The 57671-nt window shown below is 55.6% G+C and carries 49 protein-coding genes and 1 tRNA gene (1 of these 50 only partly in view); 16 read left to right on the top strand and 34 right to left on the bottom strand.

Annotated elements, in window-relative coordinates; genetic code table 11:
• On the top strand, positions 1 to 771 hold the 3' portion of the coding sequence (locus Pan97_RS12765; protein ID WP_196782385.1) for a hypothetical protein. Its footprint begins 615 nt before the window's first position; the window shows 771 of its 1386 coding nt (coding positions 616-1386); the start codon falls outside the window, past its left edge; it ends in the stop codon at positions 769 to 771.
• Here Pan97_RS12765 and Pan97_RS12760 read toward each other — a convergent pair whose 3' ends face one another.
• The 10 genes from Pan97_RS12760 to Pan97_RS27030 form a co-directional block, all read right to left on the bottom strand.
• Positions 772 to 2127: a DUF1552 domain-containing protein gene (locus Pan97_RS12760; protein ID WP_144973091.1), complete on the bottom strand. Its 1356-nt coding sequence runs from the start codon at positions 2125 to 2127 to the stop codon at positions 772 to 774.
• Between the two features lie 34 nt (positions 2128 to 2161).
• Positions 2162 to 4156, bottom strand: a complete 1995-nt coding sequence (locus Pan97_RS12755) for a DUF1592 domain-containing protein (protein ID WP_144973089.1) — start codon at positions 4154 to 4156, stop codon at positions 2162 to 2164.
• 103 nt (positions 4157 to 4259) lie between these two features.
• On the bottom strand, positions 4260 to 7100 hold the full coding sequence (locus Pan97_RS12750; RefSeq protein WP_144973087.1) for a hypothetical protein: 2841 nt from the start codon (positions 7098 to 7100) through the stop codon (positions 4260 to 4262).
• Positions 7100 to 9850 (bottom strand): hypothetical protein, encoded by a 2751-nt coding sequence (locus Pan97_RS12745; protein ID WP_144973085.1) that lies wholly within the window; start codon positions 9848 to 9850, stop codon positions 7100 to 7102. Before Pan97_RS12745 ends, Pan97_RS12750 begins: the two co-directional genes overlap by 1 nt.
• Positions 9840 to 10559: a hypothetical protein gene (locus tag Pan97_RS12740; RefSeq protein ID WP_144973083.1), complete on the bottom strand. Its 720-nt coding sequence runs from the start codon at positions 10557 to 10559 to the stop codon at positions 9840 to 9842. The genes Pan97_RS12745 and Pan97_RS12740 overlap by 11 nt, the downstream gene beginning before the upstream one ends.
• Positions 10556 to 11734: an AAA family ATPase gene (locus Pan97_RS12735; RefSeq protein ID WP_196782384.1), complete on the bottom strand. Its 1179-nt coding sequence runs from the start codon at positions 11732 to 11734 to the stop codon at positions 10556 to 10558. The genes Pan97_RS12740 and Pan97_RS12735 overlap by 4 nt, the downstream gene beginning before the upstream one ends.
• Entirely contained in the window at positions 11731 to 12363 is a 633-nt protein-coding gene (locus tag Pan97_RS12730) for a hypothetical protein (RefSeq protein ID WP_144973081.1), read from the bottom strand. Before Pan97_RS12730 ends, Pan97_RS12735 begins: the two co-directional genes overlap by 4 nt.
• Before the next feature lie 180 nt (positions 12364 to 12543).
• Positions 12544 to 13797 carry an amidohydrolase family protein gene (locus Pan97_RS12725; protein WP_144973079.1) on the bottom strand — a complete coding sequence of 418 codons (1254 nt, stop codon included), beginning with the start codon at positions 13795 to 13797 and terminating at the stop codon, positions 12544 to 12546.
• 58 nt (positions 13798 to 13855) lie between these two features.
• On the bottom strand, positions 13856 to 17014 hold the full coding sequence (locus Pan97_RS12720) for an amidohydrolase family protein (protein WP_144973077.1): 3159 nt from the start codon (positions 17012 to 17014) through the stop codon (positions 13856 to 13858).
• Between the two features lie 425 nt (positions 17015 to 17439).
• Positions 17440 to 17568 (bottom strand): hypothetical protein, encoded by a 129-nt coding sequence (locus Pan97_RS27030; protein ID WP_261342375.1) that lies wholly within the window; start codon positions 17566 to 17568, stop codon positions 17440 to 17442.
• Between Pan97_RS27030 and Pan97_RS12715 the strand changes: the two genes are divergently transcribed.
• The 3 genes from Pan97_RS12715 (at position 17567) to Pan97_RS12705 (ending at position 22465) form a co-directional block, all read left to right on the top strand.
• Positions 17567 to 20050, top strand: a complete 2484-nt coding sequence (locus tag Pan97_RS12715) for a DUF1592 domain-containing protein (protein ID WP_196782383.1) — start codon at positions 17567 to 17569, stop codon at positions 20048 to 20050. The genes Pan97_RS27030 and Pan97_RS12715 overlap by 2 nt on opposite strands.
• Positions 20051 to 20143: 93 nt before the next feature.
• Positions 20144 to 21406, top strand: a complete 1263-nt coding sequence (locus tag Pan97_RS12710; RefSeq protein WP_196782382.1) for a DUF1552 domain-containing protein — start codon at positions 20144 to 20146, stop codon at positions 21404 to 21406.
• Between the two features lie 21 nt (positions 21407 to 21427).
• Positions 21428 to 22465 carry a formylglycine-generating enzyme family protein gene (locus tag Pan97_RS12705; RefSeq protein ID WP_196782381.1) on the top strand — a complete coding sequence of 346 codons (1038 nt, stop codon included), beginning with the start codon at positions 21428 to 21430 and terminating at the stop codon, positions 22463 to 22465.
• Between the two features lie 97 nt (positions 22466 to 22562).
• Here the strand turns inward: Pan97_RS12705 and Pan97_RS12700 are convergent.
• Both Pan97_RS12700 and Pan97_RS12695 read right to left on the bottom strand, forming a co-directional pair.
• Positions 22563 to 22636 (bottom strand) — tRNA-Arg (locus Pan97_RS12700).
• 177 nt (positions 22637 to 22813) lie between these two features.
• Positions 22814 to 23392 (bottom strand): methylated-DNA--[protein]-cysteine S-methyltransferase, encoded by a 579-nt coding sequence (locus tag Pan97_RS12695; protein WP_144973071.1) that lies wholly within the window; start codon positions 23390 to 23392, stop codon positions 22814 to 22816.
• Positions 23393 to 23521: 129 nt separating this feature from the next.
• Between Pan97_RS12695 and Pan97_RS12690 the strand changes: the two genes are divergently transcribed.
• A complete protein-coding gene (locus tag Pan97_RS12690; protein WP_144973069.1) occupies positions 23522 to 24265 on the top strand; it encodes a hypothetical protein in 744 nt (247 codons plus the stop codon).
• Here the strand turns inward: Pan97_RS12690 and Pan97_RS12685 are convergent.
• Together Pan97_RS12685 and rnc are read right to left on the bottom strand one after the other, a co-directional pair.
• Positions 24262 to 24693, bottom strand: coding sequence for a response regulator (locus Pan97_RS12685; RefSeq protein WP_144973067.1), 432 nt, complete (start codon positions 24691 to 24693; stop codon positions 24262 to 24264). The genes Pan97_RS12690 and Pan97_RS12685 overlap by 4 nt on opposite strands.
• A gap of 231 nt (positions 24694 to 24924) precedes the next feature.
• On the bottom strand, positions 24925 to 25668 hold the full coding sequence (gene rnc / locus Pan97_RS12680; protein WP_144973065.1) for a ribonuclease III: 744 nt from the start codon (positions 25666 to 25668) through the stop codon (positions 24925 to 24927).
• 315 nt (positions 25669 to 25983) lie between these two features.
• On the opposite strand from rnc, the gene mgtE reads away from it, so the two are divergent.
• Positions 25984 to 27333 carry a magnesium transporter gene (mgtE, locus tag Pan97_RS12675; RefSeq protein WP_144973063.1) on the top strand — a complete coding sequence of 450 codons (1350 nt, stop codon included), beginning with the start codon at positions 25984 to 25986 and terminating at the stop codon, positions 27331 to 27333.
• An 8-nt stretch (positions 27334 to 27341) separates the two neighbouring features.
• Here the strand turns inward: mgtE and Pan97_RS12670 are convergent, their stop codons facing one another.
• The 10 genes from Pan97_RS12670 to Pan97_RS12625 all read right to left on the bottom strand — a co-directional run bounded on the left by Pan97_RS12670 (position 27342) and on the right by Pan97_RS12625 (position 36630).
• A complete protein-coding gene (locus Pan97_RS12670) occupies positions 27342 to 27683 on the bottom strand; it encodes a hypothetical protein (protein WP_196782380.1) in 342 nt (113 codons plus the stop codon).
• Positions 27684 to 27812: 129 nt separating this feature from the next.
• The gene (locus tag Pan97_RS12665; RefSeq protein WP_144973061.1) at positions 27813 to 28913 is read right to left on the bottom strand and encodes a glycosyltransferase family 4 protein; all 1101 of its coding nucleotides are present in this window, start codon (positions 28911 to 28913) and stop codon (positions 27813 to 27815) included.
• A 30-nt stretch (positions 28914 to 28943) separates the two neighbouring features.
• Positions 28944 to 29831: a 4-hydroxy-tetrahydrodipicolinate synthase gene (dapA, locus tag Pan97_RS12660; protein WP_144973059.1), complete on the bottom strand. Its 888-nt coding sequence runs from the start codon at positions 29829 to 29831 to the stop codon at positions 28944 to 28946.
• Positions 29832 to 29930: 99 nt separating this feature from the next.
• Complete coding sequence (locus Pan97_RS12655) at positions 29931 to 30644, bottom strand: pyridoxine 5'-phosphate synthase (protein ID WP_144973057.1); 714 nt, start codon at positions 30642 to 30644, stop codon at positions 29931 to 29933.
• 26 nt (positions 30645 to 30670) lie between these two features.
• Positions 30671 to 31672, bottom strand: coding sequence for a hypothetical protein (locus Pan97_RS12650; protein ID WP_144973055.1), 1002 nt, complete (start codon positions 31670 to 31672; stop codon positions 30671 to 30673).
• 26 nt (positions 31673 to 31698) lie between these two features.
• Positions 31699 to 32298 carry a DUF447 domain-containing protein gene (locus Pan97_RS12645; RefSeq protein ID WP_196782379.1) on the bottom strand — a complete coding sequence of 200 codons (600 nt, stop codon included), beginning with the start codon at positions 32296 to 32298 and terminating at the stop codon, positions 31699 to 31701.
• Positions 32295 to 32960 (bottom strand): anthranilate synthase component II, encoded by a 666-nt coding sequence (locus Pan97_RS12640; protein ID WP_144973053.1) that lies wholly within the window; start codon positions 32958 to 32960, stop codon positions 32295 to 32297. Before Pan97_RS12640 ends, Pan97_RS12645 begins: the two co-directional genes overlap by 4 nt.
• Entirely contained in the window at positions 32957 to 34387 is a 1431-nt protein-coding gene (locus Pan97_RS12635; protein ID WP_196782378.1) for an anthranilate synthase component I family protein, read from the bottom strand. The genes Pan97_RS12640 and Pan97_RS12635 overlap by 4 nt, the downstream gene beginning before the upstream one ends.
• Positions 34374 to 35798, bottom strand: a complete 1425-nt coding sequence (locus tag Pan97_RS12630) for a DUF6513 domain-containing protein (RefSeq protein ID WP_144973051.1) — start codon at positions 35796 to 35798, stop codon at positions 34374 to 34376. The genes Pan97_RS12635 and Pan97_RS12630 overlap by 14 nt, the downstream gene beginning before the upstream one ends.
• Positions 35799 to 35805: 7 nt before the next feature.
• Complete coding sequence (locus Pan97_RS12625) at positions 35806 to 36630, bottom strand: SDR family NAD(P)-dependent oxidoreductase (protein WP_144973049.1); 825 nt, start codon at positions 36628 to 36630, stop codon at positions 35806 to 35808.
• A 124-nt stretch (positions 36631 to 36754) separates the two neighbouring features.
• On the opposite strand from Pan97_RS12625, the gene Pan97_RS12620 reads away from it, so the two are divergent.
• On the top strand, positions 36755 to 37885 hold the full coding sequence (locus Pan97_RS12620; RefSeq protein ID WP_144973047.1) for an ACP S-malonyltransferase: 1131 nt from the start codon (positions 36755 to 36757) through the stop codon (positions 37883 to 37885).
• On the opposite strand, the gene Pan97_RS12615 is transcribed toward Pan97_RS12620, so the two are convergent.
• The 3 genes from Pan97_RS12615 to Pan97_RS12605 all read right to left on the bottom strand — a co-directional run bounded on the left by Pan97_RS12615 (position 37882) and on the right by Pan97_RS12605 (position 41761).
• Positions 37882 to 39618, bottom strand: a complete 1737-nt coding sequence (locus Pan97_RS12615; protein WP_144973045.1) for an outer membrane protein assembly factor BamB family protein — start codon at positions 39616 to 39618, stop codon at positions 37882 to 37884. The two genes, Pan97_RS12620 and Pan97_RS12615, sit on opposite strands and share 4 nt — an antisense overlap.
• A 183-nt stretch (positions 39619 to 39801) precedes the next feature.
• Positions 39802 to 40407, bottom strand: coding sequence for a glycine zipper domain-containing protein (locus tag Pan97_RS12610; RefSeq protein WP_144973043.1), 606 nt, complete (start codon positions 40405 to 40407; stop codon positions 39802 to 39804).
• 133 nt (positions 40408 to 40540) lie between these two features.
• The gene (locus Pan97_RS12605; RefSeq protein ID WP_144973040.1) at positions 40541 to 41761 is read right to left on the bottom strand and encodes a hypothetical protein; all 1221 of its coding nucleotides are present in this window, start codon (positions 41759 to 41761) and stop codon (positions 40541 to 40543) included.
• A gap of 623 nt (positions 41762 to 42384) precedes the next feature.
• Between Pan97_RS12605 and Pan97_RS12600 the strand changes: the two genes are divergently transcribed.
• Complete coding sequence (locus Pan97_RS12600; RefSeq protein ID WP_144973038.1) at positions 42385 to 43329, top strand: DUF1559 family PulG-like putative transporter; 945 nt, start codon at positions 42385 to 42387, stop codon at positions 43327 to 43329.
• 120 nt (positions 43330 to 43449) lie between these two features.
• Positions 43450 to 43878 (top strand): hypothetical protein, encoded by a 429-nt coding sequence (locus Pan97_RS12595; RefSeq protein WP_144973036.1) that lies wholly within the window; start codon positions 43450 to 43452, stop codon positions 43876 to 43878.
• An 80-nt stretch (positions 43879 to 43958) separates the two neighbouring features.
• Here the strand turns inward: Pan97_RS12595 and Pan97_RS12590 are convergent, their stop codons facing one another.
• From Pan97_RS12590 to Pan97_RS12580, 3 genes are read right to left on the bottom strand one after another with little or no spacing between them, the layout of a single operon-like run.
• Positions 43959 to 44279, bottom strand: coding sequence for a Rieske (2Fe-2S) protein (locus Pan97_RS12590; protein WP_144973034.1), 321 nt, complete (start codon positions 44277 to 44279; stop codon positions 43959 to 43961).
• A 45-nt stretch (positions 44280 to 44324) separates the two neighbouring features.
• Positions 44325 to 44846 (bottom strand): GNAT family N-acetyltransferase, encoded by a 522-nt coding sequence (locus tag Pan97_RS12585; RefSeq protein ID WP_144973032.1) that lies wholly within the window; start codon positions 44844 to 44846, stop codon positions 44325 to 44327.
• A 42-nt stretch (positions 44847 to 44888) separates the two neighbouring features.
• Positions 44889 to 45557, bottom strand: a complete 669-nt coding sequence (locus tag Pan97_RS12580; protein ID WP_144973030.1) for an esterase/lipase family protein — start codon at positions 45555 to 45557, stop codon at positions 44889 to 44891.
• Between the two features lie 275 nt (positions 45558 to 45832).
• On the opposite strand from Pan97_RS12580, the gene Pan97_RS12575 reads away from it, so the two are divergent.
• The 3 genes from Pan97_RS12575 (at position 45833) to Pan97_RS12565 (ending at position 48883) form a co-directional block, all read left to right on the top strand.
• Positions 45833 to 46423, top strand: a complete 591-nt coding sequence (locus Pan97_RS12575) for a hypothetical protein (RefSeq protein WP_144973028.1) — start codon at positions 45833 to 45835, stop codon at positions 46421 to 46423.
• A gap of 237 nt (positions 46424 to 46660) precedes the next feature.
• Positions 46661 to 47689: a TlpA family protein disulfide reductase gene (locus tag Pan97_RS12570; RefSeq protein ID WP_144973026.1), complete on the top strand. Its 1029-nt coding sequence runs from the start codon at positions 46661 to 46663 to the stop codon at positions 47687 to 47689.
• Between the two features lie 87 nt (positions 47690 to 47776).
• Positions 47777 to 48883, top strand: a complete 1107-nt coding sequence (locus tag Pan97_RS12565; protein ID WP_144973024.1) for an SGNH/GDSL hydrolase family protein — start codon at positions 47777 to 47779, stop codon at positions 48881 to 48883.
• A 7-nt stretch (positions 48884 to 48890) separates the two neighbouring features.
• Here Pan97_RS12565 and Pan97_RS12560 read toward each other — a convergent pair whose 3' ends face one another.
• On the bottom strand, positions 48891 to 49733 hold the full coding sequence (locus tag Pan97_RS12560) for an arylamine N-acetyltransferase family protein (protein WP_144973022.1): 843 nt from the start codon (positions 49731 to 49733) through the stop codon (positions 48891 to 48893).
• 442 nt (positions 49734 to 50175) lie between these two features.
• Here Pan97_RS12560 and Pan97_RS12555 point away from each other — a divergent pair, with 442 nt between their 5' ends.
• Together Pan97_RS12555 and Pan97_RS12550 are read left to right on the top strand one after the other, a co-directional pair.
• Positions 50176 to 51141 (top strand): DUF1559 domain-containing protein, encoded by a 966-nt coding sequence (locus Pan97_RS12555; protein WP_144973020.1) that lies wholly within the window; start codon positions 50176 to 50178, stop codon positions 51139 to 51141.
• Positions 51142 to 51162: 21 nt separating this feature from the next.
• Positions 51163 to 51582, top strand: coding sequence for a hypothetical protein (locus Pan97_RS12550; protein ID WP_196782377.1), 420 nt, complete (start codon positions 51163 to 51165; stop codon positions 51580 to 51582).
• Between the two features lie 87 nt (positions 51583 to 51669).
• On the opposite strand, the gene Pan97_RS12545 is transcribed toward Pan97_RS12550, so the two are convergent.
• The gene (locus Pan97_RS12545; protein ID WP_144973018.1) at positions 51670 to 52059 is read right to left on the bottom strand and encodes a hypothetical protein; all 390 of its coding nucleotides are present in this window, start codon (positions 52057 to 52059) and stop codon (positions 51670 to 51672) included.
• A 129-nt stretch (positions 52060 to 52188) separates the two neighbouring features.
• The gene (locus tag Pan97_RS12540) at positions 52189 to 53154 is read right to left on the bottom strand and encodes a DUF1559 domain-containing protein (protein ID WP_144973016.1); all 966 of its coding nucleotides are present in this window, start codon (positions 53152 to 53154) and stop codon (positions 52189 to 52191) included.
• 354 nt (positions 53155 to 53508) lie between these two features.
• Here Pan97_RS12540 and Pan97_RS12535 point away from each other — a divergent pair, with 354 nt between their 5' ends.
• Positions 53509 to 54450 (top strand): AraC family transcriptional regulator, encoded by a 942-nt coding sequence (locus Pan97_RS12535; protein ID WP_144973014.1) that lies wholly within the window; start codon positions 53509 to 53511, stop codon positions 54448 to 54450.
• Positions 54451 to 54456: 6 nt separating this feature from the next.
• Here the strand turns inward: Pan97_RS12535 and Pan97_RS12530 are convergent, their stop codons facing one another.
• The gene (locus Pan97_RS12530) at positions 54457 to 55746 is read right to left on the bottom strand and encodes a hypothetical protein (protein ID WP_144973012.1); all 1290 of its coding nucleotides are present in this window, start codon (positions 55744 to 55746) and stop codon (positions 54457 to 54459) included.
• A 295-nt stretch (positions 55747 to 56041) separates the two neighbouring features.
• Between Pan97_RS12530 and Pan97_RS12525 the strand changes: the two genes are divergently transcribed.
• A complete protein-coding gene (locus Pan97_RS12525) occupies positions 56042 to 57604 on the top strand; it encodes an arylsulfatase (RefSeq protein WP_144973010.1) in 1563 nt (520 codons plus the stop codon).
• The last annotated feature ends 67 nt before the right edge of the window (positions 57605 to 57671 follow it).

The following is a 57671-nucleotide window of genomic DNA, read 5'->3' as shown; positions in this document are numbered from 1 at the left end:
CAGCCGATTGGAACGATCGATCCGATGTGCAAGTCCATCAGTTTCTGGAACGGCGACCGCCCTTTGGCCGTGATGACCTACTACGCAACTCACCCGCAAAGCTACTACCGGACCGGCTTGGCCAATCCTGACTTTCCCGGCATGGCACGCAATGCGCGGGAGGAGAAGACAAAGACTTTCCATATCCACTTCAATGGGGCAGGCGGCAACATCGGGGCAGGAAAATGGAATGACGGCGCGAAGGAAAACCGTGAGGTGCTCGCCAAACGGGTCGAAGATGGAATGCAGCGAGCCTGGGAGGCGACCACACGCCGACCAATTGAAGCCGACGATGTAACGATGACATCGGTCGACGTACTGCTACCGCTTTCTCCCTATATTCAAAAAGAAGAGGCCCTCAGCGAGTTAAAGAATAAAGAACTCGACCGTTTGACCCATTTCCGAGCAGCTCGGGAGTTGGCCTGGCTGCGACGTAACGAAGCAGGCGACGCGATCGCGATTCAATGCCTGGCGATTGGCGATGCCAGAATCCTCCATATGCCTGGAGAGCTATTCGTTGAATATCAACTTGCTGCTCAAAAGCTTCGTCCCGACCTGTTCGTGGCGATGGCTGCCTACGGCGACTATGCCCCAGGCTACATTGGCACTGAAGTCTCGTATGGCGAAGGTGGCTACGAAACGAGCCGCACCGCCTCGCGAGTTTCCGGTCGAGCCGAACAGGTCCTAATGGGTGCTATCACCAAGCTCTTGCAAGACGACTCCGCGAAATAGTTAAGCCAGGTCTTTCAGTGGCCCTGTGCTATCTCCGAAGGCTTCCACTTCAACACCCATGCGGTCGAGCATCGCATGGTATAGGTTACACAGCGGAACCTGGCCATCGGCGGGCAGGTGCCGTCCGGAGTTCAAGCTTCGTCCCCCGCGACCTCCTAAGAGTATCGGGAGGTTGTCGGGATCATGGCGATTCCCATCCGACATGCTGGAACCAAACAAGATCATGCAATTGTCCAGCAAGGTTCCGTCTCCTTCCTTGATGCTTCGCAGTTTGGTTAGCATCTGTGCGAACTGCTCGACGTGCCAACGATTGATGCGTTGATACTGTTCGATCTTTTCCTTTTTGTTTTCGTGGTGCGACAGTTCATGATGACCGCCGCGCACGCCATCCAGGAAAGAAAAGTTTCTGCCAGATACGTCGTTAGCAAACATCATTGACGCCACGCGCGTCGAATCGGTTTGAAATGCCAGCACGATCAGATCCAGCATGATCGCGATGTGTTCGCGAAAATCACCGGGAACGCCTGGCTGGGCGGCCGCGAGAACATGATCGTCCACGTCTGGCTGCCAGTCCCCCTGTTCTCCCTTGGTGGCGAACTCAATACGCTTCTCAACGGCCCGTACCGAATCAAGGTATTCGTCCATCTTGAACTGATCGTCGCGACCCAGCGTCGGGCGTAAGCGTCTTGCATCCTCAAGCACGAAGTCAAGCAAGTTTCGATATGACTCCGCCTTGGTGGAATCAGGAGTTAGCGTCTTGCCAAACAACCGCTGATAAACCAATCGCGGATTGATTTCCTTGGCCACGGGGCGGGTAGGGGACTGCCATGAAATATGGGAACCGTAGAGTCTGGTATACCCCACATTGCTGTCAATGCCGCTGATAACCGGCTCGGTCCCCAGTTCAAGCGACGGGAGGGGAGTGAACTTCCCTGTATGCTGTGCCATTAATTGATCAACAGAAATCCCTCCGCTGCTGATATCCTTGCCCGTTGTCTTGGTAACCGGCATTCCTGTCAAAAAGTTTGCCGTCTTAGCATAGTGACCATCCCCTCCATGGCTGTGCTTCTTATCCAGCCCCGTCAACACGAGTACATCCTGGCGGACATCCGCCAACGGAGTTAGCGATGGGGTGAGTTCGTAGTGATCGCCGGCTTCTTTGGGAATCCAGTCCTTCTCCCATACTCCATTGGGAAAGTAAAGGAAAGCGGAGCGAACCGGTGGACCATTAGCTTCAGCCGCTTCGGCAATTCTCGGAGCAAGCGATGGCATCCACGGCAGGCTCAACGCCACCCCGCATCCCTGCAAGAAGCGGCGACGCGACAAAGCCTTGGCAGATTCGATTTTCTTGTTCATGACGGCAAATTCCAGTGAATGGAAATCGTATCTCTTATTTGTCCGACTTGAAGTAACGGTGCTGAAAGGGATAGGACAGGGCAATCTCTTCAATCAAAACCGCAGCCTTCAAGTCGTTCTCTTTCAGCTTCTTCAAACAGTGATCAACGACGCAGTTGTCGAACTTATTCAGCTCGCGTCCATACGCGAATCCGATCAATTTCCGCACGAAGTGTTTCTGAAACTCACCACTTCGCTTCAAGATGACCGTTTTCAATTCTTCCGGTCCGCTAAACTTATCTCCCGAAGGAAGCTTGCCGGCCGCGTCGATGGGCTGTCCGTTGTCGTTTTCCCGCCATCGACCAATGCCGTCGAAATTCTCCAGGCCGAATCCCAGAGGATCCATTCGGTTATGACAACTGGCACACTCGGCCTTTTGACGATGCACCTCAAGCCGTTCGCGAAGCGTCAGGTTTTTACCCTCTTCATGCGACTCTTCAAGCGCCGGCACATTCGGGGGCGGAGGTGGAACGCGAGATCCTAAGACTTCCTCTAAGATCCATCTTCCTCGCAGTACCGGGCTCGTTCGTCGTGGGTACGATGCCGACGTCAAGACACTAGCCATCGTCATCACACCACCTCGTTGCCGATTCGGCAGCTCGACTCGCTGCCAGCCGGCCCCCTCGTCAATCGACAGCCCATAATATTTGGCTAACCGCGCATTAGCGTAGATGTACTGAGCGTCTACAAGATGCGTCAAAGGCTCATCTTCTCGAAAGACATTGGCAACCGTCAGGATGGCCTCTTCTCGCATGTCCTCCGCTAGCGCATCGTCGAACTGAGGAAACACATCTGCATCGGGTCGAGGTCCGTTGCCAAATTCGCGTAGTCCCAGCCACTGCAAACCGAAGTTCTCTCCCAGCGCGATGGCTTTAGGGTCTGCCAGCATGCGACGGATTTCCTTCCGTAGAGTATTCTCGTCGAAGAGCTTTTCCTCGTCTGCGAGGGTTAACAGCCGATCGTCAGGAATCGACGACCAAATCAGCAACGACAAGCGGGTCGCCATTTGATGGGCCGTGATTCGCTGCACTCCGCCGCCAGCAGGTTCCGACTCGACGACAAACAGAAAGTGAGGCGACACCAGAACCGCTTTGAGCGGTTCGCGAAGCGCCGCCACCAAGCCGCCCCTTCGAACAAGAGCAGCATCGTAGATGGCAAGTAAGCGTTCCAGATCTTCTTCCGATACCGGGCGTCGCCAGGCTCGCCGTGCAAATCGCTTGATGCACTGCTTTGCCGCTTCTCGATGACTAGAGTCGCTTTTCGGACCAATGGTTGCGGATACATCAGAAAGAATTGCCTCTCTGGCGGCAATGACGTCGGGCGATACTCCATCCAGATGATCCGGAAGTGCCGTTTCAATGATTCGATCGGCAGCGACCAGGTACGCTTCCATATGAATCGGGGAGGTAAATAACGCATCTCCGACGGTATCGAATCCTTCGCCACCTGCACCATCGGAAGGTGGTAGTTCATGTGGTTTCAATTCGAGACCGATCAGGTCTCGAACCGCGTTGCGATATTCGGTTCGCGTCAATCGACGACTCATTACATGACCGCGATACCAGGCCTGGGTTTCGTCCGATGCCAGCTGATTACAGAGATCTTGGTCTGGACGAGAATCGAGCCAACCATTGAAGGCACCCTTTTGCGGGTCGTTCAGTCCCGGGCTTCCTTCCGGTGGCATTTCGTTTTGCCGGATCCGTCGGGCCACGCGTTCCCAGACATCGCCGGCCTTGGCGGCAACTTCGCCACTGGTAAAGCGACTTAAGTCGAATTCCCCATCCGCATCTTTCCCCCGATGGCATTCAATGCATCGCGATTGGATGATCGGCAAAATGTCCTTGGCATAGCGCTCCCCCCAGCGCGACATTTCCGGCGAAAGCTCGTCGGCCAGACAGGTAGGGGCCTCCCACAATACGAACATATTCAGCAGTACAACGCTCCATAGAACGTATCGCGGGTCGCTAGCGCGCTTTGAAAGATGTGGCATCGGCGGGGGCCTAAGGGCAGGGAAAACAGCAGGCAGGACTCTTAATCGTATCTCACGGATTCCTTTTTAACCAGATCGTTTTACATACCGTCGATCAATGGGGTTAGTTTCCTGGTGCCGACCATGAATAAATCGCAATTCGCCCGTCTTTTTGCACAATGCCGAACTGTTCCGGTGCATTGCCGGTGATTACCCCACGAACAGCAGCCCCCAACTGAAGCTCACCCACCAGTTCCATTTTGGTATTTCGCGTTGAATAAATCTGACAGGCCCGATCCGACGCCGCGATGATATTGCCGCCGCGGCTAAACGCCAGGTAAGGGCTATTTAGCTCCGTCGCGAAATCGAATGCCCGTCCATCGACGTAGTCATCCCAATAGATCCTCGCTCCTTGTTCAAGCGAAACCAATAGCCGTGGACGTGTATTAGGAAACGATCCCACCAGACGACAGATCGTTTGATCCAACGTGACAGAACGAGTCGCATCATGATCATGGACTACCAGATCGCCGCCGAGTCCAACGTAGACGTATTTCGACGTGGCATGCATGGGGCAGACCCTCGTCGGCGAATCAATGATCGATGCGGCCACTTCGTTGTATCCGTGCAGGGAAACAGTACTCACAAGCTTCCCACGCTGATCAGTGGCACTCAATGTGAGTTCGCCGGTCACATTGCGATAAACCATCCACAGAATCCCATGTGAAGTCAGACTCGCGCCGAACATATGCCGGCCTAAGAATGCCAGGTTCGTTTCAAAGGGAACTTGATCCTCCTGCGGGAATGTCACCGAAGGAGGGTCAAGCAAATCGCAGAGTAGGGTATTGAAGTACACTCGATTGGGTCGATTAGGATCCACCGCGAACGCCGAAAGACTCTCGGGCCGAATCGGTGCATTCTTCCATTCCTTCACCGATTGGAATCCATCTTCCCACGCCAAGCGAAAGATCCTCAAGTGTCCGCTTGCTTGATTCTGGACAGCCTGAAAGATCACGTTGGCCGATACAGCGGATGCAATCGACTCACACTCAGGCGTGGTACGCTGCAGTTCGATCATCCGCTCAAAACAGATACGAACCATATTCTGCGACCGCGGTGTCGCTTTTGGGATCTTTTCCTTCTTTTGTTGACCAAAGCGCAGACAGTCTCGTGCAAGCAGGCGGTCATCCGGCTGAAGTCGCCTTACGGCTTGAAGAATTCGACTTCGATCCATCGTTCGGGGTTGGCTCAAGAGCTTCGACGCCACCACGCGCGTTGCATCCGCCGCCAAATGCTTAACGTTACGATCGGGGTAACTACTCGCCTTATCAGACAGCGTTTCGACCAAGGCAACCTGCATTTGAGGGGGAGTGAAGCCGCTTCGCACACGTTCGATGGTTTCCATCGCATTCTCATGGAGCCCATGACGTTGATATACGGAAAACAATTCCCGTAGTCCTGAGGTGGCCTGATTGCTATGCGGCCAGGCATCTTCCAGCGAAGTAATCGCTCTCGGAAGATCACTTAGTTTATTCTCAAGCAAATCTGCCGCGCCGAGGAAGTCTCGCCGATCCCGACATTCGCTAACGGCGATCTCGAAGCATTTGACGGCTTCGTCTTCTTGCTCCAACTGGCGATACAATTCGCCGGCTTTGACATACTGCTTCAACTCCAGATGAAGTTCGATCGCTTCCGTCCAGAAGCCTCCTTGTTCCAGGCACTCCGCCGCCGAGCGAGGATTGCTGAGCTTGTCTTTGTACAACAGGGCAGCTTCGCGCCAGTGCTTGCCTTGCTTGAGGACATCCGCTGCCGAACCATAGTCGGCAAGTAGTTCCGCGAAGATGTACGCTGCGCGCCGATAACGTCCCAGTCCGATCTCGCGGTTGGCCAGTTCGCGGTACTTCTGTACTAGTTCCTGCTGCCGCTGAAACGACAGATCCCAATGGTCGGCAGGACCTCCCCCTCCCAGGCCACCCAAGCTGAAATTAGGATTGCGCTGGGCCAAATGGCTTGAAGGAGTCGCCATACCGCGATGTGCTTCCCCGCTAATGGGCAATGCCCATTTCAGGCCCTCGTCCGGATTCATTTCCAGGAGGTTCATCAGGCGATTAATCTCTTTCTCGCGTTCCGAGAGGACCGCCTCGTTCAAATGTTCGAGTCGGCGCTGGGTCCACTCCTTAAGCTGCTCCAGCCAGCTTTCGCCACTACCGCCGGTCGTACCGCTTCCAACAGGTCCGCCAGCAGCGCCGCTACCAGATCCCAAATGGCGTCCTACGAACTCACCGGCAGCCGACGCCATATTTAAACCAGCACTGAAAACCGAGAGACCGATTCGCCCAAGCGAGTTAGCCACGCCTGGCCTCGCCTCGCCGTCACCCGGTGGAATCTTTTCACCGCTTTCTCCCTTGGTGCCAATTCCATCTTGTCCTTCTCGCAGAACCATCTGCATGGTCGGAGGAATCGCCGGGTAAATCGCGGTCATGCGTGATGGTAAGTGCGTACCCGGCTCGACAGGCAGTAGATTCGGCGGCTTTGCTGAGCAATGCGTAATCAAGTCAGCCAGCGTAAGAACATCTTCTGGTTCAAACGCCACGAGTCCGGCCTGCGGATGCCATACATAGACCCACGGATCAGATAATTGACTGTTAAGTTCGTCCGCCGTCACTTCCGCGCTCAGCTGAGACTCAACAGGCACCATCAATCGTTCAGTTAGGTGTGTATAACGAAGGCACTTCTTCGGCCACACGTTATGAACAACACGTGGACCGAACATTACGGCTCCGATTGGGTCTCGCCGCTGCGCCGATTGAGGCACCGGTAAGATACGAATAGCAAGCTGATTCCCCGGCAGGAAACCTTCCAATGCGGCATCGACCCAATCGCGCGCGTCATCGCTAGCGACGTACCAGCAAGTGGTAGGGCAGTCGTTATGTGCCGAGAATTCGAGATTTAATACCGCATCCATCAGACTAACTGCTCCAAGAATCCGAGTATTGCCTGCTCGAATATCTCTGCGTCCACATCGCGATGAGGTTGCTGCTGGGTAAAGTAATGAACTCCCCACAGCCGTCCGTCCGATACCCAGCCTGCAACGACACCGTCGGTCAACGCAATGGTCACTTCCGGGATCGTGTGATCGGCCGATCGCAGATGGAGTAGACCGCGACTATCCAAAAACGCCTCACTTCCGTCATTCCAGACTGCTCGACTGACCTGGTATCCAACTTCAGGAATCTTAAGGGGCGAAAAGGGGCGATGAAGTTGCGTCTCGGTGGTCATTGATTCGCGAGGGAATCGTAAATGAATGATCCCATGACTACAGTCGATCATCATCCTTTGGCCGCGTCGTGTGATCAGCCCGAGCCGAAGCTGTCCTGATTCATTTTCGCACACCTGGATGTGGGTAAAGCGATGACGCGTATTGCTTGGGGAGATGAACGCCATCGATTCACCAAAAAGCAGACTCGAGGTGTTCTTTCCCTTCGCCGAGACAACCGTCCTTTTATGCACGTCGACCAGGTAATTTCCCAGTCCCGAGGACGTGAGGCAAAGACGACTCGCATGCTGGCCTATTAGGCTTATGCCTTTGACGCTTTGCTTGGGAATCTGCGTTTCCCACAGTTCCCCCGTTGCGGTGAAGCATATATCCCCTTTGTGCGTGAGGCCGATTGGGCCTTCGACCTCTTTGCACTCAAAAATGTGCATCAGCCATGGCGTCTTCTCATGAGGACTTGAAAAAACCTTTTCCATGCGGATTGTCTTGCCGTCGAACGATACCGCGCACCATTCGTCACTACGCGGGTTCCGATAGAATCGCCCCGAACATCGCTTCCAAGACGACGGAATTCCGGTCGACTGCACCTCTTCTCCTGAGGTTGTGTCGATCGCACAAAGATGATTGGCACCCTTTTGCCCTAGGAGCATTCCTCCATTCCATGCCAACGGAATGAATTCGCTGGAAGTCTGCAGGTCGACGGCCAAAGTTGTTTGACCACCTAGTTGAACTGCTAACAGCGACTGCTTGCGGGAATTCGTCTCTACAACGATGGCGTTCACCAAGTCAGAAGGTTCGTCGAAATGGAACCATTGAAGTCGGCCGGGAGGCAAATCATCGGCTAGTTGCCGCGCACCAATATGCTCCTTGCGGTGCCAATGCATTAATCGTCGATCTTTGGTAATGCCGAGCACGCCATGCTCACCGAGATGCATCTGCTGGTCACTGGTAATGTTGACCGAGAGCAGAAGCGGAAATGGTCTTATCGAAAAGATCGCTGGAAGGTCGCTGCCCCACGTCTTCTCAACGAGCGCCGGCAACTTCTTCGGTTTGCTGCCGTAGAGATCCTCAAGATTCAGCTCCAGTTCACGCAGTAGCTTCCTTCCTTGCAATCCCCGTTGCTCGAGTCGCATGGACCCATCACGATTCACGGTCGCCAGATACAGCAGGGGAAACGCCTGGGCGGCGAGTGCTTCTTGAAACGACTTGTCGTGCGCGACGTCGTGGGTGGTGATCAGAACCGGGTTGCTTTCCTCTTCCGGGTTCAACTTGGCCGCTAACGCTTTGAGCCCCCCTCCCGGATGTAGCTCAGCCTGCAGACATTGCAGATGCTCGACGATGCCGTCACGCGTCAAAAGGTCGACCTCCTTCAAGTGAACGCCATCGGCGCGAAAAGCCCTAACAACGGTATATTCCTCCGCGTTCGCAACCAATGCCAGAGCGACCGCAGTGGCATAAAAGCGGGGGACCCCCCACATGCGAATGCCGCAATCCAGGAAGAGCGAGAACTCGCGCCATGTTGCCTGAGGTGGAGACTCTCGGCGTAAGTAGAGAGCTTCATTGGAACTAATACGCACCGCCAGCGTCAGATCATCGTGCGCCAGTTCGGTCAGCATCAATTGATCGAGCGAACCACGGTTCGAGATGTCTGAAATCCCGCCGGTTGGTACTTCATCTGGATCCGAGACTTTTCGCGGCAGCGACACCGCCCCCATCAATTGCTTGGCGAGCCTGGCAACTCCCTGCAGACTTTCATCGTGCTGCAGTTTGTCCAGCAGACCTCGCATCTGCTGCGACTGAGGAAGTTCAATCTCCGCCGCCTGAGGCAGTTCGTCGAGAGAAGTCCGCTTCCGCAGCTCAATGGACTTCTCGTCGACTCCTTCGAGACCTCGATTGAGCTGGACCAGGTCAGCCAGAGAGAGAGCTCGGAAGGGGATCACTTGAAAGCCCGGAGAGTTGTACGTCGCGAGTACTTCGTCCATACCATGGGTCAGGTACTGGATGACGCCGGGAGCTTCCTCGGCGGAAAGCACCGATCTGACATTCTCGAATACCATCTGACAGATGGTAACTCTCACTTCGGTCGAGCTTCGCAAACTCTGGGGTAGGGCAGCCAGTTTGCCGAGCCCCCCCACACCCAGCAGAACGCTTTCAATAAGCTGGCTCGACTCGGCAGACGGATCGTAAACTTCCACGCTGCCCATGACCTCTGAAATGGATTCCGCCCAGCCTTCACGCATCGAGGCCAACGTCACCACCAGACTCGACAAAGAAGGGAGTCCCATCGGCGCCAATCGCTGTAATACTTGGATCAGCTCCACCTTGAAGATGATCGTGCGGTCATCATGCCAGCAGATGACTTCGCCGTCGTCCGACCACTTCCAAAACGATCTGGAGGGCGGCAACAGGTATTTCTGCGCTTTGGTCATATCAGCAGACATAGCCGAGTTCCTCCGAGGCTGATCGGACAGCAGAACGGGTCGCCTGGACAAATACCTCTTCCGATAGCAACGTCCAACCGCCGTCACCAACCAGTACCGCAAAGTTCCCGGGCTCGATGGCAAGCGTCGCCTCGAGAACCTCGACAGCTAGGGCGGGGCGCCAAGTCCAGCCAGCTTCGACGGCAACGCGTCCCTGCACGACAAGCCGTCTTCCTGAAATCGGAGGCAGAGGTTTTCCTCTTACGAAGACAGTACTATCCTCTGCAACGGCGAAAGAGAGATGATCAAGTCGTACTCGGGGCGCGCTGGCGGCGTACTTGGCCCACGCTTGAATATCCGTTTGCAGCAACTGCGAAGCTTTAAATTCCTCGCTACGAACCATTTCCAAGGGAATAGCCTTGGGCGCAAGTCCGCTCAGGCCGGCAACCGGTAAAGTAACTCTCATCCACTCCGCGATTGGCATCCACGGCCCTCCGGCAACGTACCCACGTGGAACACGCATGCCCCGCTCGATCAATTGGCCGTCGTCCGTCGCTACGCTATGAACCACCGGCAATTGCATAAACGCCCTTTGCAAATCATCGCTCGCATCCTTGCAGCGAATCCACACCGTGTCCCCATCGACGCACACCTCCAAGCTCGGCTGCGTTCGCACGATACCGAGTAGCTCGCATGCCTCGCGATGCAGCTTCCACACGAAGGTTGTCACGCTTCGGCTCCCAGACGCTCTAATAGCTGATTGACGGTCGTCTCGAGATGAGCCTGTTGTTGCGCCTCGCGTACCCACTGGCAACGCGCGGCGAGCAGTCCCAGTTGGTCTCGGATGTATGCTCGGTCGGTCTTCGGCAAATCGCCACGTTCGATCCGATCTGCAATACGCTCCAGTTCGGCGGCAAGACGCTCGGCGTCAGGCGTATCGTTATCCTGGCTACGAGGGTGACTCGTAGCGACTTCCTCCTCGGTCGCTTCACGAAGAACGTCGTCGATGATCGCCGAGAGGACGTCTTGTTGCTCCTCCCGATCCCAAATGTGACGCAAGACCCAAAGATCGGTGCGATTCACCACCAACCGACCGCAGAGCAGGGCACTCGCTGCCAATATTCTTTGTAGTTTGACCGCCCGACGGTCCGAGACGGCAACCCCAACATGCCGCAGCCGATGCACTAAATCGACATAAATGGGCTGCACGCCGGAGAGGTCCACCTGAGCGAGGAGCGAGTTGAGCCGCTGAATCTCTTCAACGGTCACCTCAGCGGTAAGGTCATTCCGCCGCGTATCCAACTGCCACCCGGCTGATAAGACGCTGGCCAGCTGTTCCTGATGAACATTGTCGCTACGGACCCGGAGCAAGAATCGATCGAACAAGGCCGCCAGTGCTTCGTCTTGCGGCAGACAGTTGCTCGCCCCCACCACCATCAACGTCGGCAGATGGCGTGTCTCGCGACCTCGACGGAAGATGCGTTCATTGAGGACCAAGAGCAGACTATTGAGGATAGCGCTATTGGCATTGAGTAGTTCGTCCAAGAACACAAACGTCGCTTCCGGCAGCATTCCCTCGGTATTGGTGACCAGTTCGCCATCGCGCAGTTTCCGAATATCGAATGGGCCAAAGATTTCATTCGGTTCCGAAAATCGTGTGAGTAGATAGTCGAATACCTTACCTTCCATCCGCCGAGCCAATTGCTGTACTAAAGCGCTCTTGGCGGTTCCCGGCGGTCCCAGGATAAAAAGGTTTTCGCGGGCTACCAAGCAGATTCCGAGCAGGTCGATGATTTCGTCCTTGCCCACGAAAGCCTGCTTCATGGGCTCCAAGACGCTTTCGCGAAGCTTGACGCCTAGCTCTAAAATCTGAGGCGTTTCCTCTAGCGAAGGAACAAAACTCACGCCATCTCTCCATTTTCAGTCAGGTATTCATTTAATGCCAAATGCGGGGCCAGATCAGGGTACATTCCCACGGCAGCCAATACATGTTCGCGCACCACGTCATCAATGAGCCGCGACCGATCCGCGCAAGTCACGATTCGATCGACATACAACGACATAAGCCCGGAGCTTTGGTAAAAAACTCCGTGATCGATTTCGGCGACCTCGATACCTGGCAACCCCACGGAAGACAATGGCCATCGAAGAGCCCATCCTCGCAAAATGCTTTCGAGCGGGTCGTCACTAGAGGCCGCGTGAACGAACTTGACGAGATCCGGTAGAAAGCGAAACACCAGGTCGACCGAGTAATGGACATCGGGACCGTCGTCACTTTCAAGCGATGTTGTCAGCGCCGCACGCATCGTTTGCTCGTCAACGTCGCGAAAGATTGCAAACTGGCACGCCAAGCAAAACTGTTCGGCCGCCCAGTTTGCCGCGTCCGGATGATAATCCGGAATCGGACTAGGGCACTCGCGACGCCATAGCCGTTCATACCGCGCAAGGGTTTCTACCGCGGCAGCCTTTTGCCTGACCGGGATCGGCCCCAATGCTGGCACAGAAGCGCGTCCCTCACCCAGCAGTGTTTCCAAAAACTGACAGTAGTCCATTCCTCTTCCTGTTCCAACGTTTCCGTTATCCTCGTTGTCTCAATAAGACAATCTGCCAGGACCATTAGTTCGTTGGGAATGGCTCTATCATGAGGATTCGCAGAAAAGAATGCCAGAATGTTAATGGAATTTAAAATCACTACGCCAGCAAGCTAGAATCGACTATTTCTTCGATTGCTCGTACTTTTGCTGATACTTCTCGTAAAGCATCGTTTGCTTGTTGCTCAAGTCGACCGGCTTTCCGGCGATCCAGGCCGATTGAATCTGGGTTGCAGCCTCGAGCGGGTCTCCATCGCAGAGAAACAGCGTCGCGTCTTTTCCCTTTTCCAGGCTTCCAACTCGTGCGGCGACTCCCAGGATCTCCGCGGGGGAAAGCGTAATCGCGCGAATAGCGTCCTCTTTGCTCAAACCGAATGCTACAGCCGTAGCCGCATGGTAAGGTAGATTTCGGACATTCCACGCATTGGATCGCTCGAAGCCGGAAATGCAAAAGCGAATACCGGCATCTTGAAGACGCTTGGGCAACGTGTACGCGGCGTCGTACGGGTCGTCTCGTCGACGAGGGTTCCGATGAATGGCTGAGACGATGACCGGAATGTCGTACTTCTTCATTAACTCGCGGCATTGAGGTGCATCGTATCCTCCGAAGATGACGAGCTTTACTTTCTGATCGCTGGCGAACGTGATAGCCCTGGTGATGTCGTTTGCCCGATCGGCTTGAATGATGAGCGGCTGTTCGCCGCTGAGCACCTTACTCATCGATTCGAGCCGAGAGTCGTGCAGGATCTTGGACCTCGCCTCTTGTCCTTGGTGGTAGCGTCGCGTTTCGTCGAAAAACGCTTCCAGACGCTCTTTCTCCGCTTCGCTATCCAGAGAAACAATCATGCCGGCCCGCGGCTGCACGGTCATGTCTTCGTAGGTCCAACCATCCAGCTGAAGCACGGCACTTTGCCCGGAAATTATCCCACCGGCTGGTGCCGTCATGGTTAATAGGACGCCGTTGGAGCGAGTGACCGGGATGATCTCGCCATCGGGGTCAACGCTGACATGGGCTTTCACATTCGGATTTAGACTGCCGGATTCGCGAAAATCGTTGCTCGCGCGAACCGCCGAAATTTCGGTCAAGCCGATGCGAGAATAGGGCTCGAACAGCCCTGGGTAGACATGCTTACCAGCGGCTTTAATGATCTGCGCATTTTTCGGAACCATGATCCCTTCGCCGATTGCCGTGATCTGTCCTTGCTCAAAAACCAAGACACCTTGCTTGATCGCTGGGCCGGAAACAGGATGAATCGTCGCCCCAACAATCGCCACCGGCCCCTTGGGCATGGCACCAGGGATCTGATCGGAAGCAGCGACAACACCTGCGAGACAGGCAAGGGTGACGATCGTAAGCGTTCGGGTAGGAATAAGCATTGTAAAAATCTTCGAGAAATCAGCGGAGGAAAGTGGACCGGAACTTCATAGCGACGAATTAATGCTCATGGCCGTGCTCATGCTCATCATGCGAATGACAGAACTCGTCGTGACGCGGCCACAACTGCGATCCATCTTCGAGCGATTCTCCTTCTTCCATCATGGGGGCTCTCGTATCGAGGATTTTTTGCACTAGCGTGTTCTTCATCTCGGCGACCCTCTCGCGTCGCTGCTGTTCTTCCTGACGGTCAAAATACTTGCTGCCGTCGATCCAGGTTTGTTCGCAGACGCTGAAATTGGAGAGTGGTGGACCGGACCAGATGGCTAGATCAGCGTGTTTGCCAGGCTCGATCGAACCGACGTACTTATCTATCCGGAGTTGAATGGCCGGGTTGATGGTGATGAACTTGAGTGCTTCTTCTGGCGACAAGTTGCCATATTTGACGGCCTTGGCGGCCTCTTGATTCATGCGTCGTCCCAGTTCCCAATCGTCAGAGTTGAACGAAACCACCACGCCTTGGTTATGCATGAGCGCGCCGTTGTAGGGAATCGCGTCCCTCACTTCGACTTTGTAGGCCCACCAATCCGAGAAGGTCGATCCAGTCGCCCCGTGCTGCTGCATCGCGTCGGCGACCTTATACCCTTCCAGAATGTGTTGGAGCGAACCGATCGTGATGTCGTATTCATCCAGCACACGAATCAGAGCCAGAATTTCATCTTGCCGATAACTATGGCAGTGGACCCAACGTTTTCCGTTCAGGATTTCTATGATCGCATCGAGTTCAAGATCCCGGCGAGGGGGAAGTCCTCGTTTGTTCTTCGCGTAGTCTCGGTGAGCCTGTTGATACTGCTGGGCCTCGCGGAACTCATCGCGGAAGACCTGTTCGACCCCCATGCGCGTTTGTGGATAGCGGGTATTGAAATCATCTCCCCAGTTGCTTTGCTTGACGTTCTCCCCGAGGGCGAACTTGATGCCGGCCGGAGCTTCTCGGAATCTTAGTTGGTCGTAACTCGATCCCCAGCGCATCTTGATCACCTGGTTCTGACCGCCGATTGGATTAGCGGAACCATGCAGCACATTGGCGGTCGTTAACCCGCCTGCGAGCTGCCAGTAGATCGTAATGTCGTCCGCATCGACGAAGTCGCCAATCCGAACCTCGGCTGTAATTGCCTGACCGCTTTCATTGATCCCTCCATCGGTCGCGATATGCGAGTGGCAATCGATCAGCCCCGCGGTGATGTGCTTGCCGGTCGCATCGACGACGATCGCATTGGTTGGAATGGACACGTTCTTCCCAACCTTCTCGATCTTGCCATTTTTAATGAGGACCGTTCCCTTCTCGATCTTTCCTTGAGGGGCACTCGTCCAGACTGTTGCGCCCGTGAACGCGACGACGGCTTCCTGTTTGACCGCTTCCTCTCGTCCGTAAGCACCCAGCGGATACTGCACAGGAAAACTGGCCATGCGAAGTCGCTTGTCTTTGTCTTCGTCTTCCTTCTTCTTATCCGCTGTTTTTTCAGTGTTATCGTCGCCTTCTTTTTTTTCGGCTTCCTCGGACTCCTCTTGAACGTTGGTCTGCATGCCTGAAGGGGTCATCGTTACCGGTGAGACCGACCCATCTGGCCACCGAAGGGAACCGTAACGCGCCTCGACGTCGTCCTGGAACGCGATCGACAGCGTGGCAACACCGTGATTGCCAAAGCTATCAGCGATGAACTGTGCCGTGAGCAAACCATCTTCGAACTTGATCGATTTGAGTTCGACTTTGTCCTTGAACTTCGGTGTCGTTTCTGCCGGGCGGATGGTTCCTTTCAGGTTCTTATCCCCCACCAAGTTGATCAGGAGCACTTGATCCGTCTTGGCGGGAGCCTCTTGAATCGACAGTTTCCAATCACCAGCCAATCCCTGCGGAAGATCGTCTTGATGTTCATAACGGTGGCCATTGACCCATGTCTCGACGACTTCTGCCTTCTCTTCGTGCCACGGTTTGGAAGTGACCACCAGGCTAGCCAGCTTGCCTTCGTCGATGGTGCCCAACTGTTTGTCGATTCCCAACCGGCGGGCTGGCACGATGGTCATCGCCGCCAAAGCATCGGCTTCATCCAAACCGCGTTTCACCGCGATTCGCAAGTTCTTCAGGAACAGGGAAGGGGACTCGAGTCGATGCGTCGTCAGCAGAACCTCCACCTTGTGATCGATCAAGCGGGCAATATTCTCCGGCGCATGATCCCAGTGCATCAGGGCTTGCAAGGTGGCGTCGTCAGCGGCCTGCGGGGTCGCCACGTTGGGTGCTTTGGCGAAATCAATCGGAACGACGATCGTTCGCTTCGTTTTGGCAATCGCATCTAGCTGGCGGTATTCGCGGCCACTACCGATAGCGATCAAATCGAGGCCAAACTCGCGCGCAAACTCATCGGCCCGCAACAGGAATTGATCATTACTTGTCTCGATCATCACGGGAAGCTTGCCATCCACATAAGGCTGCATCGCGGCAAGCGTCACGTTTTGTTCAGGAAGAGGGAGATCCGTATTCGCGCGTGCTGCCCGGTGAGCGTCGCGATACCACTGGGCGTCATAGAAAGCCTGTCTTGCCAGGGCAACGGCTCCCATCGGGGAGTTCGGGTAACTGCCGCGTCCACGTCTTCGAGCAAGCGTCAACTCTCCTGCAAGCGCAAACTGATCGCGAAGTACCAGCTGCGCCAGCTCGTCATCTCCCAGCGCGTAAATCGCCGAGCGACCTTTGACGATTCCATCTTGCGGGGCGATCAACCGCGCCACAAACCCTTGCTTCCGAAGTTCTCCCGCCGACAAGTCGCTTTTCTTCAGCGCGTTTCGCACGTCGAATTCGGACCGGATGTTTTCATTCCAATAACTGGTCGGCGGACGGCTGTTGGCCTCGTCCAACGAGACTTCCGCATGGCTGTCGATGAAGCCTGGGTAAACGAACTTGCCATCCAGTTCGATAATTTTCGCTTCGGCCGGAATATCGACCTTACTGCCAATCGCCACAATCTTGGCATCACGGATCACGATGGTGGCCGACACTGGCTCTTTACCCGCCGATCGGATCACCTTCCCTCCGGTCAGCGCAAAGACGCGCAGCGGATGACGATGCAAACCATCTTCGTGTCGTGAAGTGGGCGGAAAGGTCTGAGCGGTAGCAGCGAGCGACAGGAAGGCCAGCAGAAGGATGGCGAGCGGGAACGAACGTTTCATCAACGAGACTCAAGCAAGATTATTTCTGTCAATAAGCAGCGAAAAAGTGGGGCGTCGAAGGCCCCCATTTCCTCATCTAAGATAGTCGGAAACCGCGGCCGGCTCGCTATCTTTTTGCGCGATTTTTAACATTATCCGATCAATTTACAACCACTCTTGTGACAGTTGAGTCCTTTGACCTGATTCAATTCCCGTAACAAGTCGAATCACGAAACCTTTTGTCAGGATTACCGGCCTCACGCGTATCTTCTTATGACAGAATCATTAAGGGCGATTATCTCGGTCATTGCCGCGACTTGGGCGTCCTATCCGGTGTAACACAGATCCCCATGCGAGCGATCCATTGCCATGAAATTTGATTCGAGAAACTGAAACCATTTGGTAATTTGGATCATAGTTTCATACCCCCTAGCCACCTCCTTCTCCTACCCCCATCCCATCATCGGAATGGCTTCTAAGTGAAGCCGTTCCACGTAGGTCTTCGGAATGATTCCATCCCGCTGTTCGCTAACTCGCTCGATGTGCTGGCTAACGATCGTTACGTCATTCCTCATGGCAGTCGCGTTTGTTGATGTGCTTGCAGCTCAATCAACGCCATCGTCAGCCCCCAATCAGCACTTCCTCCAAAAGATTCGACCTTTCCTCAAAGCCTACTGCTACGACTGCCACGGCGCGGAAACACAAGAGGCCGATCTACGACTTGATACGCTTGAAGAGGACTTCACCCAGTCGTCCTCGGCAAGCACCTGGATCGAGGTGATGGACAAGATGAATCTGGGAGAGATGCCCCCGGAAGACTCGCCATCGCCGACGACAGCCGAACTGGCCGCTGTTACCCATTGGATCGCGGCGGAATTGCGTCAGGCCCAGCGAGACAGTCTTGGCAACGGTGGCCGGGTAATTCTCCGTAGGATGAATCGAGCCGAATATACCAACACGGTTCGCGACCTGTTGCACCTCAGATTCCTGCCTGGCGAAAGCCCGGAGGGCGTTCTTCCGCCTGACGGTACCGCAGAGGGCTTCGACAAAGTTTCCGTTGCGCTCATGCTCGATCCGTCGCTACTGGACAAATACTTTGAAGTTGCCCAACGGATTGCCGATAAAGCGATCGTCGATGGACCTCCCCCATTCGCAACCGAGACGATGCGGCTGGAGATGGAGGATATTGCTGAAAATCGTGCGATTGACTATCTGTGCGCCACGCCCGGAATCGAGTGTCAGGAAAAGGCGATCGTCCTCATGCAAGGCTCGACGCGTTCGTTCGGCGTGATGAAGTACCCAGGAACCCGCAACGAGATACCCGTCAACGGCATGTATCGCATCCGTGTCCGCGCCTGGGGCGAGCGTGGCGCTGACGGCGAGCCGGTCATCATGCGCGTGCGACAAGGACACCCAAGCGCCGACCAACAGTTTTTGCTGGAAACGGAAGTGACCGACGAGCCGAAGATTTACGAAGTCGTCGTTCCCCGTGATCCCAAATCTGGCGAGTACAACGTCTCGATCGTGAACCAGACTGGCTTTCAAACCTCAAGTCGCGTCGGAAACGAGATTCGCAAACAACAGCAACAGGCCGGTACGGCCAAAGATTACGAGAAGGTGATGCGGCTTCAATCGCGTCAACAATTAGAAAACCTTACGTGGGGAAAGCCGAACCCCGATGCCGCCGACACCAGCAAGCTGCGTAAACTGGTGGTCGATTGGCTCGAGTGTGAAGGCCCACTGTACGACCAGTGGCCCCCCAAAAGCCATGACACGCTCTTCTTTCGAGGTGAAAACGCACCCGAGGATGAGGCTTACCTGCGCGACATCTTCACTCAGTTTCTTCCCAAAGCTTTTCGAAGGCCAGTCACCCAGGACGAAATAGAAAAGGTCGTGTCTCTGTGCCGATCTGAACTTGCGGCCGGCGAGTCGTATCACGATGCCGTCCGCACTGGACTTATCTCGATCCTATGTTCCCCCAAGTTTCTCTACATTGTTGAACCATCAACATCCGATCAGCAGCGTCCCTTGACCAGTTGGGAGCTTTCCTCGCGGCTGAGCTACTTCCTTTGGTCGAGCATGCCTGACGAAGAGTTATTTCAACTCGCCGAGAGTGGGCAGCTTGGCCAACCAGGCATTCTCTCGGCCCAGGTCGATCGAATGCTGGCCGATGACAAGAGTCACGGATTCGTGCAAGGCTTCGGAGCCCAATGGCTGAAGACCGATGAGTTCCGCAACTTCATGCCCGATGCCAACCTGTACAAAGAATACGACGACTCCCTCGGCGAAGCGATGGTTGGCGAAGTGATCGCATTCTTCGATGAGATCCTTCGAAAGGACGAATCGGCGCTGTCGTTCTTCGACGCCGACTGGACCATGCTTAATGAGCGACTGGCCAAGTTTTATGGAATCGCTGGAGTCGAAGGCAACGAATTCCGTCGCGTTACGCTGCCCGAGGACTCTCCGCGCGGAGGCTTGCTCGCCATGGCCGGCGTTGCCATGCGTGGCTCCGACGGCAACCGAACCAAACCGGTGAACCGCGGCGTTTACGTCCGGGAAGTTCTGTTCAACGATCCTCCGAATCCACCGCCACCCAATGCCGGCGAAGTGGAACCCAACATCAAGGGGGAAAACTTGACCGTCCGCGAGCGATTGGTTCAGCACCAACAGATTCCTTCGTGTGCGGCCTGTCACCGGACGATCGATTGCTACGGTATGGCCCTGGAGAACTTCAACGCCATCGGAGCCTGGCGAACCAACCAGGACGGCGAAAACTTTCGCGGTCGCAACACACCGCCGATCGATGCCTCAGGAACGCTGCCCAACGGAAGCTCGTTCGAGAGTTTTGATGATTTCAAGTTGCTCTTGCTCGATCAAAAGGAGCGTTTTGCGCATGGCTTGTCCGAGAAGATGCTGACCTATGCATTGGGTAGGCCCATTGAACCGGCCGACCGCGTGCTAATTGATCAGCTCTCCGAGCAAATGCAGGCCAACAACTACACGCTCTCCTCCCTGATTCATGGCGTCGTCGCCAGCCAGGCGTTTCATACTAAATAACTCACGCACTATTCACAGGATGAAGTCCTCATGCCCAGTTCTAAAACGCCTTGGATTTCGCGTCGCACTTTCCTGCGAGGAAGCGGGGTTGCGATGGCACTTCCATACCTCGAAGCGATGATGCCTTCCAGCGTTCTGGCAGCCCCTACGCCAGAAGCACCGGCACGGATGGGTATGTTCTACCTGGGAACCGGGATGAACATGCGTCAGTTCTGGCCTGAACAAGAGGGCATCGAATATCAGGCCTCCCGCATTCTGAAACCGCTTGATAAACACCGTGGGCAATTCACGGCGATCAACGGAACCTTCTTGAAAGAAGGGGGAGGTCACGACGGCGCTTATCCGTTCAGTACGTCAATCGCCAAAGGAGAACGCCAGCGGCAGAGCCCCGATCAGATCGCCGCTCAGGCAATCGGATCCGATACGCGATTCTCGTCGCTTCAGTTATCGGTCGATCGCGGGACGAACTACGGTAGCCAGGCACTCGCGACCATTTCATGGAACGAACAAGGCGTGCCGCTCGCCGCTGAAAACGATCCCAAAGTCCTCTTCGACCGCCTGTTCCGTCCGGACACCCCCGAGCAGAAAGCAGAGGAAAAGAACGAGTTTCGACGTCGTCGATCGATACTCGATCTCGTTCGTGATGATGCCAAGCAGTTGGCCAGCAAACTGGGCCAGAGCGACCGAGACCAACTGGACCAATACTACACATCGGTCCGAGAACTTGAAAAGTCACTTGCTCGTCGTGTTGAATGGGCCGACACACCCAAGCCGCCGGTCGAAACCGATGACTTACACGGCACTTACGAAAAGAAAATGGCCGGCCCCGAAGGCAGCGGCGACTATCTTTACGACGACTACGCCAAGCTGATGTACGATCTGATCGCCTTAGCGTTTCAAACCGACTCGACTCGCGTCATTTCGTACGTCGTGCGAAAGGAACTCGCTGGGGGCGTTTATCCCGAGTTCAACGTATCGAAAGGGTATCACGCTCTCTCGCATCATGGAAACGACCCTCAAAGCCTGGAAGAGCTGGCCCGAGTCGACGCGATCTATATGAATCACTGGGCTTACTTTCTGAATCGCTTGAATTCGATTCGGGAAGCGGATGGAACGCTTCTCGATCGAACCGTGCTTGGATTATCGAGCGGCATGGGCTTTGAGCACAGCAAGAACAACCTCCCAACGATTGTTAGCGGTGGTTCCGCCTTGGGCATCAAGCATTGCGGGCATTTGAAGCTGGAATCGGAAATTCCACTGGCATCGGTCTGGCACACGATGCTGGATCGAGTTGGCGTTCAAGTAGGAGATCAGTTCCAAGACAGCACAGGCCTCGTTCAAGCGTTGGTAAGTTAGATGGCACGTCGAGCACTAATCTTGAGTTTCATTCTTCTGCTTTCCGTTTGCTGGCAAGCTCACGCGAGTGGTGAAGATAAAGACGCGGCACGCAACTCACTCGGCATGACGATGATTCGTCTCTCACAGGGCGAGTTCGAGATGGGAATGCTCGACGAACATCGTTTGAAACTGGAGCACAAAGCGAGTGCCTACCAGCGCGAGATCCATGATTACGTCGAGAAACCTTCGTTTCCGGTTCGGCTTTCGCATGACTTTTCGATTGGAGAAACCGAAGTCACCGTTTCGCAGTTTCGCGCCTTTGTTGAAGCCACGGGCTACCAAACCGACGCGGAGAAAGCTGGCGAAGCCTGGGTGTTCCAACCGGACGCGAAAGACCCACTCGATCGGTTCTCGCTCGTCCAAGGTGCCAACTGGAAGAATCCCGGCTTTGAACAATCCGACCATCACCCAGTGACATGCGTCAGCTGGCACGACGCCCAGGCATTCTGCCAATGGCTTTCTCAGAAGGAAGGAGTGACCTATCGGCTTCCCACCGAAGCCCAGTGGGAATATGCTTGTCGCGCCGGAACGCGTAGTTCCTACTTCAGTGGCGAGGAACCAGACAGCGTATACGCCGTGGGCAACGTGGCTGATGCCACTCTCTATGCACTGCATCCGGAAGACGTTCTTCGCCAGCGCGTCGTGCGTCTTGCATCAAAGGACGGAGACGGTTTCGCCTTCACTGCTCCGACCAAGTCCTTTCGGCCCAACGCCTGGGGGATCTACGATACGCATGGCAACGTGTGGGAATGGTGCTCCGACAAGTACTCGGACCGCTACTACGACGATATGCTCGCCGAGGCTCGTCAGAAGGGCTCCCGAACCCAGCCCGAGCCAATCGTCGACCCGCAAGGCCCGGAAGATACTCCCAAGCATCAACATGGTGACTGGCGTTCGCTACGGGGAGGCTCCTGGTACGTCGCTCCACTCCAATGCCGCTCTTCCGTACGAGCGTTTGCCGAAGCCCACGACGCATTCAGCTACATTGGATTTCGGGTTGTGCGTCAGGATAACTGACGAGGCTTTTGGCCGGGATCTTGGCAGCTATCAGGCACAAGGATGAGCGCACAAAAAAAACGCCGCAAATCCATCGATTTACGGCGTTTTCTTTCAGCGTGGGTGGAAGGGCTCGAACCTTCAACCTTCGGTTTCGTAGACCGATGCTCTATCCAATTGAGCTACACCCACATCGTTTTTCACTTGATCGAGTACCTTATCGGCGATTCTCTCTCAAGCAAGACCCTGGATTATAGGGACGTGTTCGGTTCCCGTAAAGACGCCTGCTGGGAAGTTAGGTTCAGGATCGGCGAAAAAATGGCTTTCTCACGATCATTTGCAGACATCTTCTAAGTTGTTGTGCTCTTATCACTTCGGCATTTTCCGGTAATTACTTTTCTGCGGCATCCGAAAATCGGTGGGACCGCCAGCTTCCAGATCGAGTAGCTGCTTTTTCAGGCTGATTCCTTGGGGACTGGTGAATCCGCCGATCTTGTTCCCCGCCGAAATGACTCGGTGGCAAGGGATGATCAAGGGGATTCGGTTCTGGGACATGGCCGTTCCGACGGCTCTGGCAGCACCCGGTCGCCCGGCGAGCCTGGCAAGTTCCCCGTAGGTGACGACTTCGCCGTAGGGTATCCGCTGGCAGGCCTCCCAGATCCGCTGCTGAAAAGGGGTACCATGAGACAGGTCGGTGGGAACATCCGCAAAATCGATACGGATACCAGCAGCGTAGTCGGCAATGTCTTGAAGCAACTCTTGCTGAGTGTCGGTCAGATCTTCAGGAAACGATCTCCGCTTTGGTTTAGCTCGCTTAGGAAGCCACGCGAAACGGCTGAGTTTTTCACCCATCCAGCTCACTTCGGCGGGCCCCAGAGACGTTTCTAGCTGAACCGATTTGAACGAAGTACTGTCTTGTTTGATAGTTACACCATTTTGTATCGTCACGGGCTGTGTCCTTCACCTAGCATGGCACCTTTGACACTTTTGTGACGGTCATTCTATACTTGCAAGTGGGTTGTGCCACTCCTGCCGGCCCCGTGGTTCGCCGCGCACAAACATCATAAGGAGGATTGGATGGTCGATATCCGCTCGCTGACTGACGATTTTTACATCAACATGAATCTCAATACGGAGATGGATTTACCTAGCGGGCGAGACACGGTTCTTCACTTTTTCGAGCAGGTCCGCAAACGTTATCCCAAAATGCGGAATTTCTACTCGCGCGACCGGAACGAATTCGTCCTGGAAGAGGATAAAGACGGCGGCAGCTACCGCTGGACGTCCGTTGAACCGAAACGCATTTTGTCGGGGCACGTTAATCCAAGCACGTTTGACGAAGCGGTCGAACAGCATCGGTTTGTCCTTGACCAGATTCCGTACGCACTTTCCATAAGTCCTTTGGACTGTGAGTCGCTTAACGCGATGTACGGATTCGATTTCACCTACAGCGGCAACCATAACCAACTGGTGGCCGACGCTCTGGGGCTTCCACCGGCGCTGGAAAGAATGGTGCAGGGGAGTGACAACCGAATCATCGGTTTCGAACCGGCGATTCAGTGTAGTCTGGACGACGAATGTCGAACCCAATTCCGCCTCAGCATCGAAACGCGAACTTCCGCGTATCACGTCCGCACGGGAGAGTTCCCTGAGGAACAGCTAAGCGTCTATCTGACGGTTCGCCGCTTCGGCAGTTTGGACGAGAGCGAAACGTATGTCACGGCTTTCGAGCGGCTACACGATCAAGCGGTCGGCCTGTTGGATCAGTACGTGATCGGCAACATCCTGGAACCGCTCAAGCAGGCGATTACCATCCGCTAGGCATTGGATGGCAAATCGCATACCGAGCGAATCATCTCGGCGAGTCCAATCGGCGAATAGGGCTTCTCTAAGAAGCCCTGGAAGCCTGCTTCGTAACACACCTCAGGCGTGTAGGTCATCGTGCCGGCGGTAATCGCCACCATGGGTGCCTTCACATTTCGGTCGTGCAGTGCTTTTGCCAATTGCAGACCATCGGTATCCGGTAGCATCAAGTCAAGCAGGATGACGTCGAAGCTGGTCAGATCGGCTCGCGCCAGGGTCGACTCGCCGTCCGCTTCAACGTGAAATGTCGCACCATGGCGACTCAGGGCACGTTTCAATAGCTCTTGATGAAACGGCTGATCCTCAGTTGCCAGGACATGCAGTGACTGAAGACTGGGCAGACACTGCAGTGGGGGCAAGGTCTTGGTGATTGGGGGGCAATCCATATCCCGTTTACCGCTGATGAATCAAAGGGTTCATGTGTGGGGTGTTATTTCCATCGATGCGACGTAAAGACTTGTCACAATAGGAAGTTAGTACACGCACACCGGCATGCTGCAAAAAGAGATGGCAAGTTGCGCTGAACCAACATGTCAGATTGGCCGATTGACTCGATCGATCGGGTTGGAATCTCTGGAGGGGCGGCGATTGTTAAGATTCAAAAGTCCCAGGCCAAATTACCCAGGCTCCATGTCTTCTGTGTAAGGAGGACTTTCCCCTTGGATCTCGTGGAGGGCATTCTTGGCGGCCCGTTGTTCAGCTTCCTTTTTGTTGGCCCCCCAGGCAGAAGTATAACGAGTGCCTTGAAGCTCGACCGCCACGTTGAAGAACTTGCTGTGGTCAGGACCTTTTTCGGCAACCAATTCGTAATTGGGCGTCGTGCCGTATTCCCGTTGGGCGAACTGTTGCAGCATTGACTTGTAGTTGCTGCCCACTTCCCCTGCGGAAGCTTGATCGATCTCGTCTTCGAGCACGCTCGCCAGGAACGTATTCACCGCTTCATCGCCCCCATCCAAATAGATCGCGGCGATGATTGCCTCGAATACATCCGCCAGCAGTGACTTGGGAAGGGACTGCGTCGAGGCCATCCCTTTGCCCAGAATCAAAAACGGCTCGAGCCCCATCTGATCACTTAACCGGGCGCACGTACTGCGGCTGACGACGATGGATTTGATGCGTGTAAGATCCCCTTCCAAGTAATTCGGAAACATCCGAAAAAGGGTCTCACAGACGAACTTGCCGAGAATGGCATCGCCGAGGAATTCGAGGCGCTCGTTACTTCCCAGCCGATGGTTGGCACCCGATGCATGGGTCAGGGCCGACTGCAGAAGCTCACGATTCTTGAAGGTATAACCGAGCTTCAGTTCGCACTCGGAGAGCTGATCTCCACCGGTAGCCGGCGAGTCTTGACCTCGTAGCATATCGAACGGATCCATTTTGTAACGTTCGATATTTTCTTCGTTTCGTTGCTGCACAAAAAAGTGCCCCCAGCAAAACGAAGGAAATACCCAACTATTGGTAATATTTGATACGTAGAGCGTACTTTCAGGGGGAAGGAAAGTCAATCACTTACCATGCCCCCTTTGCACATCCTTTAGGCAAATTGATCTGAAGTTCACTTTAGAGTTCCTTCTGATCGTCTAGGGCATCCCTCCCATGAAGAGCTCAGATCAGTAAGATAGTACCTGAAACCCGCGAATCCTGAGCGAATTTGGCTAATTCATCCAAGGACACCCATGATCAACACCCTGTACCTGCCGGAACTTCGTGAGATGCTGGCCGAGAACGACTCGGACGGTCTCCGCGAGTTCTGTACGGCTCTGCATCCGGCACGCACAGCCGAGTTCATGGAGGGCCTTTCCCCGGAAGAGGCCTGGGGGGTGCTTGATCACGCAGATCTAAGCCTACAGGGCGAGATCCTCTCGTATTTCGACTATCACCGGCAAGTCGAGATGCTCGAGGCACGGCCGCCTGAGTCGGTTGCTCCGGTGGTCGCCACGATGTCGGCCGACGACCAGGTCGATCTTTTGGGCGAGGTTGAAGAGGAAACGGCCGAGCAGATTCTGGCCTGCTTTTCCGTCGACGATCGCCGCGACGTGCTCCGTCTTTCGAACTACGAAGAGGGAACCGCCGGTGCCATCATGACGACCGAAATGGCACGGCTGAGCGAAAACCTCACTGCGCGCGAGGCCCTCAAGGAACTGACCGATCAAGCCGAGCACCTCGAAACTATCTATTACTTGTACGTGGTCGACGATTTCGGAAGCCTGCATGGAGTTGTCTCGACTCGCGATATTGTCTCGGCGCTGAGCAAGCCCCAAAAGCATTTGAGCGAGATCATGGAGACTGAGGTCATCCACGCCAATGTGCTGGACGACCAAGAGGACGTTCTCCGCAAGATGGCCGACTACGACCTTTTGGCGATTCCCGTGGTCGACGAGGAACTGCGACTGGTTGGTATTATTACGCACGACGATATTCTCGACGTGGTCGTCGAAGAGGCGGCCGAAGACGCCTACCGTGCGGCGGCCGTGGAACCGCTGGAAGAGACCTACCTGCGCACTTCCGTGCTGACGCTCAGCCGCAAGCGGGGTGTCTGGCTTGCCGTGTTGTTCGTGGGGGCTTTCCTCACGACGTTCGCATTGGAACAGTTTGAGTCCGACCTTGAGCGGATTCCGTGGTTGGTCATCTTTATTCCCCTGGTCATCTCCACTGGCGGAAATTCAGGGAATCAATCGGCAACGCTCGTCATTACCGCTCTGAACAAAGGAGAAGCCAGTGTTCGCGACTGGTGGATCATCATGCGCCGCGAGCTGGCGATGGGCCTGATCCTAGGCTTGATCATGGCGTTTATGGGGATGCTGCTGGCTCTCTTCAAATCCCCGACGCCTTATTCAGCGCTGGTGGTTCCGACGACGCTGGTTCTGGTAGTAATAGCCGGAACGTTGATCGGTTCGATGTTGCCCTTGATGTTCAAAAAGATTGGGCTTGATCCGGCCTTGATGAGCAACCCGTTCGTGGCCGGGCTGATCGACCTTTTTGGAATCGTGATCTACCTGAAGGTCGCTCTCTTACTACTCGAGTAGGGCGGGCCTTAGACGTCGATCATGGGTTGACCGACGTACATTTGAAGAATCTGGCTTTGGACTTTGATCGCTCGGATCAGAACCCAGATTTGCTCAGGCGAAAACTTTCGCGGGTCTGAATTTGCCAGTTCGTCCAATTCATCGGTCATGGCCGCATGCTGATCGGTAGCCGCTTGCAGGCGCAGCCCCATTTCTTTCCACGCCTCCGTCAATAGATTATCGTCGTCGAGTTCTCCAATATTCTCGACGCAGTTGGATAGCAGCAAACACAGCCGGGCAACATCCCGAGGTTCGGCGTTGGGCTGCATCCGTTCGATGCGGCTGGCAAGTTCCTGGCAAGACATGCTCATGGCAAACCTACATTGCGATTTCGACAAGGCTCAGTGAGAAGAGTGTGACTGACCGGATACGATCCGCCTCTCGAACCTCTCCAGTCACCTTAGCCTAGCTCACAATAAGAGGCCGTCCTGTCTCTTGAGTCAATTCACGGTGCCCCGCAGTACTTTTCGATAACGAGCGGCCAGTTTATCCGCATAATCGTTAATGTCGAATTGTTCGATCCGTTGCCTTGCACTTCTTCCCATCGATTGGCGAAGGTCCCGCGACTGGCAGAGCTTTCCAATCGCCTGCGCCAGCGATTCCGGATCGTCAGCCGGAACAAGCAATGCTTCTCCCCGCGGATACATCTCGCGGGTTCCTCCGACATCGGTCGCGACGATGGGCAATCCGCATGCCCCGGCTTCCAGCAGAACGCGCCCCCATGGTTCCTGCCGGGCCGCATGAACGAGAATGTCGGCCTTCTGAAGAATTTCGCAGGCACGATCGGTTCGCCCTCGAAAACGAACCCGCTCATTCAAGTTCCATTGATCGACGAAACGCTCAGCGTTGGCCAGATACTGTCGTGCTTCTTCTTTGGTCGAATGGCATTCGCCATACAGGTCGAGCATGATGTCCGCACCGGCAGCATGGGCCCGCCGAAAACCGTCCAGTAACACGTCGATTCCCTTCCGCATCACCAGCTGTCCTACGTAGGCCAGCTTGAGGGGACGATTTTCTTGCCGGGTATAGGGCGGAGTGAATTCTTCTAAGTCGATACCATTGTGCAACACCAAGGAATTATCAGCCGTTAGCCTTTGGTCTAAATGAAAAGATCGTGTCGCACCCGAAACACAATAGATTTCATCCAGCGAAGAAATATCGCTGACGACGCGACGATTCAGTTTGATGATGTCGCGGAGGTGGCCAACAAACTTCGTACCCTGCGGCCGCTGTACAGGGCCTAAGATCCGCGATACCGACAGACTGTTGGCATGCACGATATCGGCTTTCCAAGTTGCCGTAATGGCCGCAAGGTGCTCGCGGAGTTGCTCCAGCGGTATTCGCCTTCCCGCGTCGTCAGTCCAGTTGAACGGCAGGTCAGGCACATCGAGCTTGGCTAACTGCTCAGCCAAAGGGCCTTCGGCCGGGCACGCTACGGCGACCTCATAGCCGCGGCGCTGCATGGCCTGAAGTCCGCTGAGCATGGAGTTCTCGCCACCGTAGATCGTCCCAAACTCGCAAAGATAGACGACAAACGGCATGGCAGCTCGGTGAATAATCCTGAACGAGTACTAAAGCAGACCGTAGTCGGTCAGAACCTGAGCCAAACGCTTCTCGCCGTTTTCGCACAGCGGCGTCATCGGCAGACGCAGTTCGCCCGAGTCACGGCCGAGCATCTTCATGGCACCCTTGATCGGAATCGGGTTGGTCGAGAGACCGAGCATTTCGCGACAGAGCGTAAACAACTTGAAGTGCATCTTCTGCGCTTCGGCGTAATTCCCTGCGGCGGCGGCCCTGACCAGTTGCAACATGTCCTGTGGAACGATGTTGCCGACGACCGAAATCACCCCTGCGCCGCCAATCGACATCAGTGGCAGGGTCATACTGTCGTCACCGCTCAGAAGCGTCAGGTTCGACAGTTCCAGCGTTTGGGAGGCCTGATCCATCGAGCCGGTCGCTTCTTTCACCAGTTGAATCTGGTCCAGTTCGCCCAGGCGGGCAATCGTCTCTGGTTCGATGTTCTTGCCGGTACGACCAGGAATGTTATACACGCAGATCGGAATCGACGAGTCTTCGGCCAAGGCTTTGAAGTGTTGGTAGAAACCTTCTTGAGTCGGCTTGTTGTAGTAGGGTGCGACGACTAAGGCCGCATCCGCGCCTTCTCCAGCTGCCCAACGCGTGAGCTTGAGCGCTTCGTGGGTACTGTTCGAGCCCGTCCCAGGCATCACCTTCGCGCGACCGGCCACCGTTTCGATAACCACGCTGATGACGCGTTCGTGCTCGTCATGAGACAGGGTCGGGGACTCGCCCGTGGTCCCTACCGGACAAAGGCAATCCACGCCCGCTTCAATCTGAAATTCAACCTGTTGTTTCAGCAAGTCGTAGTCCACCAAACCTCCCTTGAAGGGAGTCGTGATTGCTACCGATACGCCTGCGAAGCCGCTACCTTTGCGTGTCATGCTGAAACACCAACAGATTGAAAACGAATTAACGAAGAACGAAAGCCTGTCTAGGACCGGCCTATAATACGATACGCGTGTAAATTTGGCCAGTGCCGACTAGAGCGTGATCAGCCGTTTCATTTCGGCCACCGCGTCGCGAAAACCAACGAAAACGGCTCGCGAAACGATACTGTGACCGATATTAAGTTCGGCCATTTCGGGAATCTGTGCAATTGGCTGAACATTCGTATAAGTCAGCCCATGCCCCGCAAGTAGCTGCATGCCGGCTTTGTGGATCTGCTCGCCAGCGATCGAGAGACGCGCCAGTTCCTTTTGCTGCTCGCGCCCCCGCGTGAGAGCGTATTGCCCGGTGTGCAGTTCGACGGCGTCCACCTTCAGCTTGGCCGCCATTTCGATCTGCTTCGGATCAGGATCCAGAAACAGACTGACGGAAATCCCAGCTTCTCGAAATTGATCGATTGCTCGGACGATCGATGCCTCGTGGGTGACGACGTCCAGGCCCCCTTCGGTGGTGACTTCTTCGCGGCGTTCTGGCACCAGGGTCACCTGGTCAGGCTTCACGCGGCATGCAATCGAAACCACATCGGCTTCCGCGGCCAACTCCAGGTTCAGCTTGACCTTGACGGTTTGCCGCATCACTTCCAGGTCGCGGTCCTGAATGTGGCGGCGATCTTCGCGAAGGTGAAGCGTGATACAGTCCGCGCCCCCCAATTCGGAGAGGGCCGCCGCCCAAACCGGGTCAGGTTCATTGGTATTGCGAGCCTGGCGAATCGTGGCAACATGATCAATATTAACGCCCAGATGAGGCATGAACTCCGCTTCCTCTCAATAGCTTATCAGCCGTTTGGCGAAGCCCACTGAAGTTGGACACCGCGATTATTTGGCCGGGAAATCTCCAGCTGTAACTGGCTTTCAGAATACCGCTCTCTTAGGTGAGTGCAAAGTGCCTCGGCTTGCCGGCCATCTTCGCACAAACCAAAGATGGTGGGCCCCCACGAGCTTTGCCCTACGCCTGTGATTCCAAACGAACGCATCCGCTGGACAAGATCGGTGCACGTTGGGTTCGCGTAGCGACCCCCTTGCAGCAAAGCATAACAGTCGCCGGCCAGGCAGCCGTATTGATAGACCGCCTCACCAAAGCGCCCCATATCCGATGCTTCCAGGCCCGGAATCATTTCCCCTTCAACCAGTTGTCGAAGCCGCGCCGTTGTGGGTTCCGGTACGCGATCTAGCTGACGAAAACCTTCCTCTTCATCCTCGCCGTGCCGCCCATGCAACTCGTGCTGTGTTGCCAGAACAAATCGCCACTGGGAGGGAATCTCGCCACGGTACGCAAGCCGTGGAAACGCTTGGTCGTGATGGCCGGTCTCAAACAGAAAACCACCCTCCAGAAATCCATAACATCCGATGGCTGACCGTTTCGCTCGATCGACCGTCGCCGCCAGGGTCGGAATGTCCGGCAGAGGGAAACCCGCCAACTTGGAAAGAAGCGTCCCCACAGCCAACCCCAACTGCGTACCGCAGCCCAGCCCTACATGATCGCGGAGTTGGCCCCGCGTCGTCATCTGCACCGCCGGCAACTCGAGATCGGTCGACTGCTTCCACAAATGGGCGAACGACTCGATGCGGTCGGCAAGTGGGCCTGTCGCGGTAAAGTGTTCCGCTTCACTGGCGTGAACTTCCAGACCCGGGTGATCGATCATCACACCAACTCCGCCAAACGAGGCTTCTTCCGAGTCAAACGCCAGCAGACCGAAATGGAGGCGCGCGCCCACGGTCAACTTCGCCAGCAGCGAAGACGACGAACCTACCAGGGGTGACGGCTTGAAAAGTGGCATCCCAGCAGTTTACCGAACTTAAGGCCTTAGGACGATTCCCTGCCCGCAAATCGCCGCTGTTGGATCGCCGATAGGAGGAATTCCCAGGCCCGGACTTCCGCATCGCCCCCAGTTTTCTCGACCCAGGGACTCATCATGACGATCGCCTGATCGATTTCTTCCGCCGAAAGTAGATGCACGCGTGTTGCCAGAATGGCCAGTTCCAAGACCGCATGCTTTGCGCGATTGAGTCCCAAAAAGTTTCGCAGATGTCCCATCCGTACGACGCGGCAAGTCAATGCGGCCCGCTCTCCGGACGTATCGACCTGGGCCGCTTCTAACTGATACCAGCGGCAGCAGCCAGCAAGGATGTGATAACCCTCGCCACTATCCGAATGAAATTCTGGTGATTGATGCAAGTCCCCGATGGCTGCCTGGGCAATCATCTCGACGTCGTCGGTCACGTGAAACGTAGCTTGGCGTGTTCGCAGCAAGTTCTCGTACGTACGGGACCCAGGAAAGGGACGCAGCAGAAACTGGGTGAACTCGTCGTTGACGCGAGGTCCCATCGGAGCCACGTTCACCGTGCCATCGGCATTCTGCGTCGTGAGCATTCCCTCGACGATACGTAATCGGAGATCGCTCACAGTTCGTGGCTCCAATAAATGTCCTCTCCGGCAATCGGCCCCCCCGGTACGATGATCTTGGGCATGGCGATGTCAACGTTAGCCGTCGAAGGCAGTCCCGCCATCTGCAGAAAGTTGGCCAGCAGCGCGTAGCCGTGCTCGGTAAGAACAGACTCGGGATGAAACTGAACGCCCACAACCGGCAGAGCCTCGTGCGAGACCGCCATGATCGTTCCGTCATCGGTCTGGGCATCGATCCGTAAACATGCCGGCAAGCTTTCTCTTTCCGCGATTAACGAATGATACCTGCCAACTTGCATCGGGGAGGGAAGCCCACGAAAAACACCACCCCCGTCATGCGTGATGCGCGAGGCCTGGCCATGCATCGGCCGATTCGAACGAACAACACGACCACCCAGCGCCTCGACGATCGCTTGATGTCCCAGGCACACGCCCAAGATGGGTACCGCTAGATGAAGCTGCCCGACCACATCCAGGCAAACGCCAGACTCGGTGGGTGTGCATGGCCCCGGGGAAAGAACGATCGCGGCCGGTTGCATCTGCTTGATCTGGTCAATCGTGATAGCATCGTTGCGACACACGCGTACCTCTTGCCCCAACTGGCGAAAATACCGCGCCAGGTTGTGCACGAAGCTATCGTAGTTGTCGATGACCAAGATCATTCGTCGAGCACCGCATGGAGAAGCCCCATTGCTTTATGCCACGTCTCCTCATATTCCCGCAAGGGGTCCGAGTCGGCCACAATGCCCCCGCCCACCGGAAACTGCCACCAACCGGCCGAAGCGATCACCGTGCGGATGAGGATATTCCAGTCGATCGAACCGTCGAAACCGAAATATCCCAGTGAGCCGCAATAAGGTCCGCGAGCCGTGGGCTCGAGTTCCGAAATGATCTCCATGGCCCGAATCTTCGGCGCGCCGGTGATCGAACCGCCGGGGAAGATCGCCTGGAGAATGTCTCGAATGCCCACATCTGGGCTCAGCTTCCCAACGATGATCGACACCAGGTGTTGCACCGTCTGGTAGGTTTCCAGTCCGCAGAGGCTCGTCACCTCGACACTCGGCGGATCGCAGATCCTCGATAAATCATTTCTTAGCAGATCGACGATCATCACATTCTCGGCCCGATCCTTTTCGCTGCGGATCAATTCGTCGCCCCAAAACATGTCCAATTCAGGTCGGCCACTGCGACGACGCGTCCCCTTGATCGGTCGCGATTCGATCGTGCGATCACGAACCGAGATGAAACGCTCTGGCGAAGCCGAAACGATCTGCCCCATGCCGAAGTCGTAGTATCCAGCGAACGGGGCGGGGTTCTTCTTACGTAGCTTCAAATACAACTCAGGAGAAGACGACCTAGCTTCTGCAATCAATCGCTGAGACAAATTGACTTGAAAGATATCGCCAGCGTGGATGTACTCGACCGACCTGCGAACGACTTCCAGGTAATCTTCCTTAGGGAAGTTGCTCATCACGCCAGGGAACTCCGGGCAGGCAAAGCAGGGAGCCAATTCCGACGCGGGAACAATCCTTCCCGATTCGACTTCTTTGCAGAATTGGGCATCACGCTCCACCCGTGCCAGGATCTCATCAGCCCTTGTCTTGGCGCGAGCTTCTCGTTTGTCCGAATCAACTTCGGGGAAGCCGGTCGAGAACAACCAACCTTTTCCTTGGGCATGATCCCAAGCCGCTACCCAGTCGTAGATGCCGAACGAAATGAGTGGGAGGTGAAACTCGTTGAACCTGGCCTCTGAAACCTTTTCAAATGCCCGGTTCAGGTCATACGAAAAGTAGCCCGCCGCGCCTCCCTGAAACGGAGGAAGATCGGCGATCCGAGCCAGTTGAAACGTCCTCTCCAGTTCCGACAACCGGGCCAGGGCAGTTTCCATCTGAAGTGGTCCGGCCTGGATGACTTCGACCGGGTCGGCCATCAGAAAACTATACCTTCCAAGCGTGTCATCGTGCCGGGCACTGTCCAGCCACAGCACATGCGGAATATGGGCGAGGCGAGCGAAGACATGCTCAGGCGTAAAGCGTGCGTCCAGCGGAGTGACCAACGGAGTTCCGAGCACAGGGTTACGATTCATCATTGACCTCCCCCGGCTCTTCGGACTTGCGTCGATCCTTATGAAGATTGATGCGGTGCGACTCTTCGGCGTGCGTCAGGTAGCCCCAGTCGAGTGCTTCGTCCTGACGGTATTGCTTACCCAAATGAAGAGCCGTCATCGCTTTGCATAACTCGAAACCGAGGTAGAACGCGTGCGATGGATTCAAGTTGGCCGGGTTCGTTTCTTCTAACTTCTCGAAGAGGGAGAAGGGATCATCATCCCGCAAATGCAGGTCACTGCAGATCAAGTGCAGCGTCTGCTGAGCGACGAACAGCCGGTAGTTCTTATCCTTGAGTTGCTGGGGCAGTTGAGCCAACTCTTCCTCCGTAGGCTCGCTCAACTTCGGATCGCGCAGGGTCACCAGCTTCGGCTCGATCCGCTTGGGGAGCGTGCGATGCGTTAGCGCGTACCGCATCAAACGCCGAGCCAGATCGCATTCCCGAACGCTCGTCCGAGCCCAGTTGATGACCTGCGTGGTCAGCACGCTGCGAATGCCCAGTTCCTGGCAAATTCCCAGCAGCATCACATTGATGCCGGCCGAGTCGGCATCGGTCAGTTCGGTCAGGTTGCCAATGCCCATCATCATCTCGGCATCGGGATAGCGACGTCGGGTTTCATAATAACGGACGATACTTTCGGTGAACCCGAACGAGATCGGCTCGAGAATCGGATCCAAGCGAAAGGGAACGTTCTTACCGACCAAATAGTTAATCGTCTCGTCAAACCCTTTCAGTGATTTCGGATCATCCGGGATCACGACGACTTCGCAGTCCCAATCGGCCGCGTGCTCGCGGTTACTTGAATTGACGGACAATACCAGGCTCGCCCCGGCCTTCACTGCAGGGGCAATCTCTTGCGGTTCGAGGCTATCGACTGAAACCTGTAGGCCTTCATCGCGCAGCGCCTTCACGCAGTCGGCGACTCCTGCCCAGATGCTACCGGGATCGCATCCCACATCGATACGGTCGGCACCAGCTGCGCGGAGCTCGCGGGCCTCGGCCACGATCTCTTCCAGAGTGAAGCTGGGTGCGTGATTGATCTCGGCGATGATTTCGACGTCATACTCGCCATAGTCATCGGCCAGGGAAGGTTGATCGAACCAGTCCGGAAGTTGCCGCAGGTCCTTGGGACCACGCTCGACCGGCACGCCGGCCGCTTCTTCGATCAGCTTTAAGTCGCCTCGGCAATATCCGGTTACCATCACTTGGGTCGCTTCCGGCGGAACTTGAATCCGCCGGGCAATCCAGTCGGCCGTCATCAGCGCGGCAACGGTTATGTTGAGGACCTGTACCGAATACTCGAAGCCTGCCTTGGGCGCCAACTGGGCCAGGACGCTTCGCAGAGACGATTCAGCCAGCTTCCCCGTAACGAAATGAATGTGAGGCTGGGGCATTGCGCCTTTAAGACTCCTTCACGTTTCGTGGAAGCTGACCTCCATGGTTGAATCCACCGTTGACCGGAACGACTTGTCCATTGACGAATCGCGCCGCCGGAGAAACGAGAAAGCCAACCGCCGCCGCAACGTCTTCCGGCTTACCCCAGGTCTGCGCCAGCGACTCGCGTTGGGCGCGGTCTTGCCAATAGTCAGAACTTTCTTCTCCCCAAGCGGTCTGAATCCAGCCAGGGGCGACGCAATTGACGCGTACGTTGGGTGCGAGCGACTTGGCCAAACTCTTCGAGAACGCGATGATCGCCCCTTTCGAGACGGCAAACATCTCGCCGCTGTCTCCCTCCATGCCATGCGCGGCTTGATCCCAGCCGATGTTCACGATGCTTCTACCAGGAATGGCTTTCATCTTGCTACCCAGAGCTCTGGCAATTCGAATCGTGGAAACGACGTCGACGCGGTAGACGAGTTCCAGCTTTTCCTCGAAGGTTAACTGTGCGGCCTCACCAGTCAGGACATCCACTCCAGCGTTATTAACCAGAATGTCAATCCCTCCACTCCAATCCCAGGCCTGCTGACAAAAGCGATCTTGCTGCTGTGGATCTTGGAAGTCTTCGATCAATAACTCGACCGCAATCTGAGGACGGATGGCCTGGGCCAGGTTGGCGGTCTCGCGCAGGCCGTGATCGTTGCTGCGCGTGTGCAGGATTAGGGAAGCCCCCTGACGGGCCAGTTGCAAGGCAATCGCTCGGCCGATTCCGCTGGCAGCACCCGTCACGGCCGCGACTTTTCCCTTCAAATTGAAATCGGTCGTTGCGGTTTCCGGGATGGTTTCCATGGTCGTCTGGTCCTACTTTTCACATTGAAGCTGAGTGCATTGTATATTGTCGGTAGGCAATACGGGATGCCACGCATCAGGCAAGAGCTTCCACCCGACACGCACCCCGACGACGACATCCATCATGGCGGATCAGATAACTGGGCAACTGAGTACGACTGCGTTCGTCTTTCGCGGCTACAACGTCACGAATTTGGGCCGCACGCCGGAGTTACTAAACCACCCGCGGTTCGGCGGATACGTGGCTAGACGGCTAGAGCAATGTGGCCGGATTGCGTCCGACGTAATGCATCGGCGGATTGATTTGCTGGGTCGAGTGAGCCGGGGCGAGGAGACGGACCTGGATAGTTACTCGGACGCGATCGCGCTGATCATGGCCGTGGAAATGGCGCACGTCGATATTCTCGAACAGGAGTACCATGTCCAACTGGCCAAGGCCCAATACCTGATGGGCTACAGCCTCGGTGAACTGACGGCTTTGGTTGCAGGCCAATGCTTAAGCCTGGAAGACGCACTTACCATACCACTTTCCCTATCCACCGATACCGCCAAGCTGGCACCGACATGTACGCTCGCGGTTGTTTTTTGTCGCAAGAAGACTCTCAGCGCCGATCGCGTTCATCATCTTTGCCAAGAGATTAACGCGGAGGGAAAAGGGCTGATCGGGATCTCGGCGATTCTTTCCCCAAACTCGCTGATCGTCATTGGTGAAGAAGACACCACGACGCGTCTGCACAAACGGCTTCAGGAAACCATCGCCGATCGCGTTCACTTGAAGAAGAATCCTCACAAGTGGCCCCCGATGCACACGCCAATCGTCTGGCGCGAGCATATCAATTCTCGGGCCTCGCTGTTGATGAGCCAGATGAAAAGCGGGTTTACCGCCCCCAAGCCTCCGGTGCTGTCGCTGGTGACCGGCGCGTGTAGTTACAACGACTCAAACGTTCGCGACCTCATCTGTCAGTGGGTCGACAAGCCTCAGCACTTGTGGCAAGCCGTCTACCACACGCTTAGCAGCGGCACCGAGTCACTTATCCATCTCGGCCCCGAGCCCAACATCGTGCCGGCTACCTACAGTCGTCTGGCCGAGAACGTCGAAGCCCAGGTCAAAGCCAGCATCAGCACGCGGGCACTCTCCACGCTCGTCTATCGCCCCTGGCTCAATGCTTTGATTGGTGAACGTGCCTATCTGCTACGTGCGCCAACCATCAAGCAGACGAACCTCGAAGACTGGCTCATCGACAAGGCCAGCTAGTTCTTCGTCGGAAGCTTGTAGCAAGCTGCTTCCTCGGCGTTGCGCACCAGCAGCAAATCGCCGTACAGACACATTGGGTTCCACGTCGGAGCGATTTCACCGGAGAGCGCCTTAATCCGCGAGAACTCGTGGTAGTCTTCCGAGGCGGTATCGACTGCCGCCAGGTTCCCTTCTTCCCCCATCACCAAAAGCACATCATCCACCAACAAAACCTGGCCGTGGCCAAAACCACGTTCGCGCCATTCGGGGCGTTTGGCTTCCAACTTAACCTTTTCCAAGATGCCGTCATTCAGACCGAAGACATAGTCACCCAAGATCGCGACATTGGTGAACTTGGTCTTCAAGACGCGGGTATTGCTCCACAAGGCTTCGGTCGTGAAACCATCTCCGTCCGCTTTCACCTCGAAGATACTCGCACCTTGCCCATAACCTTTAGAGACAAAGAAGCGATTGTTCCCCAGCGAGTGCACCTGAGAACAGGTTGCGTTTCCGTTGGAGTTGCCCGGCCAGTCAAAAGACCACAACTGCTTGCCGGTCGCCGGATCGTGACCGGTGATGGTCGATTCGTTCACGCTGATGATCTGGTCTTTGCCGTCGATCTGAGCAACGCTGGGCGAGGCGTAGCTGATTTGTTCGTGTCCACCTTCCCAGACGGTCTCTCCCGTTGCCGCATCGAAGGCCACCAGTGAGACCATTGCGTCCTTTTTCGTTTTGTCCGGCCCGCCAGCAGGAATGATGACGATCTTGCGGCCGTCCAATTCATAAGCCAGCGGACTATTCGCGCGGCCCCAGGCAATATTCTTCACCTCGACGTCGGACGAAACGCCATACATTTCTAACAGGTCGTGCTGCCAAACGACTTCGCCGCTACGCCCATTCAAACAGCGCAGCACTCCGGTAGCACCCAACGCATAGACACGTCCATCGAAGAGCAGCGGAGTACAGCGGGGTCCGACGTAACCCATCACCGTGTAGTGACGCGCCTCGATGCCGGTTCCCCAGATAGGCGTGCCGGTCTTCATGTCGTAGCAGGTCACCAGTTCTTCATGGTCACGCTGCTCCATCGTGTAGATCCGACCATCGAGGGCTGAGAAGCCCGACCAGCCGGCACCGATCGGCATTCGCCAAATCTCTTCCGGCGGATGGGCGGCCCAATCGGTCTCAAGTTGGGGACCGGGCAGACGACTGTCGCGTTCAGGGCCAAGGAATTGAGGAAACGCATTTGGATCGTCGGCGACGGTAAGGGACTCGTCTCCAGCCTGATTCGCTTCCGAAGCGGTAAACTCGCCCAGACGCTGGTCTGGTGCTTTTCCGAAGCGGTAACCGAACCGGGGAACCATCTCGCCGGAGACTCCTCGAATCTCGTAGACCGCAAAGAAACCGACGACGATCAAGCCGATCAGCGTGATCGGCGTAAATCGAATCGCAGCCGGCCATCCGCTGGCAAAGGTAAACCAGACGAGCGGGATGAAGCAGGCAAAGAAGCCGCCGATTAGTGCCATCACATTGCAGATCGCCGGGTCGCGAAAAATCCACAACGCGTCATATAGATCGGCCAGAGGTCCGTTGCCGAGGACACGTCCGAAGAATCCCACGACTCCTAGTATTAGAAACAAGGTACTAACCACCCAAATCCAGCGTGGAGGAAGGTAACGCTTCTCGGCACTGGCTACCATGTCGCTGGCCTGCGACTCAGGTGCTTCTGGGTTTCCGCTTGCGGGTTCGCTACTCATTCCGTATCTCACCAATAAAATGGTCCGCCTGGATCTAGAGGTTTCAGTATAACGCTAGATTCACCAAGGAACCGACGGGGGCTCAAGCGAATTCACACACAATTCTTTTACGGCGCAATGAAAAAGGGAAAGCCGAAGAAGCTTTCCCTTAATATGTTTTCAAGCTAAACGCCGCAGCGTTAATTAGTGTCCGACCGTGATGCCCCAATGGACTCCTGGTCGATGGTGGTAGTGGCGACGATGCCAGTGCGGGCCGCAGTATGGGGCGGGGCCGTAGTAGTGTTCCTCAACGATTACCCGGTCTCGCACCGGGGCCGAGACAACTTCGACCGGCGGATTTTGCATTGCGTTAATGGCGGCATCGCTCACGCCGTTTGTCTTCAGATAAACCAGATCCTGAGCCGATGGCACCTGAGCCACACCGTGCCGGCGGATATGCGTGGTAATTACCTGGTCGCCGAGGCCGGCCTTGCTCATCGCAATCACATCATCAAAGGTTGTTTGTCCTTCGATGCTTCGTCCCAGACGCTGCTGGAAGAGGGCCTGATTTCGGGCTTCGACTTCGTCCATGTGCGCTCCGACGGCCGATCCCGCAGTGGCACCGACCAGTCCACCGATGATTGCACCACCGGCGGTATGACCTGAAGCACTACCAATCGCCGCACCCGCCAAAGCACCGGTACCGGCACCCAAGACGCCCAGTTGGTCCTGGTGGTAAGGGGACCGGCAGCCGAGCGAAGCGGCCGAAGCGATTACAACGACGTAAATGATTGGCGCGACCCTGCGCATGCGTTTCTCCTAAAGCAATAGCGTGCTTTTCTAAGTATCGTCCATGGCGAGCTGGGGCGCTACTCAAAAACACGTCGCGGGATCATGCCAATTTCAGAGAATCTGGTCAATCCAAATTGACAGCACGCTAGCATCACTTTTCGGCGGGCCCACGCCGTTGGGATTTCTCCCATTTCTGGAAGGCCTGCTCGCGCTGCTCGGCCGTGGTAAAACCGATCGAGCGAATGTTGTATAAAAAATTCGGATCGGTCGAGATGCGCGGATAGCCAAAATCTTTCGGGTTTTCGCCCGAAATGTGCAGTACGGCGACCAGCGCAACGTCTTTCAGCTGGGTGTTGAATTGGTCTCCCTGAACGGTCGGCAGCGAGACCTCGGTTTCGTCGTCGAAGTACTTACTGAGATACTCGATATCTTCCTTACCACCCAGCTTCGCGATCGCGAGCATCGCGTACATCATTTGCTGGGTCGCATTGATCGCTCCGAATTGGCCGAAACCGTTCTGGTAGATTGGACTGGCCCGCTCGTCGAGCATTTGCTTGGCGACGATCTTGCCACTCTTGATGCCTTCCCGCAGACACGTAGTAAGCACGACAAATCGCATTTCCTGCGTGAAGCGTCCCGACTTCAGATTAGTTTCCAGCCATTGATCGAAGACGCTCAGCAAAGGTCCGGCACTTTCCGGGTCTTGCAAGCTGGTGGTGACCTGCGGTGCGGCGAGCAGGAATTTGAGTTGATCCATCGTCGGATCCGTAATCCGAATGTCGTCGAACGAGGTCGCGTGCAGCATGGCGGCCGCCGTTCCTTCGGATATCTGAACATGATTAGGGCCATACAAATCTTCACGGATCTTGTTGGCTCGCTGAAAAAGCAGGTAGTCCATCATCTGCGGCTGTGTCTCGAGCGCCGCGATCACGTCCCATTCATCTTTTAAAATCGAGACATACAGCTTGCGCGTCGCTCGGGTATCGCCGTGCCGCTCTTTGAAACGATTCCAGCCTGGCAGATCGACGTCTTTGGCCATATCGGTAAAACGATTGAAATTGTCTTCCCGCACGCGATCACTCAACTGCTTATAGAGCGTTATAGCTCGCAACCGGATTTCCGGGTCAGGCGACCTGCGTGCTTCACGAAGCAGCGGTAGCATGTCGGCCCCTCGCTTCATGATCTGAGCTTCCGCATCTTCGCGAACCTGGTACTGCTCGTCTCCCAATTGCGCGATCAGTTCTTCGTCCTTAGTCGCGTTCGAGAATTCCTCTTGAGCGAGTACGTTGCCCGCGTTACCTACGCAAAACGCGACGATCAGGAATGCAACGATAAGAAGCGGGTGACGATGGAGTGTCGAGTTTTCCAACAAGACGAAAGGCTCCTTAGCCTGGTGAGACAGAACAACGGCAAGAGAACGGTCGCCAACTATTCTAGTGACTGCCGACGCCTATCGTCCACGAATAGTTACGTCACGATGGCTTGCCAGGGCAGTTCTGAACCTACTCAATCCCAATGACCGGAATTTTGCCAAGTGTCTAGGTGGAGTACCCATCTTCGACAGGCATCGGGTCTCGATGGTCAGGAGTCGCCGATAGTCTCGATCAACGAGCGAACAACCGGGAATCGCAAAGAAACTCATCCACCTCGATTCTGAAGCCCCCTTGCAAATATGGAGCACACCCTCCTTTGCGGGTAGACAATTGTTACATTTTTGCAATAACAGGGTTACAAATTGGCAATTTCGAGACTTTCAAGGCATACAACGGCCATGGAAACACATGGCCCAAAACGACAACATTTCTCAATTATGGTCTAGCTAAATCACCGCATCGACTGTAGAATCTACCAAAACAGTCATCTTAATCTTTTCCATTTGGTCGTTTTTTCTGCCTATCCGCGGTCTATTCCAACGCACGTATTTTCGGGCAGTCGAACACGAACTCGAATTGGGCAACGATCGTTTTCACCACTTTTCTTTGAAAGCCGTCAACTATGCGAACTCATTCACGACAAGGCTTTACCCTCGTCGAACTCCTGGTCGTCATCGCCATCATCGGCGTTCTGATTGCATTGCTATTGCCGGCGGTCCAACAGGCCCGCGAAGCCGCTCGTCGCATGCAGTGCACCAATAACCTGAAGCAGTGGGCATTGGCCTCCCACAACTTCGCGGACATCAACAAAGGGTTCATGCCGCTGGCTGCCATGAATAGCGGCGGCACCGTCGAGAATGGCCAAACGTACCAACGAGTCACATTCGCCGTCTTCATGTGGCCATTCATCGAACAGTCGGCCCTGTACGATCAATACAACATTGCCGATCCCTTCTACACTTCGCCCAACATCGACACGCATCGCGTATTTGTGTCCGGCTATTACTGCCCGTCCGACAAAGTGAACGTCACCCAGGCGCAGTCCGATACTTACTGGCGAGTCATGGGAAACTACGTTACGAACATGGGTAATACCCACCTGCACCAGAACGCCGCCGATCAGGCCATCTTTAGCGGTTCGCCATTTGGTGTTCGTCACATGTATCGCTTTGCAGACCTGACCGATGGCACGTCAAACACCGCAGGCTTCTCCGAGATTTTGATTGCTTCGCCCAACCAGCTTGATGACAACCGCGGCGACATGCTCAACGACGAAGGGAGCCCCGGCTTCATGTCGATCAACACGCCGAACTCGCGCGTTCCTGACCAGTGTCGTCAGTGTAAAGATACGACCGAAGATCCTAACCATGCCGACTATCGACGGATGCCATGTACCCAGGTTGGCAGCAACCAGGAATATCAGATCGCAGCTCGCAGCAATCATCCCGGCGGTGTGAACGTGAGCATGATGGATGGCTCGGTTCGCTTCGTTGCCGAAACGATCAGCGACACCGTATGGGAAGCCGCATTGTCGGGTCGCGGTGGCGAATCGCTGCAGCTTCCATAGCCAGAATAAATCTCGAAAGAGGCATCGCGCATCCGAGCCGGCGCGATGCCTTTCGTTTCAAGCCAAGCCGCGACTCCCCCCAACTCTTATCTTTTCGTACTGCCAAGAGCGACTTTAGCCATGAAATACTCTCTGAAATTTGCTGTACTATCGATTGTTTGTTCGATTCCTCTGTTTTTGGGCTGCGGTGGCCCCGCATCGACTACCGTGCCGATCAGCGGCACCGTATCGGTCGAAGGCCAACCTGTTGAAGGGGGCCTGATCACGTTCCTATCGGTCGACGGAGAAACACAGGCCGCCGGCGCCCCGATCAAAGACGGCGCCTACCAGGCCGAGGTAGAACCGGGTGAAAAGAAGGTTATGGTCTTAGGCACCAAGGTCGTTGGGGAAGAATACGTTCTAAAGGGTGTGCCTGATAGCGGTACGCGTCAGAAATTGGAAACGATTACGCATCCCAACTACAACGCCAAGCATCTGACTCCACTGAAGGCGACCATCTCGGGCCCAAGTGAAGAAATGAACTTCGACCTGAAGAAGAACGGCAAATAGTACGAGTTCCGCCGTTCCAAGCGTCTTCGGTTCAATCACGGCAGCTCGGTCAGCATAACGACCGAGTCTACGGTCACTGCCTAACCTTCGTCGTCAGACGGAATGTCGACCCAGATGCGGCCATCTTCGACTTTCACCGGATAGCAATCGAGATGGATCGAGCTGAGTAGGTGCTTGCCGCTGGTGACGTCATACTGCCAGCCATGCCAGGGACAGGTCACGATGTTGCCGCAAAGTTCTCCCTGACCGACCGGGCCTCCTTGATGAGCGCACATGCCATCGGTCGCGAAGTAGCCTTCCTCGGTGTGATAGACGGCGACCATTCTCTTGGCGGCAACCACCTCCAACGCTTGACCAAGCTGGCAGTCGGCTTCGGCCGCGACGTCAATCCAATTCGGCATCAATCTTCCTTTCCTGGCGCAAGAGTCTCAGCTGCGAATTCCACGTTAACCTTCGACTGGTTGGGACGGCGTTTTGAGCACCAATTGATAGAACCCCAGGTCTAACCAGCGACCGAATTTGTAGGCGACCTGTCGTATCGTCCCAGAGAGTTCAAAGCCGAGCTTCTCGTGCAGGCGAACACTTCCCGCGTTGCTCAGATCGATGCCGCCAACCAGAACATGAACATCGTTCTGTTCGGCCATTTCGATCAGCCGTTTCATCAGCATCATACCGAGCCCTTTACCGCGATGATCCTTATGAACGTAGACCGAATGTTCAACGGTGTACTTGTAGGCGGCCCAGGGGCGAAAGGTCCCGTAACTGGCAAAGCCCATCAGTTGGCCAGCCTCGTCGACGACGCCAATCACGGGGAAGTTACCTGCCTTCTTGGTGGCGAACCAAGTAACCATACTTTCCATGGGACGCGGATGATAATCATACAGCGCCGTGGAATGCACGATCGCGTCGTTAAAGATCTCCAGAATCGCCTGGGCGTGTTCTTCGTAGGTGCAAGGTACAAACTGCATATAGGTGCGGTCTCGGGGCAGTGGAGAATTCAGTACTCCCCATCATACCATAACGCCGCGCGGCGAAGCGGCCGGTGCCGTGCGGCAGGCCCCCTCGGAAAAGCGACCGGTTCTCAGGAAGTGCAGAATCTCTCGCAGTGATTCCGGATGACGCAAGATGCGATTGTGTCCACACGGAACGAGCACGTGATCGACCTGATTCTCGATGTAGGTACTTTCCAGATGAACCAGAATGTCCTGTGTCCCGGCAATCACGCCCGTATCAAGCGAGTCGACCATCGGCAGTCGATGTACCAGGCTATCGGGCGAAGTAGAAATATCGGACAGGGCAGGGCAGAGGTAATGAAGCCCGCGGGCCGCGAGCGCAGCGACTCTTGAGCCATGATTTGGGGGTGCCAGCATGACGAGTCTCCCTGGCCTGCGCCAATGCATGTCCGCAAGCACAGCCCTGAGGATGATTCCCCCCATGCTATGCGTAACGAAGTGCAGCGGCTCCAGCGAGTCGGCTTCCCCTTTGAGAAACGCTCGTAACCGCTGGGCATGGTTGGTCACGCTGTTTCCCACGCTACGGTAGCACCAACGTGTCGGGAGATATTGGTTCTGCGCGAGAAACCGATTGAGCGGCCCCAACACCCACCGGTTACCAGACAGGCCGTGGATCAGGATGACCCGCTCCGCGTGATCCGCATCTTGCTGATTATCTGATTCCATATCTACAAGTCTCCACAGGTCGAACGTCCTCCCTAAGCATTTCGCGTAATCGTGACCTTTTGTGGGCAACCGCTTTCTATTTTTTCCGTTAATCTCCGTGAAGGCCGAACCACGGCTTGCCAGCCAGCGAATCCCCCACCTACCGGCACTGTTCGAGCAAAATTCTCTGAAAGGTTTTCTCGACTTCTGCCATTTACCTACCAGACGGCCGCTTTTGCGAAGCGAATCACCTCGCACAAGCGTCATTCCAGCAGCACCCTATCCCAGAGGCTACCATGTCTTCCGCGACAGAATTAGAGCAAAAGAAAATCGACCAGATCGCCCATTTTCTACAGCATGGAGGAATCGTGAAGAAGTTTAATTTTCCTCGCCTGTATCTGCCAAACTTGCCGGGCTACAAACCCAAATACTACGAAGAAATCGGACAGATGATCGCGAGTAAGAGAATCCGCGTCTATGAAGGCAATGGAGAAATCCCGGGAGCCAAGGCGTTTTACAAAATGGGTTCTAATTGTTTGTATCTAACCTCAGAGACCAAGCCGCTCAATACTCCAGACCACTGGAGCACGATCGCTCATGAAGCGACTCACATGATCCAAGACATGAAAAAATGGCGCATGACCATGCAGGAAATGGAAGCCGATGCGCACTTCGCCCAGGCACTATTCTTGCACTACAAAAATGGGTTCCTCAGTGGAGGATTGATGCAAACCTTTACCAGCGCCGCCAAAGACTTTGCCGCCGGCAATATGCGAGAATTCAAAAAGAAGTGCCAGGCGATGCTCGGCGAAGCTGGTAACAAGTACTACGGCAAGAAGGGCTACGAAAAGCTGTACATCAAGGAGCGTCAGGACGGGATCCCATAGTGCCGACGTGTGCACTCCACCACCGGGTCCGATCCGATTTTCTTCTTTCTCACATAATCTCGCTTTGCGCGTCATGGTTACTGAAGGAGGCAGATGAGGTCGCGTCAGGACGGCATCTCGTAAAATCTGCGCAAAACCCGACAAACATCCCTAGCGGGGGAGGCGAACAACCTTGACGAACGGTATCGCAACGACTTCAATCGAATCCGTCCATACCGTTTGTCGAGGAGTTTCATCTTGCATCGTTTTTCTCTAGCTTCAATCGTCGCACTCGTTACCCTGAACTTCTCAGGCTTGGCCTTTGGGCAGAACCCAGCCCCTGGCATGCAGATGGTCCCCGTCCAGAACGTTACGCTCGACCAGGCCTTGGCAGGCGTGCGTTGGCAAGGGCGCGTACCGTCACCAGCGTCGATCGGCGACAAGACTCCAGTCGTGATGATCTACGCCTCTTGGTGCCCCAAGTGCAACGCCTGGTCCCCGGAGCTCTTCGCACAAATCCATGAAATGATTCGCGACCAGCCAGTCGTGCTGTTTGCCATCAACGCCGATGAAACCACGCGCGGCGTCAGCTACGCCGTGGAACGCAACCTGGTTGGGCCGAATATTTTCCACGGAGACGATCCCTCGATCGTCCAGCGAATGGGTTTTCAAAGCGAACTCTTTATGTATTCCGTCTTCAAAGATGGCATGCAGGCCGGGCGATCCTCGGCAGGCAGCTATTTTCCCAAGAACGACGGTACGAAGGAATTCTCCATTGTCCGCGACATGAAATCGGGGATGGGTGGAAGTTTTTCGATCCTGACAACCGATATGTCGCCACGCTTGAGAGAAATCCTGTGGCCTGCGGAAATTGGTGCCAAGTTGGACGAGCGGTCGCTTATCTCCCTGCGAAAGAACATGGACGAATCGCTGGCCGATGAATTCAACTCGGCCGTTACGGACTACTTGAATCGTCAAATTGAAACCATCAAGACCTCGCGAGAAGGCACGATTCCCCAGCAGATCAAGGGTTATGAAATCGCAGAAATGGTGGCCACCGATTTCAAATCGACGCCCCAAGGACGCGCCTGCCGAGAACTGGTCGACAAGTTGGAGGAAGACGAAGTCTTTCAGAACGAGCTGACGGCTAAAAAGCTTTACGATCAAGGCAAACAAAAGGCGAATTCCCCAGTCACGCTGAAAAGAATGATGGGACGCGTCATCAGTCGCTACGCCGACACGCACTATGGCCAGGAAGCCCAAAAGGCGATCGATGCCGTCCAATAGGTATCACGACTCTCTACTTGCTTGTTCCGGGTGAACCAATTACGGTCGGGGAATCCTACCCGTCCGTCCCACCTTAGGAACCATCTCATGAGAACCTTCCCGACGCTCCTTTTCGTCGTCGCTATTCTCTCGTTAAGCTCTTTTCAGTCGCTCGTCGCTCAGGATAAAACCGACGACAATATCGACTGGTACGACGTTACCCAGTGGGGAGTCGAAGGCCGAATTCTGCCAGAGCAAGATCGTGCGCGCTGGTTCGATCGCCTGCCAGCTTCTGCCGAAGGAAAAGTGACGCCGGCCGTATGGGGACTCAGCCGAGACAGTGCCGGCATGATGGCCCGCTTCAAAACCGACGCCACTGAGTTCTGGATCGACTACAAGCTGAAGGATGGCGGCATCGCCATGCCGCATATGCCAGCCACCGGCGTCAGCGGCGTCGATCTGTATGCTCGCGATGAAGACGGGAAGTGGAAGTGGGTCACCGTGACCAAGCCCACCGCGCAAACGGTAAAAACCAACTGGATCAGCGGCCTGGCTCCTGGTCACCGCGAGTTTGCTGCCTACTTGCCGCTATATAACGGAATTGAATCGCTGAAGATTGGGGTCAAGAAGGGATCGCAGTTCGAAGAGATCGCACCGCGCGAGAAGCCGATTGTGTTCTACGGTACCAGCATCACGCATGGTGCTTGTGCCAGCCGCCCAGGCATGGTGCATACGGCAATTCTCGGACGCTGGTTCGATCGTCCGGTGGCTAACCTCGGCTTCTCTGGCAATGGCCGGATGCACAAGGAAGTGGGTGACTACCTGGTTCAAGTCGATGCCGCGGCCTATGTGATCGACTGTCTGCCAAACATGGGCGCCACGGACGTTGCCCAGCGCTGTGTGCCGCTGGTGAAGCAGCTTCGCGCCGCCAAGCCGGACACGCCGATCATCCTGGTCGAGGACCGCCGCAACACGAACGACTGGATTTTACCGGCCCGGCATCAGCATCATACGGCCAACCATGCCGCGCTCAAGAAGGCGTATCAAGAGCTTACCGACGCTGGCGTCAAAAACCTGTATTACATTGAAGGGGATCACCTTTACGGCGACGATACTGAAGGTGCCACCGACGCCTCGCATGCCAGCGACCTGGGCTTCATGCGGCAAGCCGAGATCTTCAAGCCGGTCTTGGAAAAAGCCCTCGGCTCGAACTGAGTGGAACTCAGCCGCGGATGACTGGCAAATTGGCGCGGTCACTCCCTTCTAGCTCAACCCCGAAATGCTCGGCCAACAGGTCGAGCATTTCTTCTTGCGTACCAATCGGAGTCTTGGTGGCTTTACCATTGGCATCCCTCACCGAAAACTCATCGTTCAACATCGTCAACCTGACGCCACTGGGCGCGGCCTTGGCCACCATCAACAGGTTCTTGAATCGCGACTTGGGGCTGGTCGACGTGTACCAATTGGCCACCTCGCGATCGATCAACGGCATCTGCTCCATCGTCATCTGATACACATCTTCCCATTGGCCGGCCAACAAGGCCTGGTGGAAGGTAAGATCTCCATCCCGCACGATCCGTCGCGTCTCGTGAGGCGTTTTCTGCGGAAGATCGAGTTCCAATTTCAACACCGCGGTAGGACTGAGGCCGCCCACCCCAACGTCGGCCAGCCACGAAGAACCATCCATTTCTATCCGCACTACCAGGTGTGTTCGAGGAGTGATCTCGCCTCGCGCGTACCCTAACTTAACCCGGGCACTAATCGGAGCGACGTCGTACCCCATCGCCTCCAGCACCAACAGCAGTAGCCCGTTCTGCTCGAAGCAGTACCCCCCGCGACGATCGTGCACCAGTTTCTTTTGTAGCGAAGCCGGATCCAGGAGAATTGGCTTCCCCAGCAGAACATCCAGGTTCTCAAACGGTATCGTCAGTACGTGAGCGTGCACGATGTCGTTGAGCACGGCTGGCGTTGCCTCGCGAGGACCTTCGTAGCCGATTCGCCGGAAATAGGCATCCAGGTCCACATAATCCGAAACGCTTTCCTGCGAGCTTGCGACTTGATCCATGATCGATTGCTTTTCCATGATCCGAACGGATGACTAACTTCCGATGCCACACAGCCCGGAAAGGTTCGCGGCGATTATCGTATCAGCGCTGAGGCTATCGGTCCCATGCCCCATCGACGCTAACTTCAGGCGGAGGCCTGCTGAATTGCGCGACAATGTCGTGCCGCGTTCGCAGCACTCGAAAAACCACTCCTCTCGGTGGTCAAAAAACGTCCTCTCCGGGTATTAGATCGGTAAATCGTTCAGGAACACCCACTTAGGACATGCACGATGATGCCACGTTATATCTCTTTAGCGTCACGCGTGTGTTTTGGCATGGCACGTGCCTGACGTGGGAGATCACTTCCTGCTTAATCACTGCCTCTCGGGCTAGGAGTAGGGAAAGTACTGGTCTCGTAATTGATCTGTTCATTCACCAAATTCGTACAGGACCACTGGTAACATGGATCGAAAACTTCTGCCTCAGCGGGGATTCACGCTGGTCGAACTCCTCGTAGTGATCGCCATTATCGGCGTCTTGATAGCGCTGCTGCTTCCAGCGGTTCAGCAAGCCCGCGAAGCGGCCCGGCGCATGCAGTGCACCAACAACCTGAAACAGATTGGCCTGGCGCTGCACAACTATCACGACACACATCTCGTGCTGCCGCCGGCAACGATCAACGCGGCATGTCGCGGCTGCGACGCGGCTCCCTATCCGACGGCGATGAAGGACAACATTCGTAACATCACCGGTCATCTGCTGATCTTGCCTTTCCTGGAGCAGGGGGCCATGCATGCTCAGCTCGACTTCCGCTATCCCATGGGTCTCGCTTCGCCCGCCGATGGCGATACGCCTCCCGACGCGACCGACGCCGCCGGCAATATGGCCGTGCTGCAAGGAGCACGCATCGATCTGTATGCCTGCCCATCCGATCCCTACGACAAGCTAGGCACCGTCACGTCCGATTGGTACTACAACCAGAACTATGCTCGCACCAGCTACGGTTTCATCGCCAGCGATTGGAACGACTACAACAATGAACTTTATTGGCACGGATCGACGAGCGATTCCAGCAAGCGGCCGGCATTCGGCGACAATGGATCGGCCAAGTTTCGTGACATCACCGATGGCTTAAGCAGTTCGATCTTGATGTGTGAATCACCGATGCAGAAAGAGTCCGACTCGTACGGTCCCTTCTGGGGTGCTTACACGCACACCTACTGGCTGCAAATGTCACGCGGGATTAACACGCCTGCTTCCCCGCCAAATCCACGCCCGTATGCCTGGACGCCGGGCAGCAACCATCCCGGCGGATGCAACGCACTATTCGGGGATGGCTCCATCCACTTCCTGAGCGAAACCACCAAACTCGACACGCTGCGTTATCTCACCCGTATTGGCGACGGTCAGGTTCTGGAAGAGTATTAATCACCAAGGGAAATTAAACGCATGAAGCCTTTTCACGCTCACGCCTGTAGATTGTTTCTGGTGGTGCTTGCCGCGCTCGTTACGTCGACCGCCGCCGGTTGCTTCAGTTCGTCGAGTAGCGGGCCGGAACTTGCCGAAGTCAGTGGTGTGGTCACCATGGGAGGAACGCCACTTCCTAACATTCAGGTTTTATTCGAACCAGAGGCCGACGCCGGCACGTCACGCGGTACGAGTGACGCCGAAGGGAAGTTCAAGGTTTACTATCCGACCAACTCCCTGGGAGCCGTCCCTGGCAAGCATCGGGTTCAATTTCAGCTGATGGATGCCGACGCCGGAAAGGACATCGTCCCGAAACGCTTCGCCGTCGGTTCGCCAGGAATCCCGGTTGACGTGACGGCGACCGGGCCCAATGAGTTCAGCTTCGACCTGGCCCAAAAATAGTAGCAAGCTTTACGAGGATTGCTTGAAGTCAAGAAGTAAAAAAGGGCCCATGGCATTCCTACCATGGGCCTTTGCTCGTAGAGTCAACTAAGTTTTCTCGAGTGTGATCGGAATGTCGTTTTCACCCGAATCGACACTCACGGGGCTGGATGGCGCTCGAAACTTTCGCCACTTGACGGGTGGACCGAGAGCCCGACCGGCTTCATCTTCCTTTTGATCCGGCGGCATGTACATCACCTGGTACTCCCCAGGCTGAACGCCCCCGTTTCCGGCAGTCACCAACGAGTATCCGCCATCCGCGTTGATCTTGCCGATCGCCGGTTTCACCCCTTCGGCGAGCGGACGAAAGACGATACTCCCCCCGTCCACCGTTTCTCCGCCTGCGGTGACCATTCCGGTAACACTTGCGTTGGAATTACAGCCCGCCAAAGCCGTTAGTGCCAACACGCCGATTATTCCCATTGTCCAACTTTTCATGACCTGGTTTCCTCTTAGAAGGATATCGAGTCGAGAACCGATGCGTGCTCTTTTCTGTTCCGGCCCACGCATGCATGCCGCAAAAGCGAGCCCCTCCGGCTCGCTTTTTAAAACCACGACAGAAGTCGACTAGTAGTTGCCGACGACTTCACCATCGTTCATCTGACCCAGGTTGTCATAGGCATCCAGGTTGATCGTTTCAGCCAGAAAGTGCACCGAACCATCGCCGAACAGGAACATGGCTCCGCCTGGATGCAAGCTACCGAAGCCCTTGTCCCAGGAAGCAGGATCACCAGCCGGACCGCCACCGTTGGAAAGATTGATCGGCACGCCGTGCCATGCTTCTCGCAGTGGCCCCCAGTGCGTCAATGCCGTGCCGGAACCACCTTTGGGGCTACCCGCCCAAACCGGGTAGGTTGGGTTCTCGCCATCCGGTGCACCAGCAAGACGACCGCCCCCCGCTTCGCCGATCGCGATCGTATTCGACAAACCATCGGTCACGTCCCGTAGCGATCGAATCGAAGTAATGAATCGGTTAAAGAAACCATTGTCGGAACCATGTCCGTGCCCCAGGCTACCGGCATAGTTCGCCTTCCCGCATTGATGCCCCATGTCGGAACCGGGACGAACTTCAGCGAGCGTATCGGAAGGACAGATGAACGCTTCCAGCACGGTCGCTTCCGGCCCAGGCGTGGTCCACACACCATATTGGTGGCAACCGCAGTAGATCGAGCCCGACTTGCCGGTTGGATCGGGAGGATAGTTGCCAGACTCTTCCAAGATAGCGTCCCAAACGGCCGGTTGTTCGATGAAGGGAAGAATGAACGTTCCCCACGTGTATCCACCGTGACCGGTTCGGCTGCCGCCAGGAGGCAAGTTGCCGTAGGTATCATGAAAGTTATGCAGCGCCAGGCCGATTTGCTTCAGGTTGTTGGAGCATTGCATGCGACGAGCCGCTTCGCGTGCCTGTTGCACGGCGGGCAGCAAGAGGGCAATCAAAACGCCAATAATGGCGATCACCACCAACAATTCAACCAGCGTAAAACCGCGTTGTGGGGAAAACGATCGTCGTGAGGCTAAGACGTCGCGTTTCATGAATCTCTCCGAAAGGAATACGGTGTGAATAGCACGAGAACAAGCATGTAGCCGAGGCAGTTGCTACACGACTAATTATACCTTTTGAAGGAGTTTCCCCTTGAACAAACGACCCTTATTTTGCGACAATCAAAGGTGTTGCACTTCGGTCTTTTGCCTGCCTGAATTGCAATATCATTACCATATCACGCTTGCTATGGTGCTGATATCTAGTTCCATTTGATGAATTGCCGATTCTAGCGTTCAGATATCCACACTTCTGATTCACACGATTTGCGACACAACATCGTAGTATTTTCATCCATGGTGTGATTAATCCTGGCGCAGCTGCTACTGCCGGAGGTCGTCGAGACCGTGAACGAAGAAAACAGTTTCTTTCATTACTTGCCCATTTCCGATCAAGACATGCAGTTCGGCTTCTATGTCACCGGAGGGGGCCGCGGCACCGTCCCGCCGAATGTGAACTATCCACCGGGGCAGCACCCGGGCATCTATCACTTCTCGTGGGAACGAGGACGCGAACTGCCGGAGTTTCAGATCCAGTTCATCAGCTCGGGGCGCGGCGAATTCGAGTCAGCCCCCAGTGGTCGCGTTTCGATCGAGGGAGGAACGCTCTTTCTCCTGTTCCCCGGTGTTTGGCATCGCTATCGCCCCAAACGCGAGATTGGCTGGACCGAGCGGTGGCTGTCGATCCATGGCGAGTTCATGCACCGACTCGTCGAACAGGGGACCATTTCTCCCGACAACGCCTTCGCGAAGTTGGATGCGGCTGAAGCCGACTCGTTCCTTGAGACGTTCGACCGACTGCTCAATCGCATCCATGCCGATCCGCTGCGACATACGCCGACGGTTTGCGCCAATGCCATGGAACTGCTGACATTGTCCATGGAGCACCTACCCACCGTGCAGCGTCCCGCCGCGTCCACATACACCGGTCGCACCAACCCAGTGGACGACCCCATCGTCAATCGAGCGCTCGACATCATCTGGACCCACAGCGACCGCCCCCTCTCAGTCAATCAGTTGGTGGCATCCCTGCCAACAACACGCCGCACGCTCGAACGCAAGATGATGGCCAGCCTGGGGCACACCGTGCTTGACGAGATCAATCACTGCCGACTTTTACGTGCCAAGCGTTTGCTCACCGAAACAAGCCTACCGATTAAGTCGGTTGCCTACCTGGCCGGATTTAGCAGCCAGGAACGCTTCCGTAGGCTAATGGTGGCGAAAGAAGGATGCCCGCCGGGCGAGTACCGGCATCGCGAGCGATCCAACGAGAAGCCGAAGCGGTCGTAAGCCAACCTACTCCCCCAGTTTCCAAAGCTCTGGCTTGGTTTCCTGGAGGATCTCTGAGATTGCCTTTCGGTCGGCAGTGGAGAGGTGATCAAAGTCGCCGCTGGTGTCCTCACCGTCAAGGACTTCCCGCAGCCGCTGCGCGATCGTGGTCTGCATGTTCAACGGAAGCTGATCGAAGGTCTTCGAATAGATCAGGTAGCTGCACGGGTACTTGAACAGCCGCGTCTTCAAGTCCAGGTCCCGCAGCGAGCGTCCCTGGGAGTCCTTGATTCCTTTCGCTTGGAACTCTTCGGCAAAACGCGACGTTCCCGCGACGGCATCGGTCAGGGGAGCTTCGTCGACCATCAACATGTGCCGGACGACCTTGTCGGCCGCACTTTGCACGCGCCGCACCGTCGTGTCGCTCACGTGATCGGCAGGGCGCTCTAGCGCCTCGTTCATCACCTGATCGTGATGGGCCGAACGTCTAGCTTCGTGACTGGCCAGCGTCAGAAAGTTCTGCATCTGCAGTTGATGCTCAAGCACCAGTAGCGCCACGATGTCGCTATGAGGCGTCACGTACTTTTCGACCTGGAACAATTCACTCAGGTCGGTCACGTTCGCCCCGGCCTCACGATCGAGTTCCTCAGGCTTGTAGCGATCTTCCGAAATCACGTTTCCCATGTGTCGCATCGCGCCGTGCGTTCCGGTCACGTACCAACCACCCCAACGCTCGGAAAGGGGGCTCGTCTGGTCCGTATTGAATGTCCCGGAACCATAATGCGGCATTCCACTCGACATCACGTACATCGATCGCACCAGCCCGCCTGGGACGCGCTGGGTACGCGAAGACGCATGGCATACCGTGCATTGCCCCTGATCGCGAACGAACCGTGGCTGCTCTTCCGGTTTTTGCTCGAGCGTGTAAAACACTTCTCCTCGAATCGGGTCGGTCGTCATCACCTCCAGCACATCACCGCGCTGCACCCACCCTACGTACGATTCGTCGTTGAAATAGAGGGCCCGAGGGCGACGCGGAGAGATTTGCTGGAGCTGAAAACTCGACTTCGAATAGACCAGCACCTGTGACTCAGGCGAGATCTCCAACGCTTGGAGGACCGACTTAAGAAAGCCGTGATCCTCGTCGAATTCCAGCGATTGCTTACCCTCGTCCAATTGTTGTTGCACGCGGGCAACCGGGTTGTCGACCGATTTGTCGCTGTAGTTGATGGGCTCTTCGTCGTACGGCTCCTGAGCCGAGAGCTGAGATACGGCCAACAACATCGTCGCTAAAATGAAGATCCATGAAGTTTTCATAGCGAAGCCTGCTTTCATGTCTCTCAGACTACCTCGCGAGCGGTTACCTGGGACCGCCAGAAAATCTGAGTTCGTGTCAGTGGATGACAGGGGAGGGAAATCTCAATCATCAAGCAAACGCTTTATTCTGGACATTATTATCCACTTTATTGGCACGAACGTCAAATGGTGTTTTTCGCCGCTCTTGGAAATCCTGGCGAGTCGTTCATTACGCGGCTATACTCAACGTTCCAGATCGCGGCACCCCCCGGTGCAAATCCCGCCTGACTAACCTTCTTCTTCATGACGAAATTCAATGATGCAACGAATCATTTCATGGACTTTGGTCTTGGCCATCGCGTTTGGCATCGGGCTGGTCCCCAGCATTGCCGCTGCCGCTGAGCGTCCGAACATCCTCATCATGATGGTCGATGACCTTGGGTTCTCCGATTTCGGTTGCTACGGCAGTGAGATCGAGACGCCCAACATCGATCGCCTGGCCAAGGATGGGCTCCGCTTCCGCAACTTCTACAACACCGGCAAGTGCCATTCGTCACGGGTATCGCTCCTGACGGGCTTGTACTGCGATCAAGCCGGCAGCGAGTCCCTCAAGCGTGGCGTCACGATTGCCGAAGTACTCGGCAACGCTGGCTACACCACGGCCATGGTGGGCAAGTGGCATTTGAGCAAACAGCCGACCGACTTTGGTTTTCAGAAGTACTTCGGCCACCTTTCCGGGGCCACCAACTTCTTCAAGGGGGACAACACGTTTCGTCTCAACGGCGAGAAATGGAACGACTTCGATGACGACTTCTACACCACCGACGCCAACGTGAAATGGGCGAAGAGGTTTCTTGCCGAGTCTCTGGAAGAGCATCCCGACAAGCCGTTCTTCCTGTATGTTGCCCATAATGCACCCCATTACCCGCTTCAGGCTCGCGAAGAAGATTTCCGCAAGTACGAAAACCGCTACGGCGACGGCTGGGACAAACTTCGCGCGGCACGTTACGAGCGACAGCTTGAAATGGGGTTGATTCCCAAGCAGTGGGCATTGTCTCCACGGCCCGAGCATGTTCCCGATTGGAGCTCCCTGACCGACGATCAACAGGATTGGGAGCGTCGCCGCATGGCTGCGTTCGCCGGAATGGTCGATCGGGTTGATCAAACGACCGGTGACCTGGTCGCGTTTCTGAAAGAGAAAGGAGTCTTCGACAATACCCTGATTCTGATCTGCTCGGACAACGGGGCCTGTCCGTTCGACCGCACCCGCGGCAAAGAGTATGACACGTGGGACCCACGTTCTTACTGGTGCTATGACACCGGCTGGTCGCATGTTGGCAACACGCCGTTTCGCCTGCACAAGCAGAACCAACATGAAGGTGGTATCTCGTCTCCGTTGATCGCTCACTGGCCAGCTGGCATGAAGACCAAGCCTGGCGCGATCACCGATCAGCCAGCCCACCTAATCGACTTCATGGCCACGTGCGTCGATCTAGGTAAGACCGAGTATCCCGCCAGCTGGCCCAATCGCGAGTTGGAGCCGCTGCAAGGTCTCTCGCTGTCACCCATCCTGGCAGGCGAAACCCGCAAGTCGCATGACTTCCTGTACTTCCATTTCTCCACCAATCGAGCCATTCGGGAGGGTAAATGGAAGTTGGTCACGCATCGTGCTTCGCAGTGGGAACTGTACGACATTGAAAAGGATGGGACCGAGCTGAACAATCTTGCCGATCAGTACCCCAAACGTGTGAAGGAGCTTTCGAAGCTCTGGCATAAGACGGCCATCGAGACCGATCACCTGAAGGAGAAACAGGCTCTGCCCGTCTCGGGCAAGAAGCCACCACTGTTGAACAAAGACGGCACGCCGGCCAAGGACTAGCGAAACATGGCTTGGTTGCCACGGCAGGGGCGGATCGGGTAACTTGTTCGACAAGCACCTCGGCACC

The sequence above is a fragment of the Bremerella volcania genome (assembly GCF_007748115.1).
GTDB classification, from domain to species: Bacteria; Planctomycetota; Planctomycetia; order Pirellulales; family Pirellulaceae; genus Bremerella; species Bremerella volcania.
Note: the sequence above shows the minus strand (reverse complement) of the source record. Positions and strands in the feature narration are given on the sequence as shown.

Coding starts and splice junctions, on each gene's coding strand:
- Pan97_RS12760 (WP_144973091.1), bottom strand. CDS start 2,127: ATGAACAAGAAAATCGAATCTGCCAAGGCTTTGTCGCGTCGCCGCTTC.
- Pan97_RS12755 (WP_144973089.1), bottom strand. CDS start 4,156: ATGCCACATCTTTCAAAGCGCGCTAGCGACCCGCGATACGTTCTATGG.
- Pan97_RS12750 (WP_144973087.1), bottom strand. CDS start 7,100: ATGGATGCGGTATTAAATCTCGAATTCTCGGCACATAACGACTGCCCT.
- Pan97_RS12745 (WP_144973085.1), bottom strand. CDS start 9,850: ATGTCTGCTGATATGACCAAAGCGCAGAAATACCTGTTGCCGCCCTCC.
- Pan97_RS12725 (WP_144973079.1), bottom strand. CDS start 13,797: ATGCTTATTCCTACCCGAACGCTTACGATCGTCACCCTTGCCTGTCTC.
- Pan97_RS12720 (WP_144973077.1), bottom strand. CDS start 17,014: ATGAAACGTTCGTTCCCGCTCGCCATCCTTCTGCTGGCCTTCCTGTCG.
- Pan97_RS12715 (WP_196782383.1), top strand. CDS start 17,567: ATGGCAGTCGCGTTTGTTGATGTGCTTGCAGCTCAATCAACGCCATCG.
- Pan97_RS27030 (WP_261342375.1), bottom strand. CDS start 17,568: ATGAGGAATGACGTAACGATCGTTAGCCAGCACATCGAGCGAGTTAGC.
- Pan97_RS12710 (WP_196782382.1), top strand. CDS start 20,144: ATGGCACTTCCATACCTCGAAGCGATGATGCCTTCCAGCGTTCTGGCA.
- Pan97_RS12690 (WP_144973069.1), top strand. CDS start 23,522: ATGGTCGATATCCGCTCGCTGACTGACGATTTTTACATCAACATGAAT.
- Pan97_RS12685 (WP_144973067.1), bottom strand. CDS start 24,693: ATGGATTGCCCCCCAATCACCAAGACCTTGCCCCCACTGCAGTGTCTG.
- rnc (WP_144973065.1), bottom strand. CDS start 25,668: ATGCTACGAGGTCAAGACTCGCCGGCTACCGGTGGAGATCAGCTCTCC.
- mgtE (WP_144973063.1), top strand. CDS start 25,984: ATGATCAACACCCTGTACCTGCCGGAACTTCGTGAGATGCTGGCCGAG.
- Pan97_RS12670 (WP_196782380.1), bottom strand. CDS start 27,683: ATGAGCATGTCTTGCCAGGAACTTGCCAGCCGCATCGAACGGATGCAG.
- Pan97_RS12665 (WP_144973061.1), bottom strand. CDS start 28,913: ATGCCGTTTGTCGTCTATCTTTGCGAGTTTGGGACGATCTACGGTGGC.
- dapA (WP_144973059.1), bottom strand. CDS start 29,831: ATGACACGCAAAGGTAGCGGCTTCGCAGGCGTATCGGTAGCAATCACG.
- Pan97_RS12655 (WP_144973057.1), bottom strand. CDS start 30,644: ATGCCTCATCTGGGCGTTAATATTGATCATGTTGCCACGATTCGCCAG.
- Pan97_RS12650 (WP_144973055.1), bottom strand. CDS start 31,672: ATGCCACTTTTCAAGCCGTCACCCCTGGTAGGTTCGTCGTCTTCGCTG.
- Pan97_RS12640 (WP_144973053.1), bottom strand. CDS start 32,960: ATGATCTTGGTCATCGACAACTACGATAGCTTCGTGCACAACCTGGCG.
- Pan97_RS12635 (WP_196782378.1), bottom strand. CDS start 34,387: ATGATGAATCGTAACCCTGTGCTCGGAACTCCGTTGGTCACTCCGCTG.
- Pan97_RS12630 (WP_144973051.1), bottom strand. CDS start 35,798: ATGCCCCAGCCTCACATTCATTTCGTTACGGGGAAGCTGGCTGAATCG.
- Pan97_RS12625 (WP_144973049.1), bottom strand. CDS start 36,630: ATGGAAACCATCCCGGAAACCGCAACGACCGATTTCAATTTGAAGGGA.
- Pan97_RS12620 (WP_144973047.1), top strand. CDS start 36,755: ATGGCGGATCAGATAACTGGGCAACTGAGTACGACTGCGTTCGTCTTT.
- Pan97_RS12615 (WP_144973045.1), bottom strand. CDS start 39,618: ATGAGTAGCGAACCCGCAAGCGGAAACCCAGAAGCACCTGAGTCGCAG.
- Pan97_RS12610 (WP_144973043.1), bottom strand. CDS start 40,407: ATGCGCAGGGTCGCGCCAATCATTTACGTCGTTGTAATCGCTTCGGCC.
- Pan97_RS12600 (WP_144973038.1), top strand. CDS start 42,385: ATGCGAACTCATTCACGACAAGGCTTTACCCTCGTCGAACTCCTGGTC.
- Pan97_RS12595 (WP_144973036.1), top strand. CDS start 43,450: ATGAAATACTCTCTGAAATTTGCTGTACTATCGATTGTTTGTTCGATT.
- Pan97_RS12590 (WP_144973034.1), bottom strand. CDS start 44,279: ATGCCGAATTGGATTGACGTCGCGGCCGAAGCCGACTGCCAGCTTGGT.
- Pan97_RS12585 (WP_144973032.1), bottom strand. CDS start 44,846: ATGCAGTTTGTACCTTGCACCTACGAAGAACACGCCCAGGCGATTCTG.
- Pan97_RS12580 (WP_144973030.1), bottom strand. CDS start 45,557: ATGGAATCAGATAATCAGCAAGATGCGGATCACGCGGAGCGGGTCATC.
- Pan97_RS12575 (WP_144973028.1), top strand. CDS start 45,833: ATGTCTTCCGCGACAGAATTAGAGCAAAAGAAAATCGACCAGATCGCC.
- Pan97_RS12565 (WP_144973024.1), top strand. CDS start 47,777: ATGAGAACCTTCCCGACGCTCCTTTTCGTCGTCGCTATTCTCTCGTTA.
- Pan97_RS12560 (WP_144973022.1), bottom strand. CDS start 49,733: ATGGATCAAGTCGCAAGCTCGCAGGAAAGCGTTTCGGATTATGTGGAC.
- Pan97_RS12555 (WP_144973020.1), top strand. CDS start 50,176: ATGGATCGAAAACTTCTGCCTCAGCGGGGATTCACGCTGGTCGAACTC.
- Pan97_RS12550 (WP_196782377.1), top strand. CDS start 51,163: ATGAAGCCTTTTCACGCTCACGCCTGTAGATTGTTTCTGGTGGTGCTT.
- Pan97_RS12545 (WP_144973018.1), bottom strand. CDS start 52,059: ATGAAAAGTTGGACAATGGGAATAATCGGCGTGTTGGCACTAACGGCT.
- Pan97_RS12540 (WP_144973016.1), bottom strand. CDS start 53,154: ATGAAACGCGACGTCTTAGCCTCACGACGATCGTTTTCCCCACAACGC.
- Pan97_RS12530 (WP_144973012.1), bottom strand. CDS start 55,746: ATGAAAACTTCATGGATCTTCATTTTAGCGACGATGTTGTTGGCCGTA.
- Pan97_RS12525 (WP_144973010.1), top strand. CDS start 56,042: ATGATGCAACGAATCATTTCATGGACTTTGGTCTTGGCCATCGCGTTT.